Origin of the sequence: Mumia spirodelae (genome assembly GCF_050632745.1) — a bacterium.
Classification (GTDB): domain Bacteria; phylum Actinomycetota; class Actinomycetes; order Propionibacteriales; family Nocardioidaceae; genus Mumia.
This window is the reverse complement of the sequence record NZ_JBODSD010000006.1, coordinates 112,542-168,903: the sequence shown is the minus strand read 5'-3', so window position 1 is coordinate 168,903 and position 56,362 is coordinate 112,542. Positions and strand designations below refer to the sequence as shown.

Annotated in this window: 56 protein-coding genes (2 of these 56 only partly in view); 19 read left to right on the top strand and 37 right to left on the bottom strand. The window is 71.5% G+C overall.

Annotated features, from left to right (window positions below):
* From ACQSSQ_RS23170 to ACQSSQ_RS23140, 7 genes are all read right to left on the bottom strand, one after another.
* Positions 1–1,162: the 5' portion of a TadA family conjugal transfer-associated ATPase gene (locus ACQSSQ_RS23170; RefSeq protein ID WP_431329518.1), read on the bottom strand. Its footprint begins 143 nt before the window's first position; the window shows 1,162 of its 1,305 coding nt (coding positions 1–1,162); the start codon lies at positions 1,160–1,162; its stop codon lies beyond the left edge, outside the window.
* A complete protein-coding gene (locus ACQSSQ_RS23165; RefSeq protein ID WP_431329517.1) occupies positions 1,159–2,019 on the bottom strand; it encodes a CpaE/TadZ family protein in 861 nt (286 codons plus the stop codon). Before ACQSSQ_RS23165 ends, ACQSSQ_RS23170 begins: the two co-directional genes overlap by 4 nt.
* Before the next feature lies 1 nt (position 2,020).
* Positions 2,021–2,686: an SAF domain-containing protein gene (locus tag ACQSSQ_RS23160; protein WP_431329516.1), complete on the bottom strand. Its 666-nt coding sequence runs from the start codon at positions 2,684–2,686 to the stop codon at positions 2,021–2,023.
* 72 nt (positions 2,687–2,758) lie between these two features.
* The gene (locus tag ACQSSQ_RS23155; protein ID WP_431329515.1) at positions 2,759–3,136 is read right to left on the bottom strand and encodes a hypothetical protein; all 378 of its coding nucleotides are present in this window, start codon (positions 3,134–3,136) and stop codon (positions 2,759–2,761) included.
* On the bottom strand, positions 3,133–4,395 hold the full coding sequence (locus tag ACQSSQ_RS23150) for a MinD/ParA family ATP-binding protein (RefSeq protein WP_431329514.1): 1,263 nt from the start codon (positions 4,393–4,395) through the stop codon (positions 3,133–3,135). Before ACQSSQ_RS23150 ends, ACQSSQ_RS23155 begins: the two co-directional genes overlap by 4 nt.
* Positions 4,396–4,436: 41 nt before the next feature.
* Positions 4,437–5,789, bottom strand: coding sequence for a type VII secretion integral membrane protein EccD (gene eccD, locus ACQSSQ_RS23145; protein WP_431329513.1), 1,353 nt, complete (start codon positions 5,787–5,789; stop codon positions 4,437–4,439).
* A gap of 102 nt (positions 5,790–5,891) precedes the next feature.
* Entirely contained in the window at positions 5,892–6,053 is a 162-nt protein-coding gene (locus ACQSSQ_RS23140) for a hypothetical protein (RefSeq protein ID WP_431329512.1), read from the bottom strand.
* Between ACQSSQ_RS23140 and eccCa the strand changes: the two genes are divergently transcribed.
* The gene (eccCa, locus tag ACQSSQ_RS23135; protein ID WP_431329511.1) at positions 6,040–9,879 is read left to right on the top strand and encodes a type VII secretion protein EccCa; all 3,840 of its coding nucleotides are present in this window, start codon (positions 6,040–6,042) and stop codon (positions 9,877–9,879) included. The two genes, ACQSSQ_RS23140 and eccCa, sit on opposite strands and share 14 nt — an antisense overlap.
* A gap of 72 nt (positions 9,880–9,951) precedes the next feature.
* On the opposite strand, the gene ACQSSQ_RS23130 is transcribed toward eccCa, so the two are convergent.
* Genes ACQSSQ_RS23130 through ACQSSQ_RS23120 form a run of 3 tightly spaced genes read right to left on the bottom strand, consistent with a single transcriptional unit; the run spans position 9,952 to position 11,009 of the window.
* Positions 9,952–10,311 carry a hypothetical protein gene (locus ACQSSQ_RS23130; RefSeq protein WP_431329510.1) on the bottom strand — a complete coding sequence of 120 codons (360 nt, stop codon included), beginning with the start codon at positions 10,309–10,311 and terminating at the stop codon, positions 9,952–9,954.
* 18 nt (positions 10,312–10,329) lie between these two features.
* Positions 10,330–10,623, bottom strand: a complete 294-nt coding sequence (locus tag ACQSSQ_RS23125; protein WP_431329509.1) for a hypothetical protein — start codon at positions 10,621–10,623, stop codon at positions 10,330–10,332.
* A 29-nt stretch (positions 10,624–10,652) separates the two neighbouring features.
* Positions 10,653–11,009, bottom strand: coding sequence for a hypothetical protein (locus ACQSSQ_RS23120; RefSeq protein ID WP_431329508.1), 357 nt, complete (start codon positions 11,007–11,009; stop codon positions 10,653–10,655).
* A 187-nt stretch (positions 11,010–11,196) separates the two neighbouring features.
* On the opposite strand from ACQSSQ_RS23120, the gene ACQSSQ_RS23115 reads away from it, so the two are divergent.
* The 4 genes from ACQSSQ_RS23115 to ACQSSQ_RS23100 are packed head-to-tail and all read left to right on the top strand — an operon-like array spanning position 11,197 to position 16,312.
* The gene (locus ACQSSQ_RS23115; RefSeq protein ID WP_431329507.1) at positions 11,197–13,713 is read left to right on the top strand and encodes a hypothetical protein; all 2,517 of its coding nucleotides are present in this window, start codon (positions 11,197–11,199) and stop codon (positions 13,711–13,713) included.
* On the top strand, positions 13,714–14,286 hold the full coding sequence (locus ACQSSQ_RS23110) for a hypothetical protein (protein ID WP_431329506.1): 573 nt from the start codon (positions 13,714–13,716) through the stop codon (positions 14,284–14,286).
* A gap of 35 nt (positions 14,287–14,321) precedes the next feature.
* Positions 14,322–15,764 (top strand): hypothetical protein, encoded by a 1,443-nt coding sequence (locus ACQSSQ_RS23105; RefSeq protein WP_431329505.1) that lies wholly within the window; start codon positions 14,322–14,324, stop codon positions 15,762–15,764.
* Entirely contained in the window at positions 15,764–16,312 is a 549-nt protein-coding gene (locus tag ACQSSQ_RS23100; RefSeq protein WP_431329504.1) for a hypothetical protein, read from the top strand. The genes ACQSSQ_RS23105 and ACQSSQ_RS23100 overlap by 1 nt, the downstream gene beginning before the upstream one ends.
* 63 nt (positions 16,313–16,375) lie before the next feature.
* Here ACQSSQ_RS23100 and ACQSSQ_RS23095 read toward each other — a convergent pair whose 3' ends face one another.
* The 13 genes from ACQSSQ_RS23095 to ACQSSQ_RS23035 form a co-directional block, all read right to left on the bottom strand.
* Positions 16,376–16,726, bottom strand: coding sequence for a hypothetical protein (locus ACQSSQ_RS23095; RefSeq protein WP_431329503.1), 351 nt, complete (start codon positions 16,724–16,726; stop codon positions 16,376–16,378).
* Positions 16,727–16,748: 22 nt separating this feature from the next.
* Complete coding sequence (locus ACQSSQ_RS23090; protein ID WP_431329502.1) at positions 16,749–17,051, bottom strand: hypothetical protein; 303 nt, start codon at positions 17,049–17,051, stop codon at positions 16,749–16,751.
* Positions 17,052–17,060: 9 nt separating this feature from the next.
* A complete protein-coding gene (locus tag ACQSSQ_RS23085; protein WP_431329501.1) occupies positions 17,061–17,414 on the bottom strand; it encodes a hypothetical protein in 354 nt (117 codons plus the stop codon).
* 125 nt (positions 17,415–17,539) lie between these two features.
* A complete protein-coding gene (locus ACQSSQ_RS23080) occupies positions 17,540–18,124 on the bottom strand; it encodes an acVLRF1 family peptidyl-tRNA hydrolase (RefSeq protein WP_431329500.1) in 585 nt (194 codons plus the stop codon).
* A gap of 10 nt (positions 18,125–18,134) precedes the next feature.
* Complete coding sequence (locus ACQSSQ_RS23075) at positions 18,135–18,536, bottom strand: metal-sulfur cluster assembly factor (RefSeq protein WP_431329499.1); 402 nt, start codon at positions 18,534–18,536, stop codon at positions 18,135–18,137.
* Entirely contained in the window at positions 18,533–18,988 is a 456-nt protein-coding gene (gene sufU, locus ACQSSQ_RS23070) for a Fe-S cluster assembly sulfur transfer protein SufU (RefSeq protein ID WP_431329498.1), read from the bottom strand. Before sufU ends, ACQSSQ_RS23075 begins: the two co-directional genes overlap by 4 nt.
* A gap of 5 nt (positions 18,989–18,993) precedes the next feature.
* Entirely contained in the window at positions 18,994–20,253 is a 1,260-nt protein-coding gene (locus ACQSSQ_RS23065; protein WP_431329497.1) for a cysteine desulfurase, read from the bottom strand.
* Positions 20,253–21,011 (bottom strand): Fe-S cluster assembly ATPase SufC, encoded by a 759-nt coding sequence (gene sufC / locus ACQSSQ_RS23060; protein ID WP_431329496.1) that lies wholly within the window; start codon positions 21,009–21,011, stop codon positions 20,253–20,255. The genes ACQSSQ_RS23065 and sufC overlap by 1 nt, the downstream gene beginning before the upstream one ends.
* A gap of 45 nt (positions 21,012–21,056) precedes the next feature.
* Positions 21,057–21,383, bottom strand: coding sequence for a non-heme iron oxygenase ferredoxin subunit (locus tag ACQSSQ_RS23055; RefSeq protein ID WP_431329495.1), 327 nt, complete (start codon positions 21,381–21,383; stop codon positions 21,057–21,059).
* Between the two features lie 3 nt (positions 21,384–21,386).
* Positions 21,387–22,616, bottom strand: a complete 1,230-nt coding sequence (sufD, locus tag ACQSSQ_RS23050; protein ID WP_431329494.1) for a Fe-S cluster assembly protein SufD — start codon at positions 22,614–22,616, stop codon at positions 21,387–21,389.
* Positions 22,613–24,073 (bottom strand): Fe-S cluster assembly protein SufB, encoded by a 1,461-nt coding sequence (gene sufB, locus ACQSSQ_RS23045; protein WP_431329493.1) that lies wholly within the window; start codon positions 24,071–24,073, stop codon positions 22,613–22,615. The genes sufD and sufB overlap by 4 nt, the downstream gene beginning before the upstream one ends.
* Positions 24,070–24,759: a helix-turn-helix transcriptional regulator gene (locus ACQSSQ_RS23040; protein WP_431329492.1), complete on the bottom strand. Its 690-nt coding sequence runs from the start codon at positions 24,757–24,759 to the stop codon at positions 24,070–24,072. Before ACQSSQ_RS23040 ends, sufB begins: the two co-directional genes overlap by 4 nt.
* Before the next feature lie 67 nt (positions 24,760–24,826).
* Entirely contained in the window at positions 24,827–25,645 is an 819-nt protein-coding gene (locus ACQSSQ_RS23035) for a spermidine synthase (protein ID WP_431329491.1), read from the bottom strand.
* An 86-nt stretch (positions 25,646–25,731) separates the two neighbouring features.
* Between ACQSSQ_RS23035 and ACQSSQ_RS23030 the strand changes: the two genes are divergently transcribed.
* The 5 genes from ACQSSQ_RS23030 (at position 25,732) to ACQSSQ_RS23010 (ending at position 30,143) form a co-directional block, all read left to right on the top strand.
* Positions 25,732–26,814, top strand: a complete 1,083-nt coding sequence (locus tag ACQSSQ_RS23030) for a DNA polymerase domain-containing protein (protein WP_431329490.1) — start codon at positions 25,732–25,734, stop codon at positions 26,812–26,814.
* Positions 26,815–26,819: 5 nt separating this feature from the next.
* Positions 26,820–27,860 (top strand): DNA polymerase IV, encoded by a 1,041-nt coding sequence (locus tag ACQSSQ_RS23025; RefSeq protein ID WP_431329489.1) that lies wholly within the window; start codon positions 26,820–26,822, stop codon positions 27,858–27,860.
* 197 nt (positions 27,861–28,057) lie between these two features.
* Entirely contained in the window at positions 28,058–28,474 is a 417-nt protein-coding gene (locus tag ACQSSQ_RS23020) for a GntR family transcriptional regulator (RefSeq protein ID WP_431329488.1), read from the top strand.
* Complete coding sequence (locus tag ACQSSQ_RS23015; RefSeq protein WP_431329487.1) at positions 28,471–29,382, top strand: ATP-binding cassette domain-containing protein; 912 nt, start codon at positions 28,471–28,473, stop codon at positions 29,380–29,382. Before ACQSSQ_RS23020 ends, ACQSSQ_RS23015 begins: the two co-directional genes overlap by 4 nt.
* Entirely contained in the window at positions 29,379–30,143 is a 765-nt protein-coding gene (locus ACQSSQ_RS23010) for a hypothetical protein (RefSeq protein ID WP_431329486.1), read from the top strand. The genes ACQSSQ_RS23015 and ACQSSQ_RS23010 overlap by 4 nt, the downstream gene beginning before the upstream one ends.
* Positions 30,144–30,153: 10 nt before the next feature.
* On the opposite strand, the gene ACQSSQ_RS23005 is transcribed toward ACQSSQ_RS23010, so the two are convergent.
* Together ACQSSQ_RS23005 and ACQSSQ_RS23000 are read right to left on the bottom strand one after the other, a co-directional pair.
* The gene (locus ACQSSQ_RS23005) at positions 30,154–31,242 is read right to left on the bottom strand and encodes an ATP-dependent DNA ligase (protein ID WP_431329485.1); all 1,089 of its coding nucleotides are present in this window, start codon (positions 31,240–31,242) and stop codon (positions 30,154–30,156) included.
* Positions 31,243–31,288: 46 nt separating this feature from the next.
* Positions 31,289–33,436: an MMPL family transporter gene (locus ACQSSQ_RS23000; RefSeq protein WP_431329484.1), complete on the bottom strand. Its 2,148-nt coding sequence runs from the start codon at positions 33,434–33,436 to the stop codon at positions 31,289–31,291.
* 74 nt (positions 33,437–33,510) lie between these two features.
* Between ACQSSQ_RS23000 and ACQSSQ_RS22995 the strand changes: the two genes are divergently transcribed.
* The 3 genes from ACQSSQ_RS22995 to ACQSSQ_RS22985 are packed head-to-tail and all read left to right on the top strand — an operon-like array spanning position 33,511 to position 36,151.
* Positions 33,511–34,434 (top strand): ABC transporter ATP-binding protein, encoded by a 924-nt coding sequence (locus ACQSSQ_RS22995; RefSeq protein ID WP_431329483.1) that lies wholly within the window; start codon positions 33,511–33,513, stop codon positions 34,432–34,434.
* A complete protein-coding gene (locus tag ACQSSQ_RS22990; protein WP_431329482.1) occupies positions 34,431–35,204 on the top strand; it encodes an ABC transporter permease in 774 nt (257 codons plus the stop codon). Before ACQSSQ_RS22995 ends, ACQSSQ_RS22990 begins: the two co-directional genes overlap by 4 nt.
* 2 nt (positions 35,205–35,206) lie before the next feature.
* Complete coding sequence (locus ACQSSQ_RS22985; protein WP_431329481.1) at positions 35,207–36,151, top strand: COX15/CtaA family protein; 945 nt, start codon at positions 35,207–35,209, stop codon at positions 36,149–36,151.
* Between the two features lie 271 nt (positions 36,152–36,422).
* On the opposite strand, the gene ACQSSQ_RS22980 is transcribed toward ACQSSQ_RS22985, so the two are convergent.
* Entirely contained in the window at positions 36,423–37,376 is a 954-nt protein-coding gene (locus ACQSSQ_RS22980) for a heme o synthase (RefSeq protein ID WP_431329480.1), read from the bottom strand.
* 260 nt (positions 37,377–37,636) lie between these two features.
* Between ACQSSQ_RS22980 and tkt the strand changes: the two genes are divergently transcribed.
* From tkt to pgl, 6 genes are all read left to right on the top strand, one after another.
* Entirely contained in the window at positions 37,637–39,787 is a 2,151-nt protein-coding gene (tkt, locus tag ACQSSQ_RS22975; RefSeq protein WP_431329479.1) for a transketolase, read from the top strand.
* A 52-nt stretch (positions 39,788–39,839) separates the two neighbouring features.
* Positions 39,840–40,964: a transaldolase gene (tal, locus tag ACQSSQ_RS22970; protein ID WP_431329478.1), complete on the top strand. Its 1,125-nt coding sequence runs from the start codon at positions 39,840–39,842 to the stop codon at positions 40,962–40,964.
* Positions 40,965–40,988: 24 nt separating this feature from the next.
* Positions 40,989–42,629: a glucose-6-phosphate isomerase gene (locus ACQSSQ_RS22965; RefSeq protein ID WP_431329477.1), complete on the top strand. Its 1,641-nt coding sequence runs from the start codon at positions 40,989–40,991 to the stop codon at positions 42,627–42,629.
* Positions 42,626–44,191 (top strand): glucose-6-phosphate dehydrogenase, encoded by a 1,566-nt coding sequence (gene zwf / locus ACQSSQ_RS22960; RefSeq protein WP_431329476.1) that lies wholly within the window; start codon positions 42,626–42,628, stop codon positions 44,189–44,191. Before ACQSSQ_RS22965 ends, zwf begins: the two co-directional genes overlap by 4 nt.
* Before the next feature lie 64 nt (positions 44,192–44,255).
* Complete coding sequence (locus ACQSSQ_RS22955) at positions 44,256–45,464, top strand: glucose-6-phosphate dehydrogenase assembly protein OpcA (RefSeq protein WP_431329475.1); 1,209 nt, start codon at positions 44,256–44,258, stop codon at positions 45,462–45,464.
* Positions 45,461–46,192, top strand: coding sequence for a 6-phosphogluconolactonase (gene pgl / locus ACQSSQ_RS22950; protein ID WP_431329474.1), 732 nt, complete (start codon positions 45,461–45,463; stop codon positions 46,190–46,192). The genes ACQSSQ_RS22955 and pgl overlap by 4 nt, the downstream gene beginning before the upstream one ends.
* Positions 46,193–46,277: 85 nt before the next feature.
* On the opposite strand, the gene ACQSSQ_RS22945 is transcribed toward pgl, so the two are convergent.
* The 11 genes from ACQSSQ_RS22945 to uvrA form a co-directional block, all read right to left on the bottom strand.
* Complete coding sequence (locus tag ACQSSQ_RS22945) at positions 46,278–46,631, bottom strand: RNA polymerase-binding protein RbpA (RefSeq protein ID WP_431329473.1); 354 nt, start codon at positions 46,629–46,631, stop codon at positions 46,278–46,280.
* Positions 46,632–46,747: 116 nt separating this feature from the next.
* Entirely contained in the window at positions 46,748–46,981 is a 234-nt protein-coding gene (secG, locus tag ACQSSQ_RS22940) for a preprotein translocase subunit SecG (RefSeq protein ID WP_431329472.1), read from the bottom strand.
* 40 nt (positions 46,982–47,021) lie between these two features.
* A complete protein-coding gene (gene tpiA, locus ACQSSQ_RS22935; RefSeq protein WP_431329471.1) occupies positions 47,022–47,828 on the bottom strand; it encodes a triose-phosphate isomerase in 807 nt (268 codons plus the stop codon).
* Between the two features lie 5 nt (positions 47,829–47,833).
* On the bottom strand, positions 47,834–49,024 hold the full coding sequence (locus ACQSSQ_RS22930) for a phosphoglycerate kinase (protein WP_431329470.1): 1,191 nt from the start codon (positions 49,022–49,024) through the stop codon (positions 47,834–47,836).
* Between the two features lie 47 nt (positions 49,025–49,071).
* On the bottom strand, positions 49,072–50,076 hold the full coding sequence (gap, locus tag ACQSSQ_RS22925) for a type I glyceraldehyde-3-phosphate dehydrogenase (protein WP_431329469.1): 1,005 nt from the start codon (positions 50,074–50,076) through the stop codon (positions 49,072–49,074).
* 109 nt (positions 50,077–50,185) lie between these two features.
* Complete coding sequence (gene whiA, locus ACQSSQ_RS22920; RefSeq protein ID WP_431329468.1) at positions 50,186–51,172, bottom strand: DNA-binding protein WhiA; 987 nt, start codon at positions 51,170–51,172, stop codon at positions 50,186–50,188.
* Positions 51,173–51,305: 133 nt separating this feature from the next.
* On the bottom strand, positions 51,306–52,217 hold the full coding sequence (locus tag ACQSSQ_RS22915; protein ID WP_431329546.1) for a gluconeogenesis factor YvcK family protein: 912 nt from the start codon (positions 52,215–52,217) through the stop codon (positions 51,306–51,308).
* A 62-nt stretch (positions 52,218–52,279) separates the two neighbouring features.
* Positions 52,280–53,164 carry an RNase adapter RapZ gene (gene rapZ / locus ACQSSQ_RS22910; protein WP_431329467.1) on the bottom strand — a complete coding sequence of 295 codons (885 nt, stop codon included), beginning with the start codon at positions 53,162–53,164 and terminating at the stop codon, positions 52,280–52,282.
* Positions 53,161–55,155: an excinuclease ABC subunit UvrC gene (gene uvrC / locus ACQSSQ_RS22905; protein ID WP_431329466.1), complete on the bottom strand. Its 1,995-nt coding sequence runs from the start codon at positions 55,153–55,155 to the stop codon at positions 53,161–53,163. The genes rapZ and uvrC overlap by 4 nt, the downstream gene beginning before the upstream one ends.
* Before the next feature lie 84 nt (positions 55,156–55,239).
* Entirely contained in the window at positions 55,240–55,725 is a 486-nt protein-coding gene (locus ACQSSQ_RS22900) for a Rieske (2Fe-2S) protein (protein WP_431329465.1), read from the bottom strand.
* A 117-nt stretch (positions 55,726–55,842) separates the two neighbouring features.
* A protein-coding gene (uvrA, locus tag ACQSSQ_RS22895; RefSeq protein ID WP_431329464.1) for an excinuclease ABC subunit UvrA crosses the window boundary here: on the bottom strand, positions 55,843–56,362 show its end. Its footprint extends 2,579 nt past the window's final position; the window shows 520 of its 3,099 coding nt (coding positions 2,580–3,099); the start codon falls outside the window, past its right edge; it ends in the stop codon at positions 55,843–55,845.

The following is a 56,362-nucleotide window of genomic DNA, read 5'->3' as shown; positions in this document are numbered from 1 at the left end:
CCTCGCGAACGCTCTCGACGACGCGGGCCTGGCCGCCGCCGAGGTGGGCGTCGTTGTGCTTGCGCATGAAGACGACGAAGTCGAGCGCGCCGGCGACCAGCAGGTGCGTCGCCTCCACCGGGAGACGCTCGCGAGCCTGCAGGGCGTACGTGGCGATGCGGTTGAACACCTCGACCGAGGAGTTGGCGTGGATCGTCGACAGCGAGCCGTCGTTGCCCTGGCTCATCGCGTTGAGCATCGTGACGATCTCGTCGCCGAGCACCTCGCCGACGATGACGCGCGAGGGGTTCATGCGCAACGAGCGCCGGACGAGCTCGGCCATCGTGACGCCGCCGAGTCCCTCGGAGTTGGGCAGCCGCTCCTCGAACGAGACGACGTTCGGGTGGAGCTCCGGCGTCTCGCCGAGCCCGACCTCGAGCGCACGCTCGACGGTGATGATGCGCTCGTGCGGCGGGATCTCGTTGGCGAGCGCACGCAGCATCGTCGTCTTGCCGGCGTTCGTGGCCCCCGCGATCATGATGTTCTTGCGCGCGGCGACGGCGGCCTTCAGGAAGTCGCCCAGGTCCTCCGACATCGTGCCGTTGGCGACGAGGTCGTCCAGGAAGACCTTGGACATGCGCGCCTTGCGGATCGACACCGCGGGGCGCGAGCAGACGTTCATGACCGCCGACAGACGCGACCCGTCGGGCAGGCGCAGGTCCAGCTGCGGGTTCGCCGAGTCGAACGGCCGGCTCGACAGCCCCGAGTGGGCGCCGAGGACCTGGATCAGCTCCACGAGCTCCTCGTCGGTCTCGGCGACCGCCGGGTAGCGCTCCTCGCGTCCGTCGCCGTACTGGACGAACACCTGGTCGCAGCCGTTGATGTCGATGTTCTCGACCTCGGGGTCGTCGAGCAGCGGCTGCAGCCGGCCCACCCCGAACAGCGCCGAGTGGATGGCACCGGCGAGCTCGGCCTCCACGTCCGGCTGGATGGGCGTGCGGCCCTCGGCGATCTCGTAGCGCGCGTGGTCCTCCAGGACCTGCACGATCAGCGAACGGGCGTACTCGCGCTCGTCGTCGGTGGACATCGGAGCCAGGCCCGCCGCCTGGTCGCGGCGGCGCTGCTCGTTGAGACGGTCCGCGACCTGCCCGCGCAGGGTGCGGACGAGCGTGTGGTCGATCATCGGTGCGCCCCCGTCCAGGATCCGTGGTCAGGTCCGGCCGTGGCGCCCGGCGGCGCAGGCGCCGGCGCCACGTCAGCGGCGCTGGGCCCTGGCTGCGGCGAGCCGTGCGCGACCGCGGCGGCGAGCTCGGAGACGAGCGGGCCCGCCGAGCGGACCAGGGCGAGCTTGTCGGGGCGCGCCACGGTCTGCCCCTGGAAGAGGTGGGCGCCGCGCTCGTCGTACGCGAGGTGGTGCACGCCGGCGAGCGCCACGTCCGTCGCGGTGAGGGCGTCCCGGATCTCGCGTACGGTCTGCGTGCGCTTGGGTGGCGCGACGACCGCGACGTGGAGCGGAGCCCCGTACGCCCCGCCGACCGCGTCGGAGACCGGACGGAGGCGGTGTCGGAGGTGGACGACGCTGCTCGGGGCGGTGTCCACGACGAGGACGACGGCGTCCGCGCTGGCGAGCAGCGCGTTCTGCGGGGTCAGGGCGCCGACGCGTCCCAGGTCCGCGACCACGTCGTGCTGCGGGAGCCGGGCCAGCAGCGGGCCGAGCTGGGGCCAGGCCGTCTGGAGCCCGCCCGCCTGCTCGGGGAACGGAGGGCCGAGCAGGACCTCGAGCCCGCCGACCACCTGCTGCGTGTGGGCGTCCACCAGCTCCGGGTAGAGCGAGCGCCGGCCGGCCGCGGCCAGGCTCAGCAGGCCCGTCTGCGGGTCGAGCGCCCCGCCGTCGGCGCCGGGCATGCGCGTCGCGACGTCGCCGCCGGAGGGGTCGCACTCGGCGACCACCACCGGGCGCGGCCACAGCGCCCCCAGCAGGAGCGACGTCGTCGTCACGCCGGGAGCGCCCTTGGCGGAGGCGAGGGCGATCAGCGCCATGTCAGCCGCCGCAGGTGTCGTCGAGGTCGGCGCCCTCGCCGACGGTCGCGAGGTAGACCGAGTCGTCCGCCAACGCGTTCGCGAGCCGCGGACCGCAGCTGGCGTCGACGCTCACGAGGACGGTGATCTCCTGGCTGGAGCTCAGAGCACCGCCGTCGACCTCGCCGACCTGCACGACCTCGGCGGCGATCCCGCGGTCTGCGCCGCCGCCACCACCGGACAGGTAGAGGCCCACCGGCGCGCCACCGCGCAGCTCGGTGAGCGAGCGCGTCGCGGGGGTCTGGATCGGGAACTGCGCCTTGCCCTCGCCGACACCGGTCGACTCCGCCACCATCGACGGCGACAGCACCGTGCCGTCGAGCAGCCGCGCGGTCGCGTACTGGCCGACGACCGCGTCGCGGTCGCCCGCGGGCACGCCGCCGTCGAAGCCCTCAGGCAGCGAGACGGTGCCGAGGTCGCCCGCGGTCAGGCGCTGGCCCTGCGCGACCTCGCCCTCGACCTTGAGGAAGTCGGCGCGGTCACCCGAGCTCATCGCGATCCACCCCGACAGCAGGGCACCACCGACGATGAGGATCACCGCCAGCGCCGCCAGCGCCGGACGGCGCTCGCGCGTGGACGGGAGGCGCGCAGACGTGCGCGCCTCGGAAGTGGTCGGCAACTTGGACATGTGGGGGCCTCCAGCTAATGCCCGAGCGTCAGCATCAAGGGGACAAACTACACGTGGTACGGACCAGCGCCGTCATCCGCCCGTCTTCTCGGCGTTCTTCGGGGCACGGGTCGCAGGCGGCGGCGTCGCGGTGGCCGACGGAACTCCCGCGCTGTTGCGCTCGCGCTCCTGCCGCTCCTGGATGTCCTGCTGGCGCTGGTAGGCGCTGGTGACGGCCATCCCCGCGACGATCACCGCCACGACGATCACGCCGGCGATCACGGCCGGCCAGGTCGTACGGTGCTCCCGCCAGGTGCGGCGGGTCCCGTGCAGGAGCGCGGAGCGCAGCTGACGGCGGCGCAGCGCGTCGGCCTCGAGGACGTACTTCTCCGCGTCCGGGGTGCGGGCCAGCGCCCCCGGCGGTGCCGGGACGGGGCGCTGCGGCGTACGGCCGGGGTCGGCGCTGCTCATCGGCTGTCCGCGAGCCTCGCGGCGACGTGGAGCAGGGCCAGCCGGGTCTGGGCGGTGACCTGGTCGGCGCGGAACGGGCGTCCGTGGCGCAGGGCGTCGTCGCGACCCACCACGACGACCTGGCCGTCCGCCACGCCGGCGGCGGCGGTGGCGCGTCGCGCCTCGTCGGCGGGATCCCCCTCCTCGCGGCACACCACCACGACGACGGCCGTCCGTGCCGCCGCAGGGTTGACGCGGTCCAGGCGACCGAGGGCGACCTCCAGGCTCCGCAGCCCGATCTCCCCCGGACCCGTGACGACCACGGCGCGGTCGCACCGCGCCACGGCGGCGTACGCACCGTCGGTCGGGTCGTCCCCGGCGTCGACGAGCAGGAACGTGTGCTGAGCGACCAGGCGGTCCACGAGGCCACCGAGGTCGCTGCGTTCGAGCGGCTGGTCCCACGAGGGTCCATCGACGACCGCGAGCCCGTTGGGGGCGGTCGGCGGCGTCGCCGCGTCGGGCGCGGACAGCAGACGGCGGACGGTGTGCGGGTCCTGGACGCCCTGCAACGCGCTCAGGGGCGGCGTGCCGGCCTGGACGTCGACGAGCACCGTGCGGTCGTCCCGTAGCGCGGCGAGCACCGCGCCCACCCCGGCCGCGACCGTGGTCGTGCCCACCCCGCCCTGCGCGGAGAGGAAGGCGACCATCCGCCGACCGGCCTGGCGACGGCGGACGGCGGACACCAGCGCCCGCTCGGCATCGGCGGCGGACGCTCCGTCGAGCGTGACGAGGCCCCGCGCTGCCGCCCGGGCCCACGAGGCGCCACCGCGGCCCTCGTGCGCCCCGGCGACCGTCGTGGCGACCACGTGCTCCGCCGGGCTCGGGACGCGCTGCACCGAGCCGGGGATCGTCGTCGGGGTCTGAGGCTGCGGGGCGGGCTCGGGCGCGCGACGGGCCTGCGCGGCCCACTCCGGGCGGAGAGCGACGACGTTGCCGTCGTCCGGGCCGCCGTGCGCGGGTCCGCCCTGCGCCGGTCCGCCCTGCGCGGGTCCGCCCAGCGCCGGGCGTTCCCACGGGTCACGCGCTCCGGCGCCGCCGCCGTGCGGATCCTGGGTCCAGCGGTGCTCCGGCTGCTGGGAGGCCGGCGTATCCAGCCCGAGGCTGCGGGGGTCGATCCCCATCCTTGCCAGGTCGGCCGCGGCGCCCTGCGCCTCCGAACGGCGCCCACGCTCGCGGCGCCGCGGGTCCTCGCCCTCGGGTGGCTGACGGTCGTCGGTCATCGCACGCCCCTCATGACTTCGTCTCCATCGGATCGACTTCCTCAGACCATGCTCGAGAGACGGGCGAACAGGCCGACGGCCCCGCAGGCCAGGACGATGGCCTGGATCACGAGGAGCAGCTCGACCAGGTTGAGCAGCCTCTTCACCCGAGCCTGGGTGATGCTCGAGACCTGCATCGACGCGACGGCGACGGCCAGCGCGCCGAGCACCAGGGCGGCCACGACGAGCCAGCTCGTCGCGTCGACCTCGGCCAGCTCGCGGACCAGCTGGGCGGCAAGCACGACCAGCCCCGCGATCCGGAGCGGCAGCATGTGGGCGACCCGCGAGAAGATCCGCGAGCGCGACAGCGCAAGAAGCCCGACGACGAGGGCGAGCCAGCGGTCCCAGCGCCCGTCGGTGAAGGTCAGGACGACGCCGCCGACCCCGGTCACGAGGGCGATCGCGGCCAGCGAGCCGACGAGGAGCCCGTTGCTCTCCCGGTAGCGGGCGCGGATCGCCTCGCGCGACATCGTGCCGACGTGGCGGACGCGGTAGTCGGCGCTCGCCAGCCCGCCCACCGACAGCGACACCCGCGGAGCCATCCCGACGGCGAGCAGCGCCAGCACCACGACTATCCGCAGCGTCTGCAGGGCATCGACGTCGAACGAGTCGGTGACTGCGAAGACGGCGGCGACGACGAGCAGGACCGCGGCGAAGGCGGCGTACGGCGTGGCGAGCGGGGTCATGGCGCGAGCCACGCCGGCGACACCCGCGACGACCGCGAAGGCGACGACCGCGGTGAGCGGCGTGGTCCACTCGGCCCAGGAGCCGAGCGCAGTCCCCCCGACGTACGCCCAGGCGAGCGCGACGACGAGGACGGGACGCACCGACCAGGGTGCGGCGGCTCGGGCAGCCCAGCCGGAGAGGGCGGCGAGCGCGACGGCGCTGCCGATCCCCGCACCGGCGACGGTGCCGGCGGGCGGCGTCTGCCACCCCGGTGCGACGGAGCTCAGCACCCCGGCGCTCCACACGGCCAGCGCGCCCAGGGCGACGGCTGTGGTGACGATCCAGAAGGTCAGGGTGGTCGTCGGCGTCCAGGCGCCTCCGGCCGACTCCGTGGCGTCCTCCACCGCGTCGCGGACGTCCTCGACCGAGGCGGGCTCCACGCCGCTGGAGCGCGGACGCAGCTCCAGGACGTCGCCGTCGAGGACCCCGGCCTCCTCGAGCGTCTGCCCGAGACCGAGCGGTGCTCCGCCGACGCGGGCGAGCGAGAGGCCGGGCTGCGGAGCCTCGGACCCGCCGCAGTAGCGGATGACCTGTGCGACCACGTCGGCCAGCGGCAGCGCGCTCGGGAGCGCGAGGTCGACCCGCCGCTCGTCGGTCACGACCGTGACCCTGCTGTAGGCGGTGAGCACCGGCGCACTCCTCTCCCCTGCGTGCGTGGCTCGGCCGGCGGCGGGCGTCGGGACGCGACCACCGCAAGGCCTGGACGCCGTGGAGCATATCGTTTGCGGGGACTACGCCTCTGCCCCGACCACGAGGACGGCGATGAGCACGACGCTGGTGAAACGGCCCCCGCGCACCGCGCCCCCGCGCGTCGACGACGCGCCGTTGAGCATCCACGAGCCCCCGCACCGCACCCAGGCGCCCACCCCGGCCGCCGGGATGACGATGCTCATGATGCCGATCATGAGCGGCACCGGCTCGCTCACGATGGCGCTGACGCAGAAGGACCGGCCGATCCTGGTGGTCGCGGGCTTCCTCGTCCTGATCGGCTCGATCGCCATCGGTGTCGTGATGATCGTCAGCCAGCGCGGCGGCGCGCGCCGTCAGATGCGTGAGTCCCGCGAGCGCTACCTCGACTACCTCGAGGAGATGCGGCTCGCGGTGCGCGAGCGGGTGGCGACCCAGCGAGCGGAGCAGGCGTGGCGGTTCCCGCGACCTGACGAGCTGATCGGGATCTCCGCCGACGGGGCGCGCCGTTGGGAGCGCCGTCCCGCGCACGGCGACTTCCTGTCCGTGCGGCTCGGGACCGGCGAGGTGCCGCTGGTCAGCGGGCTCGCCCTCGACGCCGACACCGGCCCGCTCAACGAGTTCGACCCTCTGTGCCTCAACGCCGCCGAGGAGCTCCAGCAGCGGTACGCGACGCTCTCCGAGCAGCCGATCACGCTGCCGCTGGCCCAGTGCGGCCAGGTGGCGGTGATCGGGCACCCCAGTGCGGCGCGGGCGGTCGCCCGGACGCTCCTCACCCAGCTCGTCACGCTGCACGCGCCCGGTGACCTCGACGTCGCGGTCGTCCGCCCGGAGGAGGCGGCCGCCGCGTGGGACTGGGTGAAGTGGCTGCCGCACACCCAGAGCGCCCGGACGCTCGACGGCGAGGTGCCGGCGCGCCGCGTCGCGACGTCGGTCCCGGCGCTCACGGCGCTGCTCGCCGCCGAGCTGGACGAGCGGCTCGACCGCTACCAGCGCAGCCGCGGTGCCGCGGTCGGTGGCTCGCACCTCGTGGTCGTCGTCGACCACGACGGCGGGTCAGGCGCCCACCTCGAGTCTCCGGACCCGTCGATCCCGCTGCAGGCGCTCGGCATCCACGTCGTCAGCCTGCTGCCCTCCTCCCGTCACGAGCCCCGCCCGCTGGACGTCCGGGTCGAGGTCGGACCCGACGGCTCGCTCGTGACCAACGTCCACCCCGCACCGTTCCGCGCCGACCTGCTCCCGGACGGCACGGAGACCACCCTCGCCCGAACGCTGTCGGGCCTGCGGCTGAGCGCCGAGGAGGCGGGTGAGGGCGGCCTCGAAGGGTCTGTCGGCCTCGCCGAGATCCTGGGCGTCCGCGACCCTGCCCACCTCGACACCCGTCGTACGTGGCAGCCCCGTGCCCTCCGCGACCTCCTCCGGGTGCCGATCGGCATCTCCGAGCAGGGCACGCCCGTCCTCCTCGACCTCAAGGAGTCTGCGCACGGGGGCATGGGGCCGCACGGCCTCGTCGTCGGTGCCACCGGCTCCGGCAAGTCCGAGATGCTGCGCACGCTCGTCAGCTCCCTCCTCGTCGGTCACGGCCCGGACCGGCTCGCGCTCATGCTCGTCGACTTCAAGGGCGGTGCGACGTTCGCGGCGATGGAGCACATCCCGCACCTCGCCGGGATGATCACGAACCTCCAGGACGACCTGACGCTGGTCGACCGGATGCGCGATGCGCTCTACGGCGAGATGCAGCGGCGTCAGGAGGTCCTCAAGTCCGCCGGCAACCTGCCGAACGTGACCGCGTACCAGGAGCGGATCGACGCCGGCGAGCCGCTGGAGCCGCTCCCCCACCTGCTGGTGATCGTCGACGAGTTCTCCGAGCTGCTGACGGCCAAGCCCGACTTCGCGGAGCTCTTCGTCGCCATCGGACGCATCGGCCGCTCCATCGGCGTCCACCTGCTGCTCGCGACGCAGAAGCTCGAGATGGGCAAGATCCGCGGGCTCGAGTCGCACCTCTCGTACCGGATCAGCCTCCGGACCTTCTCGGAGTCCGAGAGCCGTGACGCCATCGGCGTACCCGACGCCTACCACCTGCCGCCGGAGCCGGGGTCGGGCTACCTGAAGGTCGACACCACCGTGTTCGAGCGCTTCAAGGCGGCCCTGGTCTCCAGCGCGTACGTCCCACCGACCGAGGGCCCGAAGACGTCCGTCCCGGTCGTCCCCTACGTCGCGGTGAACGGCATCGGAGCCTGGATCGCCGACCGTGCCGCCGCCGAGCGCGAGGCGTCGATGGAGGAGGCTGCCGCCGAGGCGGCCTCGCGCAAGGGCGGGCCGACCGTCCTCGACGTCCTCTGCGAGCAGATGACCGCCTCAGGAGCGCCGCACGTCCGTCCGGTGTGGCTCGACCCCTTGCCGCCGGTGCTGCCGCTCGACGCCGTCCAGACGGTCGACGAGCCGGGCGCGCCGGCGACCGTCCGCGCCGTGCTCGGGCTGGTCGACGAGCCGGCGAAGCAGGCGCAGTACGCGCTCGAGTGGGACTTCACCGGCGCCGGCAGCAACCTGGTCCTCGCCGGCGCCCCGCAGACGGGCAAGAGCACGACCCTGCGGACGATGGTGGCCTCGCTCGCGCTGCGCTACGCCCCGGGCACCGTCGCGTTCTACTGCATCGACTACGGCGGCGGCACCCTCCAGGCGCTCCGCACGCTCCCGCACGTCGCTGCCGTCGCTACGCGCAACGACCCGGAGCGCATCAACCGCACGGTCCAGGAGGTCATGGCGGTCCTCGACGAGCGCGAGGAGCTCTTCCGCCGGTACGGCCTCGAGAGCATGCAGGACTACCGCCGTGCGCGCGAGGAGGGCCGGATCCCGCGCGACACGCCGGGTGACGTGTTCCTCGTCATCGACGGGTGGGCGACGTTCCGCGAGGAGTACGACGCGCTCGACTACGCCGTGGACGAGATCGCGGCGCGCGGAGGTGCGTACGGCGTGCACGTCGTCCTCACCGTCACCCAGAGCATGCAGATCCGGATGCGCATGCAGCCGTCGTTCGGCGGCCGCCTCGAGCTGCGCCTCAACGACGTGTACGACTCGCAGTTCGGCCGCAAGGTCATGGAGCAGATCCCGAAGGAGATCTCCGGGCGCGGCGCGATGGAGGGCGAGCGGATCTTCCAGGCGGCGGTCCCCCGGATCGACGGCGTCCGTGAGACCGAGGACCTGTTCGAGGCCCAGCGCGACCTGTTCGCCGCGATCACCGACCGCTGGAAGGGCATCGCCGTGGAGCGGGTCCAGACCCTCGCCCCGGTGGTCCACCTCGAGGAGCTGCCGCCGGTCGACCCGGCGTACCCGGGCGTCCCGGTCGGTGTGCTCGACCGCAACCTCCGGGCGGTCTCGGTGAACCTCGTCGGGTCCAACCCGCACCTGCTGGTCTACGGCGACCCCGAGACCGGCAAGACCAACTTCCTCAAGATGCTCCTGCGCGGCTACACGCAGCTGATGCCGCCCGAGCAGCTCGGCATCGTGCTCGTGGACTTCCGGCGCTCGCTGCTCGACGTCGTGCCGGAGGAGTACCTGGTCGCCTACTGCACGAACCGGGAGCAGACCGCCCAGGTGGCGAGCGAGCTCGCCGGATCACTGCACCAGCGCCTGCCGGGCCCGGACGTCACCTCCGAGCAGCTGCGCGAGCGCTCCTGGTGGAACGGGCTCGAGCTCCTCGTCGTGGTCGACGACTACGACCTGGTCGCGACCTCGTCGGGCAACCCGCTCGACCCGCTGGTCGAGTACATCCCGCAGGGCAACGACCTCGGGTTCCACCTCGTCGCCTCGCGTCGCGTCAACGGTCTCGCGCGGGCGCAGTTCGAGCCGATGCTGCAGCGCCTCACCGACGTCTCCACGGCCGGCTTCATGTTCTCGGGCGACCGGCTCGAGGGACGGCTGGTCGGCGGTGTGGCTCCGACGCGCCTGCCCGTGGGCCGCGCGCTGTACGTCAACCGCAACGGGCTCATCGGTCAGGTGCAGACGGGCCTGGTGCCGGACGGCGAGGCCTGACCCGCGACCGGCACGACGAAGCCCCCTCCCGCCAGCGGCGGGAGGGGGCTTCGGTGCGTCGTGCTGGTGACCTCAGACCGCGATCGCGCGACCGGACGTCGCGTTGACGTCACGGCTGAGCACCGACTGCTGGTTCTGCAGGGCGGTGGTCTCGTTGGTCGTGTAGGCCACCGTGTTGGCGCCCTGCGACGTGTTGTTGCCGAGGTTGCTGACACCGTTGGCGACCGCGTTGGCGGTCTCCACGGCCCAGGTCTGGAACGCGTCGACACCGGCCGTCACGTCACCGACACCGTGCCGCGAGCCCGGGGTGACCGCCTCGAGGGCCGTCACCAACGTGCTCTTGGCCGTCCGGACGTCGCTCGACAGACCCGCGATCCGCTGGCCGGATGCGTGGGTCGCCGTCGTGTCGTCGACCTCGTAGAACGGAGCCATCGCCTCTCCTCGGCCGCGTCAGGCGCGGTTGCCGAAGAAGGACTGCATCCGCGGGATCGCGGTGTCGTTGATGTCCTGCGTCTTCTGGTCGGTCTGGTTGGACTTCAGGGACGCCTGGTGGAGCTCGTCCGCACGCTCGTACGCCGTACGGTGCACGGCGTGCGCCTCCTCGGCGCCGGCGCCGGACAGGTTCGCCGAGATCTGGCGAGCCGCCGTCTCCACGCTGTCCTGGTCGGTCTGGGCGCCGCCCGCGAACTCCTTGCCGGAGGCGTTGATGTCCTCGCTGGCGGACTTGTCGTAACGGATCTTCACGTCGTGGTCCTCTTCCTCGAAGTCTCGGCTCAGGCCTGGATCGTGCGGCGCAGCGACGTGGCCGTCGACTCGCCGTCGGTGGCGGACACCTTCTGCAGCGAGCTCGACTCCTCGGTGGTCTGCGCCTGCGCCTGCTCACCGCGGTTGACGTTGGTGCCGACCTCGGCGACGTTGTTGGCGTTCGCCTGCTTCGCCGCCGCGAGGGCGGTGTGGGCGGCGCGCTGCGCGTTGCCGGTCGGGCCGACGTTGAGGCCCTCCGTGGCCTGCGTACGGCCGAGGTGGCGCGTGGCCGACGACGACGCGTCCTCGCTCGCGGTGCCGTGGCCGCTCTTGGCGGACTTGGTCAACGAGCCGAGCTCTTCGTTACCCCAGTAGCTAGCACCCATGGTGCGGAAACCTCTCGTCAGACGTCGAGTCAGTACAGACGATACGACGAACGAGGTCCACCCACGCAAGGCCGCACGCGTGTCATGTCCGATTTGTACCAGTTATTGGTCACTCCGGTTCACAGTGCCCCCCGCTCTGGGTACAGTCAGGGCCGACCTTGGTTCCCACACGTGAGGACAGCTCGGGATGGTGCGACCGGACGAGGGCGGCGGATCCAGCCTGCTGATCGACGGCTTCTTGAGGCACGACGTGTCCCCCGGGACGATCTCGTCGCAGGCCGACGCCGTCGGGGCGCCCGCCGGAGACGTCGAGAACTTCAACGCCGACCTCAGCGCGAAGCACAACACCGCCCGCGAGGGCGTCGCCGGCGTGCTCTCCACCGCGATGGAGGGTGCGGACACCGCGACCAAGAACCAAGCACGCTCCCTCGTGCAGGGCATCACCGTCGGCGCAGGGGCGATCCGCCTCTTCGGCACGGCCGTGGAGACCTTCAACGGCACGATCGACGGCCTCAACAGCCAGATCCGCTCCGAGCCCACGCGGGAGGAGCAAGTCGAGAAGAAGGCCGCGCTCACCGGGCAGCACTCCGGCGCCGTCGACACGCTCCAGGGCGCGGCGCGCACCGCCAAGCAGCAGCTGAGCGACCCGCTCGACCCCACGCACGTGAAGGCGCTGTACGCCGCCGGCGCGCTGCCGTCCTTCGCGCCCGCGATGTTCACCAACGTGACCGATCTCACAAAGGTCAAGCTCAACGCCCTCCCGTTCGACGTCGCGCAGCTGTCGGACGACGACCAGGCGAAGTACGTCGTCGACCACGCCAAGGACCTCGACGCGGAGTTCATCGCACTGCTCAGCCCAGGCGTCAGGGAGAAGGTCGCCGACCTGATCGCCGCCGACATCCGCTCGAAGGAGATCGACCTCAAGACGGTCGAGACCCTCGCGCTGATGCAGGACGACGCCGCGTTCGCGCACCGGCTCTACTCGACGGTCGAGCCGAACGAGATGGCCGATGCCATCCAGGCCCTGTCCAGCAACGCCTACGGCATCCCGCCGGAGGGCGTCTCGTCCCACAGCGGGGCGCCGGCGCCGCCGGACAAGGAGGCCATCGACCTCTACCGCAACTTCCTCGCCGCCGCCGGCGGCGCGCTCGCGACGTACTCGCAGGGCACCGGCCAGTACGCCCCGCCGTCGGACGCCGGCGTCACGTGGGGCAAGGCGATCTACGACGAGGACAACCCCGAGAACGCCGCCGCGCTGAGCCTCCTGCTCCGCTCCGGAGGGCACACGCACGAGTTCGAGGGCGACTTCCTGTCCAGCCTCGCCGACGAGGTCTACAAGTACGAGCGCGACCACGCCGGCGACCGACCGTGGGGCAGCAGGGGCGACGACTCGTACCCGCCGGTCTTCGACCCGTACCCGTGGGGCATGGACAAGGACCCGCTCTACGCGACGTACGGACGCGCGATGCCGGACGCCATGGCCAACGTGCTCGCGTCGATGGAGAAGAGCCCTGACGCCGCTCAGCAGTTCTTCACCGACGACAGCGGCGACGTCGACAAGGACAAGCTGGACTACTTCCTCGGCAAGAAGGACGGCGACGACGTCGACGGGCGCACGTTCTCGCGCACCGACGGCAGCGACGAGGGCAACGGCCTCGGTCTCGCGCTCGAGGCAGCGACCGTCGGCGGCGCAGACCGGGCGACCGGCGCGGAGATCGCGACCGACGTGTTCAAGAAGATCGCCGACCTCTCGGGGCACGGCGCAGGCGGCTTCGGGCCCGACGCGATGTACGACGCCTGGCACGTGTGGCCGGACATGACCGACAGCCTCGGCGCGATGGCGTCGGGCTACACCGACGACCTGTACGACCTGCTGTCCAACACGCCGCCCGACAGCGGGCCGACCCACCTCGACCTCGCCCCGAGCGAGCTCGCCAAGGTCCTCGGCGAGATCGGCAGCAGCGACGACAAGACGGGGCTGCAGACCCTCACGGCCGCGATGCTGCTGGAGTGCAACGACGCCACGGGTGAGCACCTCTCCGGGCTCAACGGCCCCAAGACGCTCGACGCGCTCGAGGGCAGCGGCTTCGAAGGCGTCCAGGCGCGCAACGGCGACGTCATGGGCAACCTCCTCAACCAGGGTCTCGCGATCAGCGCGGACAAGGACGAGCTCGCGGCGGCACGCGAGGAGCTCATGTCCAAGGCGCTCGACATCACGACCGGCTTCCTGCCCGGTGGCGGCAAGGTGCTGGGAGAGACGGCGAGCGAGTTCGCGAAGACGACGTACGACACGCTCCAGGGCGAGGCGCTCGAACAGCTCCAGAACGCGGTCAAGTCCTCGCCCAGCACCGACGGCTACCTCGACACCGCCACCGGCCCGATCCCCGACAAGCTCGAGTACGGCGCCATCTCCGAGCTCTACCGGCACGGCTACCTCGAGCCCCAGGACATCGAGGGCATCGACAAGCCGTTCGGCGGCGTCCCGAAGGAGATCCTCATCGGCGACCCGCCGCAGATCCGCCCGGACCTCTACGACGAGGACGGCTGGGAGAAGGTCGGTGGGGACGACATGAGCGAGGCGGACAAGAAGAAGATCCAGGACGCCTGGGAGCAGTGGCAGAAGGACGACGCTCTGCCGAAGATCATCAACCTGACGCACCAGGACACGTTCTACGACCACTTCATCAACCCCGAGGTGCGCTGAGTGGGCCCGTCACGACTTTCCGTCCGCTCGCGCCGGCTCGGCCTGCGCACCGCCGCCGTGGCCTCCGTGGCGCTGACGGCGGCCCTCCTGGCCGGCTGCGAGGACGACCCGGAGGCGGACGGCACGACGTCGCGCCTGTGCGGCATCCTGGACGAGAGCGCCGCGGCCGAGGTCACAGGCGACGCCGAGGTGTCCGGCTTCGGCGGCGGTGACCTCGACGCCACCCGCCGCCAGGGCAACGCGATCACCTGCACGGTCAGCACGTCAGGCGGCGAGGACCGCATCCAGATCACCACGATGGACCTCGCCGACCAGGCCGAGCGCGACGAGATGCAGGCGCAGCTCGCCGACGAGATCGAGGGCAGCACCGACTGCGCACCGCGGACGGACGACCCGCCCGGCTACGTGTGCGAGCGGGCGGACGAGACCACGATCGCCGTCGTCTTCCCCGACCGCTGGGTGCGGGTGACGGCCAACGCCCGGGTCGGTGGCACTCCCCCGGCACCCGACGCGGCGATCGCCGTCGCGGAGAACGTCGACAAGAACCTGACCGCGCACGACGAGGACCAGTGACTCGTCCGTGACTCCTCCTGGAAGGCCGGCTTCGGATGCGACCTGACGACGGTGGTGGCGGCTCGACGCTGCTGATCGACGGATTCCTCCGGCACGACGTCTCCCCGAGCACGTTGACCGACCAGGCCGACGCGGTCGCGGCCCCCGCGGGCGACGTCGAGAACTTCGATGCCGACCTGACCCGCCAGCACAACACGGCACGCGACGGGGTGGCCGGTGTGCTGGCCGACGCGATGAACGGCGCCGACACGGCAACCAAGAACAAGGCACGGGCCCTGGTCCAGGGCATCGTCGTGGCCGCTGGGGCGATCCGGCACTTCGCGACCGCCGTCCAGACCTTCAACGAGACGATCGACAGCCTCAACGGTCAGATCCGTGCGGAGCCGACCAAGGAGGACCAGCAGGCGAAGAAGTCCGCGCTGGCCTACCAGCACGCCTACGCCGTCCAGGCCCTCGAGAGCGCCGCACGCACGGCCAAGCAGCAGCTCTCCGACCCGCTGGACCCCGACCACATCAAGGCGCTGTACGAGGCGGGAGCACTCCCTTCCGTCGCCGCCGCGATGTACTCCAACCTCATCGACCTCACCAAGGTCTCCCTGCGGACCCTGCCGTTCGACCTCGCTGCCATGACCGAGGCCGAGCGCACGCAGTTCCTCAAGGACCACCCCGAGGTCGCGGTCGCGGTCTTCGAGTGGACGCTGCGCGACGAGGGCCTGCTCACCGGTCCCCCGCCCGACGGCTTCTACCGCCAGTGGCTCGAGAACGCCGCCCGGCGAGGCGTCACCGTCGACACGATCGTCGACATCGCCCGGACCCACGACATCGACCCGGAGGACTTCGAGGTCCTCGACGGCCTCGAGCTCATCACCGACCCGGACGGCAAGTCGTTCTTCCTGCTGCCCGACGGGATCAGCAGCGACGACGCCCGGCGCGCGACCCTGATGACCTACATCCTCAACGCCGGGACCGACTACGGCTCAGCGAGCCCCGACAACGACTTCCCGGAGACGCCCTACTCCGCCGACGAGATCCAGCGCATCATCGACCGGCAGGGCGACAACGACTGGAGCTACGACCAGGACGTCGACTTCGTCCACGACAACGGCGGACGCATGGTCACCACGCCGAACGGCATGCTCATGGGCCTCGGCGGCAACTGGCTGCAGGACCTCTACAGCCAGAAGGGCGGCACCACCTGGGGCGACATCTTCATGCTCAACGTCGACGACGTGGACGACCCCGACCAGGTGCTCCGCGACGCGGTGGAGTCCGGGCGCGCGACCTACCAGGACGACGACGGCAACGTCTACCAGGGCCAGCTCGACATGGACCGCCTGCTCCACCACGAGGAGCGGCACTCCCAGCAGTGGGCCAGCGAGGGCTACGCGGGGTTCCTCTCGTCGTACCTCTGGGAGCAGGCGACCGGCGGCAACGAGACCGAGGAGGACGCCGGGCTCCACGACGGCGGCTACCACTGATGACCGCACGCCCCTCTCGGGCGCGTCGCCTCGCGGTCGCTGCGGCGCTGGCACTCGGCGTGGTCACGATCGCCGCGTGCGACGGAGACGCGCCGTTCGCCCCGTCCCTGCCTTCTGCCGCCGGCTACCGCGACGACGCAGGGGCCCTCGCCATCTGGACGGGTACGCCGTGCACGGGGGTCACCCGCGTCGCGCTGACGTTCACCACGACCGACGACGAGCGCGTCCGCCTCGTCCTCCGCGCGCAGGAGCCTGGTGTGACCGTCGAGCGCCTGGACCTCGCTCGACCTGATCCCGCGTTCACCGTCGACGAAGCGCTCCCGGCCGGGTTCGACTGGCGGGACGCCGAGCGGATCAGCCTCCTGATGGACGCGTCGGAGCCGTCCTGGAGCTCGACCGTCGCCGTCGCCGACGTCGTCGACGGGTCGCCGGACCACGGCGCCGGGACCTATCTCTTCGACGACCTCGGGTGGAAGGACCAGGACGACGTCAGGGCCGAGAACGGCTCGTCGTTCCTCACCCTCTGCACGCCCGACCCGGAGAAGTAGAGCGTCGTCCCGCTGAGCCGTCAGACGGCTCAGCGGTCGGGCCGGCTCAGCCGTCCGCCCGGCTCACCCGAGCTCCCGGCGCAGAGTCCGCCCCATCTGGTCCGTCTGACCGGACGCGGGCCGCAGGTCGCGGACGGCGCCCGCATCCGCCTCCGCCGCCGTCACCGCGGTCGCCCGGAGCCGGGCGCCGACCGCATCGACGACCCCCGGGATCCTGCGCGCCGGACCCGAGACGTCGTCCCGGGCACGCTCGAACGCTCCCACCAGGCGGGGATGGCGCACCGCGACGCCCGCACGCTCGACCGCACGCACCAGTGCTGAAGCAGCGGTCGCGGCGTCCTGTGCACCGGACGACGCGCGGGCACCCGCGGCGTACAGATCACGAGGCCGGACCGACCATCCGTCGACCCTCATGCCCCGCTCCCCGGTCGCCGACTCACGCACCCGTCCCCAGGAGCGAACGCATCCGCGTGCCCGCCGCGCGGAAGGTGTCCGCCGCGTCCCCGACGCCGGTCCGTTGTGCGCGGACCGAGGCCACGTGCTCGTCGACCAGCCGGTCGACGAACCGCATCGCGGCGCCGTGCTCCTCGCTGCCGACGCCACCGCCCAGGACGCCGAGCGCCGTCATCGCCTCGGCGCGCAACGACGCGCGGTAGTCCTCCAGTGACCCCGCGTAGCCCGCGAGATCGGTGCCTGCCTGCTCCAGCGTCTTCTGATCGACCCTCAGCTCGTCGCTCATCGACGGTCCTCAGACGTTGACCGGCCGCGCGAGCACGCCGGTCAACGCCTCCGCCGACGCACGCGTCGCCGCCTGCGCACTTCGCGCCTGGTCGTCACCAGCGAGGGCGGCGCGCTCGGCGGACACCACCCGCCTGGCCTGCTCGGCGATCTGACGCGCGAGCCCGGCATGGTTTGCGCCCACGGTCTGCGCGACCGCCTGGAACGTCGCTCCCGCAGCCCCCGTGAACCCCGCCTGGACACCCTCCATCCGCGCCAGGTGCGAGCGCGCCGCCCCGACACCGTCCTCGGCCGCGTCGTGGTAGGTCCGCCCTGATCGCGAGAGCCGTCCGACCCCGTCGAGGACCACCGTCTCGTTGCCCATGCCCGCTCCGTCCTGGCCCGTGAGGCCGCTCGATCGACGCGAGTCACGCTAGCGAGATCCGACCGGGCCCCGTCACCGTCGTCCACAGGCCGCGCGAGCCCCGTGGGCTCGTCAGGCAAGCGCCGTCAGGCGAGCGCGTTCAGGTGCACCTCGTACGCCTGTGCGTCCCGGAGCGCGGTCTCCAGGGCGGCGAAGCGGGGCTCCTTGACCTCGATCCACCGCGGCGCGAGGAGGAGCTCGCGCCCTCGTTCACGACCGTCGACCACCTGGCCCACGAGAGCGCGGTCGCCCCCGCCGAAGACAGCTCCGGCGTCAGGGAGCAGGCGTCGCGCCACCTCGGCTGCCGCCTCGACCAACCCGTCTGCCTGGTTGGCCCGACGGCGCGCGTAGCGCTGCTGGCTCCACCCGCCGGCCTTCGTACGCCCCTGCACGTAGCGGGTCCCCGTCTTGTGCGCGGTCAGCTCCCCAGCCTCGACGCGGCCGATCGCGTAACCACCGCGACGTACGAGCAGGATCCCGAAGTCCTCCGGGGCCGGCGCATCCTCGTACGACGCCGCGGCACCGTCTGGCGCGGTGAGGATGACAGTCGTCCCCTCACGGACGACGACCGGCTCCCCGTGCCGGGCGGAGAAGCGCTCCACCCAGCCAGGGAGCCGGTCGTACGGGACGAGGACCGAACGGGTCGGCCTCGGCTCGGCTCGCTCGCTCAAGCAGCGGCCGTCAGACGTTGAACCCGAGCGCCCGCAGCATCTCGCGGCCGTCCTCGGTGATCTTGTCCGGACCCCACGGCGGCATCCAGACCCAGTTGATCCGGAAGTCGTTGACGATGCCCTCGAGCGCCTGACGGGTCTGGTCCTCGATCACGTCGGTCAGCGGGCACGCGGCCGACGTCAGGGTCATGTCGATCGCGGCGTTGTTGGCCGGGTCGACCTCGACCTCGTAGACCAGTCCGAGATCGACGACGTTGATGCCGAGCTCGGGGTCGACGACGTCCTTCATCGCCTCGGTGACGTCCTCGACGGTCGTCACGCTGCGTCCGGCGGGGCTCAGGTCGACCTCGGGCAGGTCGTCGGCCGCCGGGCTCGTCTGGCTCTCGGTCGTCTGGCTCTGCGTCTCGCTCATCGCCCCTCCTCGCTCTTCTGCGCCACGGCCTGGGCCGTCGCGTCCTTCCATGCCATCCACGACAGCAGCGCACACTTCACGCGCGCGGGGAACTGCGCCACGCCCGCGAAGGCGATGCCGTCCTCCAGCAGGTCCTCGTCGGGCTCGACCTGCCCGCGCCCCTGCATGAGGGTCTGGAACTCGTCCAGCAGCGCGAGGCCCTCGGTCACCGACTTGCCGACGACGAGGTCGTTGAGCACCGAAGCCGACGCCTGGCTGATCGAGCAGCCCTCGGCGTCGTACGACACGTCGGCCACGGTCTCGCCCTCGAGGTGCACCCGCAGCGTGATCTCGTCGCCGCAGGTCGGGTTCACGTGATGGACCTCGGCCTCGTACGGGTCACGGAGACCACGGCCGTGCGGCTTCTTGTAGTGGTCGAGGATGATCTCCTGGTACAGGGAGTCCACGTTCATGCTCGTCACACCACCTTGAAGTATTTCTGGGTGCTCTCGATTCCCTCGACGAGCGCGTCGATCTCCGCAGGAGTCGTGTAGAGGTAGAACGACGCCCGGGTCGTCGACTGCACGCCGAAGCGCTGGTGCGCCGGCTTCGCGCAGTGGTGGCCGGCGCGGATCGCGATGCCGTAGGAGTCGAGCAGCTGCGCCACGTCGTGCGGGTGGACCCCGTCGAGGGCGAAGCTCACCGCTCCCCCGCGCTCGACCGCCTCGGTCGGGCCGACGATGGTGAGGCCGTCGATCTCGCCGAGCCGCTTGAGCGCGTACGCGGTGATCTCGCGCTCGTGCGCGGCGACGTTCTCCATGCCGAGCGCCGAGAGGTAGTCCACCGCGGCGCCGAGCCCGATCGCCTGGACGATCGGCGGCGTGCCGGCCTCGAACTTCGCCGGCGGCGGAGCGTACGTCGAGCGCTCCATCGTCACGGTCTCGATCATCTCGCCGCCTCCGAGGAACGGCGGGAGCTCCTCGAGCAGCGCCTTGCGGCCCCAGAGCACACCGATGCCCGTCGGGCCGACCATCTTGTGGCCGGTGAAGACGACGAAGTCCGCGCCGAGCGCGGTGAGGTCCACCGGCAGCTGCGGCACGGCTTGCGAGGCGTCGACCACGACGACCGCGCCGACGGCGTGCGCGCGCTCGATGATGACCTCGAGCGGGCTCACCGAGCCGAGCATGTTGGAGACCCACGCAACCGTGACGATGCGCGTGCGCTCGTTGATGAGCTCGTCGATCCGCGACAGGTCGAGACGGCCTTCGTCGGTCAGCCCGAACCAGCGCAGCGTCGCGCCCGTACGCTGCGCCAGCAGCTGCCACGGGACGATGTTGGAGTGGTGCTCGAGCTCGGTGGTGACGATCTCGTCCCCGGGGCGGATCTCCAGGTCGCCGACCGCGTTGCGGTAGGTGTTGGCGACCAGGTTGAGCGCCTCGGACGCGTTCTTGGTGAAGACGATCTCGTCACGCGACGGAGCGTTCACGAACGCGGCGATCTTGTCGCGCGCGCCCTCGAACGCCACGGTGGCCTCCGCACCCAGCTGATGCATCGCCCGGGCGACGTTGGCGTTGTGCCGGAGGTAGTGCTCGGCCATCGCCTCGACGACCTGGGTCGGCTTCTGCGACGTGTTGGCGCTGTCGAGGTAGACGAGCGGACGGTCCCCGGCCATGGCGCGACCGAGGATCGGGAAGTCCTCCCGAACCTTCTCGACGTCGTAACCGCCGGGGACGCTCATCAGACCGCAGCCTTGGTGTACTTGTCGTAGCCGTTCGCCTCGAGCTCCTCGGCGAGCGCCGGACCGCCGACCTCGGCCACCTTGCCGTTCACGAACACGTGCACGTAGTCCGGCTTGATGTAGCGGAGGATGCGCGTGTAGTGCGTGATCAGCAGGACGCCGCGGTCGCCCTGGCCCGAGAAGCGGTTGACGCCCTCGGAGACGATGCGCAGCGCGTCGATGTCGAGACCCGAGTCGGTCTCGTCGAGCACGGCGAACTTCGGGTTGAGCAGCTCGAGCTGGGCGATCTCGTGGCGCTTCTTCTCACCGCCGGAGAAGCCCTCGTTGACCGAGCGCTGGGCGAACGTCTTGTCGAGCGTCATGCGGTCGAGCGCGCCGTTGACGTCCTTGACCCAGGTACGCAGCGCGGGTGCCTCGCCGTCGAGCGCGGTCTTGGCGGCGCGCAGGAAGTTGGCCACGGAGACGCCCGGGATCTCGACCGGGTACTGCATGGCGAGGAACAGGCCTGCGCGCGCACGCTCGTCGACCGTCATGTCGAGGACGTCGACCCCGTCGAGGCTGACCGAGCCGGAGGTGACCTCGTACTTCGGGTGGCCGGCGATCGAGTACGCGAGCGTCGACTTGCCCGAGCCGTTGGGGCCCATGATGGCGTGCGTCTCGCCCGACTTCACGGTCAGGTCGACGCCCTTGAGGATCTCCTTGGCGCCGTCCTCGGTGGCGACCGAGACGTGGAGGTCGCGGATCTCGAGAGTGGACATGTGTGGTGACTCCGTCGTTTCTTTGAAGGTAAGACTTCGGGGCGTTCAGATGCTGGGGCTTGTCACGTCGACGAGGACCGTCGCGTCCTCCGTGACCTTGCAGGGATAGACCGGCACAGGCTCGGTCGCAGGCAGGTTGAGCACCTCGCCGGTCCGCGCGTCGAAGCGCGACCCGTGGAGCCAGCACTCGAGCGTGCAGTCCTCCACCTCGCCCTCCGAGAGCGGCACCGCGGCGTGCGAGCACTCGTCGCGGACGGCGAAGACCTCGTCGCCGCAGCGGACGAGCGCGACCTCGAGGCCCTCGACCTCGACGGCGAGCACGCCCCCGTCCGGGACGTCGGCGAAGTCCGCTGCGTACGCGAATCCGCTCACGGCTCAGGCCTCCGCGCTGACGGCGTCCGCGCTCTGCGCACCGTCGCCGACGACGTCCGCGACGCCGACGTGCTTGGCGAGCTCGGCCTCCACGGTCTGCAGGAGGCGCTCCTGGATCTCGGGCACCCCCGTACGACGGATGACGTCGTTGAAGAACCCGTGGACGACCAGGCGACGGGCCTCGACCTCCGGGATGCCTCGGCTCTGCAGGTAGAACAGGTGCAGGTCGTCGAAGCGGCCGGTCGTGGACGCGTGTCCCGCGCCCTCGATCTCGCCGGTCTCGATCTCGAGGTTGGGCACCGAGTCGGCACGCGCCCCGTCGGTGAGGACGAGGTTGTCGTTGCTCTCGTAGGTGTCGATGCCGACGCCCTCCTTGCGGATCAGCACGTCGCCGATCCACACAGTGTGGGCGTTCTTGCCCTGGAGCGCGCCCTTGTACTCGACCTTGCTGCGCCCCTTGGGGTTGTTGTGGTCGACGAACAGGCGGTGCTCGAGGTGCTGGCCGGCGTCGGCGAAGTAGAGCCCGAGCATGTCGACGTCGCCGCCGGTGCCCGCGTACTCGACCGAGGCGTTGATGCGGACCAGGTCGCCGCCGAAGCTGACGAGGACGTGCTTGAGGCTGGCGTCGCGGCCGACGTGCGCGTGGTGGTGCGACACGTGGACGGCGTCGTCGTCCCAGTCCTGGACCGCGACGACCGTCAGGTTGGCGCCGTCGCCGAGCACGATCTCGACGTTCTCCGCCCAGGTGGCCGAGCCGACGTAGTCGATCACGACGGTCGCCTTGGAGAACGGCTCCGCGGTGATGACGACGTGGCCGGCGCCGGCCTTCTCCGCGCCGGTGCCGCGGAACGTCACCCAGGTGGGCTGCGTCGCCACGGTCTCGGCCGGGACGGTCACGGTGAACACCCGGTCGGAGGCCTCCCAGGCGCGGGCCGAGATGCGGTCCACGGGGACGTACGTCGAGCTGCCCCGTGCCGTCGCCTCGTCGGCCGCGACCGACTCGGCGCGGACCTCGGGGGCGGCGTCGATCTCGACCTCGTAGTCGTGGCCGTCGAGCGAGGCGTCCTTGTGCAGGTCACGCAGGCGCTTCAGCGGCGTGAAGCGCCAGATCTCCTCGAGGCCGTTCGGCACCGCGTGGTCGGCCGGATCGAACGATCCCTCCGGGTGCAGGTGGCTGACGACACGGGTCTCGACCGGTCCGGCCAGGGTTGATTCAGTGGTGGGGGCGGTCACCCGACGGCACCTTCCATTTGCAGTTCGATCAGACGGTTGAGCTCGAGCGCGTACTCCATCGGGAGCTCGCGCGCGATCGGCTCGACGAAGCCGCGGACGATCATCGCCATCGCCTCGTCCTCCTCCATCCCGCGGCTCATCAGGTAGAAGAGCTGGTCGTCGCTGACCTTCGAGACCGTGGCCTCGTGGCCGAGCGACACGTCGTCCTCGCGGACGTCGACGTACGGGTAGGTGTCGGAGCGGCTGATGTCGTCGACGAGCAGGGCGTCGCACTTGACGGTGCTGGCCGAGTGCTCGGCACCCTCCTGGACCTGGAGCAGGCCCCGGTACGACGCGCGACCGCCGCCGCGCGCGACCGACTTGGAGATGATCGAGCTCGACGTGTGCGGAGCCGCGTGGACCATCTTGGCGCCGGAGTCCTGGTGCTGGCCCTCACCGGCGAACGCCAGCGACAGCGTCTCGCCACGGGCGTGCTCGCCGAGGAGGTAGATGGCCGGGTACTTCATCGTCACCTTGGAGCCGATGTTGCCGTCGACCCACTCCATGGTCGCGCCCTCCTCGCAGGTGGCGCGCTTGGTGACGAGGTTGTAGACGTTGTTGGACCAGTTCTGGATGGTCGTGTAGCGGCAGCGGCCGCCCTTCTTCACGATGATCTCGACGACCGCGGAGTGCAGCGAGTCGGTCTTGTAGATCGGCGCGGTGCAGCCCTCGACGTAGTGGACGTACGCGTCCTCGTCGACGATGATCAGCGTCCGCTCGAACTGGCCCATGTTCTCGGTGTTGATCCGGAAGTAGGCCTGCAGCGGGATGTCGACGTGGACGCCCTTGGGCACGTAGATGAACGAGCCGCCGGACCACACGGCCGAGTTGAGCGCGGAGAACTTGTTGTCGCCGACCGGGATCACGGTCGCGAAGTACTCCTTGAAGAGCTCGGGGTGCTCCTTGAGCGCCGTGTCGGTGTCGAGGAAGATGACGCCCTGCTCCTCCAGGTCCTCGCGGATCTGGTGGTAGACGACCTCCGACTCGTACTGCGCCGCGACGCCGGCCACGAGGCGCTGCTTCTCCGCCTCGGGGATGCCGAGCTTGTCGTAGGTGTTCTTGATGTCCTCGGGGAGCTCCTCCCACGAGGTCGCCTGCTTCTCGGTGGAGCGGACGAAGTACTTGATGTTGTCGAAGTCGATGTCCGACAGGTCGGCGCCCCAGGTGGGCATCGGCTTGCGGCCGAAGAGCTTGAGGCCCTTCATGCGCAGGTCGAGCATCCACTCCGGCTCGTCCTTGCGGCCCGAGATGTCGCGGACGACGTCCTCGTTGAGGCCGCGCTTGGCGCTCGCGCCTGCGACGTCCGGGTCGGCCCAGCCGAAGTCGTAGCGGCCGAGGCCGGCGAGCTCGGGGTTGGCCTGCTCGATGGCGTTCGGCGCCGCGGCGCCGGTGACGCCGGTGTCCGGGGTGGTGGTCATCGGGTGGTCCTCTCGTCGGTCGTGAGGGTGGCCGGGGTGTCGGGGACGTACGTGGTGCACACGCCGTCGCCGTGGGCGATGGTGGCGAGGCGTTGCACGTGGTGTCCCAACATCCGGGCGAACGCTTCTGTTTCCGCTTCGCACAGCTCGGGGAACTCGGCCGCGACGTGGGCGACCGGGCAGTGGTGCTGGCACACCTGGGTGCCGCCGGGCGCCTGCCGCACGCTGGCGGCGAAGCCGTCCTCGGCGAGCGCGTCGGCCAGGACCTCAGGACGCCGCTGCGGTGCGGCCTCCTCGAGGATCGGGAGGAGACGACGCTCGAGCTCCTCGCCCCGCCGGCGGGCGAACGCCTTGACGGCGTCCTCTCCGACGGTCTCGGCCAGGAAGCGCAGCGCGCTCACCGCCAGGTCGTCGTAGTCCTGCTCGAACGCCTCGCGCCCCTCGTCGGTGAGGGCGAACGCCTTGGCGGGGCGCCCACGTCCGCGACGCTGCCCGCGGTCACGGGCGACGGCGACCTCGACCATCCCCTCCTCGAGGAGGGCGTCGAGGTGGCGACGGACGGCGGCAGGGGTGAGATCGAGCCTCTCGGCCAGCTGGACAGCCGTGGACGGGCCCTCGTGCATGATGCTGCGCACCACGCGCTGACGAGTCGAGGACTCGTCGGGGACGACCCGGGCGTTTTTCACAACACCAGTGTGCCCTTATTGCTTCGGGCCGTTCAACGAAGGATGTCCTTAGTGGCGCCGGTCACCCTCAGCCGAAGTACGTCGCTCCCCCTGGCGGGCCGGGCGACGGCGCCGAGTCGGCGTCGGTGAACGCGGCGCCACCGCCCAGCGCGCTGCTCAGGTCCGACCCGCCGAGCACGCGGTAGGGGAAGGGCGAGGACGCCGCACGGCGCTGCATCGCGGCCACCGGCAGGGTCTCGCGTCGCGCGACGAGCAGCACGTTGCCGTAGCGGCGGCCGCGCAGCGTGGCGGGCTCGGCGCTCGCCACAACCTCCGGGAACGCCGCGCGCGCCGCCGCCACGACCCGTCGCAGGTACGGGAACGGCGCCTGGTCCGCGACGTTCGCGAGCAGCACTCCCCCGGGGGCGAGGACCCGCGCCACATCGGCGAACGCCTCCGCGGTCGTGAGCTCGGCCGGGACGACGGGGCCGTCGAAGGCGTCCAGGACGACGACGTCCGCGTACGACGCGCGGAGCGCGGCGAGCCCGCTACGGCCGTCGACGGGGCGGACCTTGATCCCGCTGCGCGCCGGCAGCGGCAGGTGCTCACGGACGTACGCGGTGAGCTCGGCGGCGGGCTCGAGGACCACCTGGGCCGAGCGCGGGCGGGTCGCGGCGACGTACCGGGGAAGCGTGAGCCCGGCCCCGCCGACGTGGACCGCCGTGAGGCGCTCCGGCGGCGGGCTCAGGAGGTCGATCGTGTCGGCGATCCTCTGGACGTACTCGAAGACGAGTCGCGTGGGGTCCTCGAGGTCGACGTGCGACTGCTCCGCGCCGCCGATGCGCAGGGTGAACGCGTGGCGGCGCCCCGGCTCGGGCTCGAGGGTGATGTCCCCCAGGTCAGGCATCGCGTCAGCCTAGCCAGCGATGAGTCTCGCCGCCGTGGTCGGTCGTCAGTGCGCACAGTGTCCCCGAGTCCCCCTAGGTTGGTGCCATGGCCAAGACACCCGCGGCGTACGTCTCGGCTGGAGACCGCGAGGTGCGCGTCTCGAGTCCTGACCGTGTCGTCTACGAGGCGACGGAGCGCACCCCGGCGATCACCAAGCTCCAGGTCTGCGACTACTTCGCGGCCGTCGGCGAGGTGATGCTGCGGAGCATCGGTGACCGCCCCACCGCCATGGAGCGCTGGCCCGACGGCTGGCGCGAGGGCATGCGCCTGGCCACCGGTCCTCAGGACCGTGACGCGGACGGGTTCTATCAGAAACGGCTGCCGAAGGGCGCGCCCGACTTCGTCGAGACCGTGAAGATCACCTTCCCGAGCGGCCGCACCGCCGACGAGCTGTGCCCGACCGAGCCGGCGTCGCTCGTGTGGGCGGCGCAGATGGGGGCCCTCACCTTCCACCCGTGGCCCGTGCGCCGCGCCGACGTCGATCATCCCGACGAGCTCCGGCTGGACCTCGACCCGCAGCCGGGCACGACGTTCGCCGACGCACAGCGGGTCGCAGAGGTCGCGCGCGAGCTGCTCGAGGAGCTCGGCCTGCGGGGCTACCCCAAGACGAGCGGCAACCGTGGCGTCCACATCTACGTGCGCCTTCAGCCGCGGTGGACCTTCGACGAGGTGCGGCACGCCGCCATCGGCCTCGGTCGCGAGCTCGAGCGCCGCGACGGCGGCGTGACGACCGCGTGGTGGAAGGAGGAGCGGGGCACCCGGCTGTTCCTGGACTACAACCAGAACCTGCGCGACCGGACGATCGCGAGCGCGTGGAGCCTGCGCGCAAGGCCCGGCGCCCCCGTCAGCACTCCCCTGACCTGGGCCGCGCTCGCCGACGTCGACGATCCGCGCGACTTCAACCTGACGACCATCCCCGACTACGTGGCCAGCGGCGACCCCTGGGCCGAGATGGACGACGTCGCCTACTCGCTGGAGCCGCTGCTCGACCTCTGGGAGACGTTGCCCGGGGGCGAGCTCAACTGGCCGCCCGACTATCCCAAGCAGCCGGGCGAGCCGCCGCGCGTCCAGCCCAGCAAGAAGGTCGCCGAGCACTGGGACGAAGCAGGCAACCGGATCGAGACATAGCCACCATGCCTTGGGTGCTGCACGTCGACCTGGACCAGTTCATCGCTGCGGTCGAGGTGCTGCGCCGCCCGGAGCTCGCCGGGCTTCCGGTGGTCGTGGGCGGGCGTGGCGACCCGACCGAGCGCGGTGTCGTGTCGACGGCGTCCTACGAGGCCCGCGCGTTCGGGGTGCGCTCGGGGATGCCCCTGCGCACCGCGCTCAAGAAGTGCCCGGACGCCGTCTTCCTCCCGGTCGACAAGCCCGCGTACGACGAGGCCTCGGCGGGCGTGATGGACGCGCTGCGCAGCCTCGGCACGGCCGTCGAGGTGCTCGGCTGGGACGAGGCGTTCGTCGCCGTGCCTGACGACGTGGCCGACGAGGAGGCCGCGCTCGCGTTCGCCCACGCGATCCAGGCCCGCGTCCTGGAGCGGACCGCGCTGCACTGCTCGGTCGGGATCGGCGACAACAAGATCCGCGCCAAGAACGCCACCGACCTCGGCAAGCCCCGAGGGACGTTCACGCTGACCCGTGACAACTGGTGGACGGTGGTCGGCGACCGCCCTACCGACGGTATCTGGGGCATCGGCGGCAAGACCGCTGCCAAGCTCGCCCGCCTGGGGATCAGCACGGTGCGCGAGCTCGGCGCGTACGACGAGGAGGCGCTCGCCGCGCAGCTCGGTCCGACGATGGGCCCCTGGTACCGCCGGCTCGCCCGCGGCGTCGACACCTCGCCCGTCGACCCGACTCCCTGGGTGCCGCGGTCGCACGGCCACGAGGTCACCTTCCAGACCGACCTCACCGATCCCGCCGAGGTCGAGGCGGAGGTCCGTCGGCTCGCCGAGGCCGCGACGCGCGACGTCGTCGAGGACGGGCGACCCGCGGTCCGCGTCCGGCTCAAGATCCGCTACGTGCCGTTCGACACCCGCACGCGCAGCGTCACCCTCCCCGAGCCGACGTCCGACGCCACGACGATCGCGGACGCGGCCGCAGGCCTGCTGGAGCGCACCGACCGCACCCGCGCCGTACGCCTCGTCGGGGTCGCCGCCGAGATGGCGCCCCCGGCCTAGCCGCCCCGCCCCCATCGCTTCCGCGGTTTGCCCCGTTGGCGTGGCAAACCCTCCTCGGCGCCCGGTGCTTGCCGCGCCAACCACGACTGCCCACGTTGGCGTGGCAAACCGCGGAAGGGGGGCAGGGCGCGTGCTTGCGTGATAAGACGTTCTGTGGTTCATTAGTCCAGTAATGAACCACAGGAGGTGAGCGGATCGTGTTCGACGGACCAGAGCCGATCTACATCCAGATAGCCGACCAGATCCGTGCTCAGATCCTGAGCGGCGACCTGCCCGAGGAGGCCCAGGTGATGTCCACGACCCAGTACGCGACGACGTTCCGGATCAACCCCGCAACCGCGGCGAAGGCGTTCGGGATCCTCGTCGACGAGGGCCTGATCGAGAAGCGGCGCGGTCTGGGCATGTTCGTCGCCCGCGGTGCGCACGAACGGCTCGTGCACGAGCACCGCGCGGCGTACCTCGACCGCGTCTTCCGCCCGGCGGTCGAGCAGGCCGACCTCCTCGGCATCCCCCGCGAGCAGCTCGCGGCCTACCTCGCGGAGCACCCGCACGCCGCCACCTCCCCCACCCCGACCGCCTCCCCCACTCCTGTCGCAGAAGGTGAGACCCGATGACCACCCCGTACGCAGCCGAGCTGACCGACGTCACCGTCCGGTACGGCCGCCGCGGCAGCGGCGAACCGGCGCTCGACGGCGCATCCTTCTCCATCCGTCCCGGCACGATCACCGGGCTCCTGGGGCGCAACGGTGCCGGCAAGTCCACCGCGCTGGCGCTCCTCGCCTCGCTGCGCCGACCGACGTCGGGCACGGTCCGCGTCGACGGCCACGACCCGTTCGAGAACGCCGTCGTGATGGCTGGCGTGCAGCTCGTCCGCGAGTCCGGCGACGTGGTCCGGGACTCCTCGGTCGACGACACCCTCGGTTACTACAGCGAGGTACGCCCGACCTGGGACACCGAGTACGCGAAGGCGCTGCTCGACCAGTTCGGGATCGCCATGGACACGCAGCCCAACAAGCTCTCGCGCGGCAAGCAGTCGGCGCTGGGCTGCATCATCGGGCTCGCCAGCCGCGCGCCGCTCACGATCTTCGACGAGTCCTACCTCGGCATGGATGCTCCGAGCCGCTACGCGTTCTACGACGCGCTCCTCGACGACTACACCGAGCACCCGCGCACGATCGTCGTCTCCAGCCACCTGATCGAGGAGGTCGAACGGCTCTTCGAGGACGTCGTCGTGCTCCATCGCGGCCGCACCGTGGTCTCCGAGAGTGCCGACGCACTCCGTGACCGCGCCGTCAGCCTGGTCGGGCCGACCACCGCGGTGAGCAAGCTCGCCGACGGACGCCACGCGCTGGCGACCCGCACCCTCGGAGGAACGACGCAGCTCACCCTCGAGGGCGCCCTCGAGCCCGCCGAGGTCGCGCACGCCCGGGAGACCGGCGTCGAGATCGCCCGGGTCTCGATCCAGGACCTCTTCATCCACCTCACCAAGGACACCGATCCTCAGAAGGAGGACGCGCGATGAGCGCCACCATCTCCCCCGTCGCCGTGCGGGAGCAGGAACGCCGCGGCAGCCGCATCAGCACGTACTCGCTGTTCGCCGGGACCTGGCAGATCGGGATGTACTTCTGGATCGCGGTCGTCATCATCAGCGCGCTCGTCAGCGTCGTCATCCACACCTGGGACGAGCTCGACGGCAGCGTCGCGGACGGCGTACTCGGGTCGGCACCGATCTTCCTCGGCGTGATGGGGATCATCATGCCCCTCGGGACGCTCCCGCTCCATCTCGCCGGCGGCGGCACCCGCCGCTCGCTGTTCCGTGGCACCGTTGCTGCCGCGGTCGGGATCGGAGTGTCCTTCGGACTGGCCGGCGCCCTCGGGATGCTGGTCGAGCACCTCGTGTTCAACGCCCTCGACTGGTCGTCGGCCGTCGTCGACGCCGGGTTGTACGACTCCTCGGGCGACTTCTTCGCGATCTGGCTGTCGTGGTCGCTGAGCAGCATCGCCTACTTCCTCGGCGGCGCCGCGATCGCGCTCGGCTACTACCGCTGGGGAGGCGTGCTGGGCACGGTCCAGCTGTTCGTGGTCCTCGCCCTCGTGATCGGCGGCGAGATCGCCCTGGGAGGCGGCCTCTACTCCGCCGGGGTCGAGCACCTCACCGGCGGCGCCGTCGCCGCCCCGCTCGCGGTGCTGATCTCGCTGGTCACGAGCGCGCTGGTGGCCCTCGTCCTGCAGCGGACGCTGCGGGACGTCCCGCTCAAGCCCAACAGCGCCAGCGCCTGCTGAGCGGAGAGGGTCAGCCGAGGACGTCGGCGAGGTCGTACGAGACGACCTCCTCCAGCTGCTCGTACGTGCACGACTCGGGGTCGCGGTCCGGCCGCCACCGCTTGAAGCGGGCGGTGTGCCGGAACCGCGTCCCCTCCATGTGCTCGTACGCCACCTCGGTGACGAGCACGGGCCGGATCGGCACGAACGAGAGGTCCTTGCCGGCGCTCCACCGGCTCTGCGCGCCGGGCAGGCGGTCGCCCGCCGCGTGCGCCTCCGCCTCGGCCCACCGCCCCCACGGGTGCTCCGCGAACGGGATCTTGAGCTCGTCCAGCTCGGTCACCAGCTCGGCGCGGCGCCCCTCGGTGAACGCGGCGCACACGCCGACGTGCTGGAGGACGCCCTCGTCGTTGTAGAGCCCGAGGAGCATCGAGCCGAGCAGCGGCCGCTCGGGCGTCGACGTCTTGTGGAACCGGTAGCCCGCCACGACGACGTCCGCGGTCCGCTCGTGCTTGACCTTGAGCATCGTGCGGGCGTTCTGCTCGTACGGCGCACGCAGCGGCTTGGCCACCACGCCGTCGAGCCCGGCGCCCTCGAACTGGCCGAACCACTCCTCTGCAACCGCGGGGTCCAGCGTGGTCCGCGTCGTGTGCACCGGGTCCCGAGCGTCCTGGAGCGCCTCCACCAGCCGCGCGCGCCGCAGCTCGAACGGCTCCCCTGTCAGGTCGTCGTCGCCGAGCGCGAGCAGGTCGAAGGCGACGTACGACGCCGGCGTCTGCTCGGCGAGCAGGTTGATCCGCGACACGGCCGGGTGGATGCGCTCCTGGAGCACCTCGAACTCGAGGCGCCCGTCGATCGCGACGATCACCTCACCGTCCAGGACGCACCGCTCGGGCAGGTTCTCCCGGAACGCGGTGACGAGCTCCGGGAAGTAGCGCGTGAGGTCCCGCGTGTTGCGGCTGGTCATCTCCACGGTCTCGCCGTCGCGGAACACGATGCAGCGGAACCCGTCCCACTTGGGCTCGAACGACAGCCCGCCGTCGACCTTGGCCGGATCCGGCACGCCCTTGACCGACTTGGCCAGCATCGGGCGTACCGGCGGCATCACCGGGAGCTGCATCGCGTCACCACTCTCGTGTCAGGAGCCCGCGTGTCGGGACCTCGGATCAGGACCTCGGCGCCGACTCGACGGGCTCCTCGATCTCGTCCTCGCGCGCCTCGTCCCCGTGACCGGGCCACCAGGCGGCGTGCCCGAGCAGCGCGGTCAGCGACGGCGTGAAGAACATCGACATCACGAAGGCCGCGACGAGGATGCCGAACGAGATCGCGAAGCCCATCGAGACGAGGAGCGGGTTGCCGCCGAGCATGAGCGCGGCGAACGACCCGGCCAGGATCAGGCCGGCAGCGGCGATGGTAGGACCGGCATGGCGTACGGCCCAGGCCGCCGCGGCATGCGGGTCCTTCCCTTGCCGGGACTCCTCCCGCAAGCGCGCGATCATCAGGATGTTGTAGTCGGTGCCGAGCGCGACCACGAACAGGTAGATGTAGATCGGCAGCATGAAGATGAGGCCGTCCTCACCCTTGGCCACCTGGAACACCAGCACCGTGGCGCCCAGCGTCGCGCCGAAGCCGAGGCCGACCGACGCCATCAGGTAGAGCGGCGCGACGAGGCTGCGGAGCAGGACCGCCAGGATGATCATGATGAGCAGCGCCGCGACCGGGAACACGACGGAGTAGTCGCGGTTCATCGCGTCCTGGAGGTCGACGAAGATCGACGTCGTCCCGCCGACGAGGGCCTCGGCACCGTCCGGGGCCGCGTCGTGCGCCGCCGTACGGATCGGACCCTCGACGTGCTCCATGGCGGCATCCGACATCGGGTCGTCGTCGAGCGTCACGATGAAGAGCGCGGCCGTGCCGTCGGCGTTGGGGATCGGCTGCGCGACCTGGGCCACGCCCTCCGCGTCGCCGAGCGCTGTCGCGAACGGGGCGAGCTCGTCCTGCGCGATAGGGTCGCCGTCCGTGCTCTGCAGGATGACGGTCTGCGGGGCGGTGGCACCTGCGGGGTAGCCCTCGAGCATGCGCTCGCTCGCCACCATCGACTCCGCGTCGTCGGGCAGGCTCATCTGCGAGAAGTCGAACGACGGCTTGAAGCCGAACGCGAAGACCGCGAGCGCGGCGAGCAGGAGCCCCGAGGCGAGCGCGAATCGGCCCGGGTGGCGGCCGAGCGAGTCACCGATCGCCGCGAAGCGGGCGTTCTTGGGCTCCTTCTTCCATGCCTTGGACGGCCAGAAGACCTTGGTGCCGAGCAGCGACACGACGGCCGGGATCAGGGTGAGCGCGGCCACGACCGTGACCGCCACGGCGATCGCGAGCGCCGGGCCGATCGAGCGGAAGATGCTCAGGGACGACAGCACCAGCGCCATGAACGCGACGATCACGGCGCCGCCGGCGGACGCGATCGCCTCGCCGGCGCGCTCGATCGCGTGCACCATCGCGGCCTTGGGCTCCTCCCCCTCTCGCAGCCGCTCTCGATAGCGGAACATCAAGAAGAGGATGTAGTCGGTGCCGATGCCGAACAGCACGACGATCAGGATCACCGTGACCGACGAGTCGGCCTGGAGGCCGAAGGTCTCGTTCGCGATGGAGATCAGGCCGGTGGCGACCTGGGAGATGATCGTGATCACGACGATCGGGAGCAGCGCGACGATCGGGCTGCGGAAGATCACCAGGAGAAGGATGACGATCAGGCCGATCGTCGCGATGCCGACGGCCGCCTCGGCGCCGCTCGCGGCCTCCTCGGCGTCGAGGTTCTGCGCGATCGACCCGGTGACGGCGACTCGCAGGTCGGTGCCCTCGACGGCGTCCTTGGCCTGCTCGCGCAGCTCCTTGGCGCTGTCCGTCAGCGTGGTGTCGAACGGGTCGGTGCCCTCGGTGAGCCCCGCCGTGATCGTCTGGACCACGCCGTTCTCCGACGGAGGGTTGGCCCGGATGTCGGCGAGGTGCTCGATGTCGGCGGCGCTCAGGTCCTCGGCGAGCGCGGCCACGGCGGCGGTGTTCTCGTCGGTGAGCTGCTGCCCGTCCTCGCGGTCGACGACGACGATGGCCGCGGGCTCGGTGTCGGCGAGCTCCGGGAAGGCATCGGCCTGGGCCTCGAGCGCCTTGATGGACTCGTAGTGACGGGGCAGGAAGTCGGCCTCGTCACTGGTGGACTGCAACGGCGGCGCCAACGACACCACTGCCACCGCGAGCACGATCCACGCGAGAATGACCTGCCACGGATGACGGACGACGTATCGTCCGAGCGAGCCGAACACCTGACCCCTCCCCGGGCCACCCCGGCGGCGGCCCCAGCAGACCCTATCGAACACGAGATCTCTAGACTGGACCAGTGAATTCCCTCGCCGTGGAGGTCGCCGGCCTCGTCATGCGCTACGGCGACACGACGGCAGTCGACGGCCTGAGCCTCACGGTCGAGCCCGGCACGGTCACCGCCGTCCTCGGGCCCAACGGCGCGGGCAAGACCACGACGATCGAGACCTGCGAGGGATACCGCCGTCCGCAGGCCGGCACGGTCCGCGTGCTCGGCCTCGACCCGGTCCGCGACGCGGCGAGGCTGCGCCCCCGCGTCGGGGTGATGCTCCAGAGCGGCGGCGCGTGGTCCGCGTCGTACCCGCACGAGATGCTCCGCTACGTCTCCCGCCTGTACGCCGAGCCGCTCGACGTCGACGCCCTGATCGAGCGCCTCGGGCTCGGCGGGATCGGGCGCACGCCGTACCGGCGCCTGTCCGGCGGTCAGCAGCAGCGTCTCGCCCTCGCGACGGCGCTCGTCGGCCGTCCCGAGCTGGTCTTCCTCGACGAGCCGACCGCCGGCCTCGACCCGCAGGCGCGCCGGGCGACGTGGGAGCTCGTGGACGAGCTGCGGGTGAGCGGCGTGACCGTCGTGCTCACCACCCACTTCATGGACGAGGCCGAGCGCCTCGCCGACTGGGTCCACGTGATCGACCACGGGCGGCTCATCGCGTCCGGGACCCCCAAGAGCCTCACCAGCGAGGGCGCCGAGAACACGGTCCGCCTGGCTGCGACCGCGGGACTCGACACCGCCGGCCTCCTGACGACGCTTCCCGCGGGTTCGCAGGTCGTCGAGCAGAGCCCGGGGGTCTACCTCGTCTCGGGCACGATCGATCCGGGACTGCTCCACGCCGTCACGGCGTGGTTCGCCAGCCAGGGCGTGCTCCTCGACGAGATCAGCGTGCGCCGTCGCACCCTCGAGGACGTGTTCCTCGACCTGACCGGACGGGAGCTGCGCTCGTGAGCCTCGACTTCGCGCCCCGGCCGGGCGCCGCACCGGTGCCCCGCATGGTCCTCGCGCAGACGCTCATGGAGACGCGCCTGCTCATGCGCAACGGCGAGCAGCTGCTCCTCGCCCTCGTGATCCCGCTCCTGCTGCTGGTCGCGGGGACGGAGGCGACCCGGATCGTCGACCTCGGGCCCGGCCGACCGATCGACATCATCACGCCGGGCGTGCTGTCGCTGGCGATCCTCTCGTCGTCGTTCACGTCGCTCGCGATCGCCACCGGGTTCGAGCGCCGCTACGGGGTGATCAAGCGGCTCGGCACGACGCCGCTCCCCCGCTGGGGCCTGCTGGTCGGCAAGATCGGCTCCGTCCTGCTCGTGCAGGCGCTGCAGCTCCTCGTGCTCGTGGTGGTCGCGCTCTGGCTCGGGTGGGACCCGCACGGCGGCGCAGCGTCGTACGCGTGGATGGTCGTGCTCGCGCTGCTCGGCACCGCCGCGTTCGCCGCGCTCGCGCTGCTGGTCGCCGGCACGCTGCGCGCCGAGGCGACCCTGGCCGTGGCGAACCTGGTCTACGTGCTGCTGCTGGTGGGCGGGGCGGTCCTCGTGCCGCTGAGCCGCTATCCCGACGCGGCGCAGACGTTCTTGTCCGTCCTGCCGTCCGGCGCGCTGTCGGAGGGCATGCGGACGGTGTTCGAAGGAAGTGCGCCACCGGTGTCCAGCATCGTGGTGCTCGTGGTCTGGGCTGCCGTCGCCGCCGGCGCGACCGCCCGGACGTTCAAGTGGGAGTGATCGTGATCGACAGGTTCCGCAACCCGACCGACAGCTTCGTACGAGGCTGGGCGTGGGCGTCGCTGGTCGCCAACATCGGCATCATCGTCACCGGCGCGGCCGTCCGGCTGACCGCCTCCGGGCTCGGGTGCCCGACGTGGCCGCGGTGCACCGACGAGTCGTACGTCCCGCACGGCGCGCTCGGGATCCACGGGGTTATCGAGTTCGGCAACCGGCTGCTGACGTTCGTGCTCGTCGGGATCGCGATCGCAACCTGGTTCGCGGTGCGGCAGTGGCGCCCGAAGCGTCCGCGCTCCGTGGTCGTCGCCACGCTGATGGCCTTCGGCATCCCCGCGCAGGCGCTGATCGGCGGCATCACGGTGCTCGTCGACCTCAACGCGTGGGCGGTCGCCGTGCACCTCGCCGTGTCGATCGGGCTCGTCAGCCTGTCCACGGTGCTCGTACGCCAGACGTACCACCCGGCCGCCTGGCACCCGCCGACGGTGCCTGCCCCGGCGCAGACGCTCGGGTGGATCACGTACGGCGTCATGTGGGCCACGGTGATGATCGGCACCGTCGTGACCGGAGCGGGCCCCCACGCCGGTGACCCGGACACGCCGCGCAACGGCTTCTCCCCCGCTGCCGTCACGCAGCTCCACGCCGACGCCGTCTTCCTCCTGCTCGGCCTCTCCATCGGGCTGGTGCTGGCGTACAAGGCCGTGGGCGCCGCCCCCGTGGCCATCCGCGCGGCGATCGTCCTCGTCGCGGTCGAGCTCGGACAGGGCCTGATCGGGTTCGTCCAGTACTTCACGGACCTCCCGATCGTCCTCGTCGGCCTCCACCTGCTCGGCGCGGGGATCCTCGCGGCCGCAGCGACGTGGGCCGCGCTCGAGTCGCGCACTCCCGCCGTCCGCACCACCCCGGCCTTCCCCTCGCCGACGACCTCTCCGTCCGCCCCGAGCGCCTAGGCCGACGCATCGTGCGGGAACGCGACCACGAGGTGGTCACGGTCCCGCACGATCCCACCTCCAGCCCGCGCTCTGGAACAGTCGCTCGAGCTGGCTCGTGGTTCTCGCGGCACGGGTGAGAGCAGACCCGTCGGACGCGTGGGGACGCCGCACACCTGGGGACGAGCTCCGCAGGTCGCCACCCCACGGTTCTTGAGGGATCCCGACCAGACCCTGGTCGTAGCCCGTCAAGATCCGTCGGCGGAGCGAGGGAGCAAGAGGGACGCTGGGGTCAGCGCAGGAACGGGTCCACGGCGGCAGCCACGAACAGCAGCGCCAGGTAGGCGTTGGACCAGTGGAACAGCCGCATCGGCTTCAGCACCGACAGCTCCGAGCTCTGCTGCGCCCGCGCCTTGAGGCGGTGCGCCTCGACGAGGAACGCGGCACCGAGCACGACCGCCGCGGTCGGGTAGAACCAGCCCGTCGGCGTCAACGGCCACAGCACGAGCGAGGTCGCGACCATCACGTAGGAGTACGCGAGGATCTTGCGCGCCACCACGGTCGCCGGCGCGATCGACGGCAGCATCGGCACGTCGGCAGCGGCGTAGTCCTCGCGGTAGCGGATCGCCAGCGACCAGAAGTGCGGCGGCGTCCAGAAGAAGACGACGAGGAAGAGGATCACCGGCGGCCACGCGAGCTCGCCCGTGACGGCCGTCCAGCCGATCAGCGCCGGGAAGCAGCCCGCGGCGCCGCCCCACACGATGTTCTGGGAGGTGCGCCGCTTGAGCAGCATCGTGTAGCCGACGACGTAGAAGACGTTGGCTGCGAGCGCCAGCCCGGCCGACAGCCAGTTGACGAGCAGGCCGAGCATCAGCGTCGAGACGACTCCGAGCACGAGGCCGAAGACCAGCGCGGCGCGGGTCGTCACGGCGTGGCGCGGCAGCGGGCGCCGGCGCGTCCGGCGCATCTGCTGGTCGATGTCAGCGTCGAAGACGCAGTTGAGAGCGTTGGCCGAGCCCGCCGACAAGGTCCCGCCGACCAGCGTCACGATGACGGGCCACAGCGGGGGGACGCCCTCGGCCGCCAGGAACATCACCGGAACGGTCGTGAGCAGCAGCAGCTCGATGATGCGAGGCTTCATCAGACCGACGTACGCGCTGACGACGTCGGTGATCCGAGGACGACCGCTCGACGTGCGCGGGGGACGCTGGTGCGCAGCACTCAGCTCCGGGTCGATTGCGGTCACGCCGCGAGTCTAGTCAACGCCCGACGCGGTGCACGTCCGGGTGCGAGATGGCAGTCCGTCTGGTGACCGGCGCCACGATCTCGGACGGTGTCAGCACACCCGCAGTTCGCCCGCTGTCCCACGGCAGGGAGCCGATCCGCGCGAACGGAACGGCGCGAGTACGCTCGACACCGAGACCTGTCCGTGATCCGGCGCCATGCCGCGCGACAAGGCACAGACGCGCCGGAGACCCCGCACCACCGTACGAGGAGCACGCCGACGTGAGCACCAAGCTGGAGTGGACCGACCTCGACCGCAAGGCGGTCGACACCGTCCGCGTCCTCGCCATGGACGCCGTCCAGAAGGTCGGCAACGGCCACCCCGGGACCGCCATGAGCCTCGCGCCGGCGGCGTACCTGCTCTACAACAAGCTCATGCGGCACAACCCCGCCGACCCGCACTGGGCGGCGCGCGACCGCTTCGTGCTGTCGTGCGGGCACTCGAGCCTCACCCAGTACATCCAGCTCTACCTGACCGGGTTCGGCCTGGAGCTGGCCGACCTCGAGGCGCTCCGCACCTGGGGCAGCAAGACGCCCGGACACCCCGAGTTCCGGCACACGGCCGGCATCGAGGTGACCACCGGCCCGCTCGGCCAGGGCGTCGGCAACGCGGTCGGCATGGCGATGGCCGCGCGCCGCCGCCACGGTCTCCTCGAGCCCGACGCCCCGCTCGGCGAGGGCGTGTTCGACCACCACGTGTACGCGATCGCCTCCGACGGCGACATGGAGGAGGGCGTGGCCTCGGAGGCCAGCTCGCTCGCCGGCACCCAGCAGCTCGGCAACCTGACGCTGATCTGGGACGACAACCGGATCTCCATCGAGGACGACACCGCGGTCGCGTTCAACGAGGACGTGCTCAAGCGCTACGAGGGCTACGGCTGGCACGTGCAGATGGTCGACTGGACGCACGACGGCACGGGCTACACCGAGGACGTCGAAGCCCTCTGGGAGGCGCTGCAGACGGCCCGCTCGGTCACCGACAAGCCCAGCTTCATCGCGCTCAAGACGATCATCGCGTGGCCCGCACCCGACAAGCAGGGCACCGGCGCCTCGCACGGCTCCGCCCTCGGCGCCGACGAGGTCGCGAAGACCAAGGAGATCCTCGGCTTCGACCCGGAGAAGACCTTCGAGGTCGCTCCCGAGGTCATCGCCCACACCCGCGAGACCCGCACGCGCGGCGAGGAGCTGCAGGCGGAGTGGAACTCCCTGTACGCCGCGTGGCGCGAGGCCAACCCGGAGTCGGCGGCGCTGTTCGACCGGCTCCAGTCGCGCGAGCTGCCCGACGGCTGGGACGCCGACCTGCCGACGTACGACGCCGACCCGAAGGGTGTCGCGACGCGCGTGGCCTCCGGTGAGTTCCTCACCGCCGCGGCACCGAAGCTCCCGGAGCTCTGGGGCGGCTCGGCGGACCTCGCCGGCTCCAACAACACGACGCCCAAGGGCCAGCCGTCGTTCCTCCCGCCCGAGCACGCCACCAAGATGTTCTCCGGCGACTGGTACGGCCGCGTGCTGCACTTCGGCATCCGCGAGCACGGCATGGGCGCGATCCTCAACGGCATCGCGCTGCACAGCCCGACCCGCCCGTACGGCGGCACGTTCCTCGTCTTCTCCGACTACATGCGCCCGTCGGTCCGCCTCGCAGCGCTGATGCAGCTGCCGGTGACCTACGTCTGGACGCACGACTCCATCGGGCTCGGTGAGGACGGCCCGACGCACCAGCCGGTCGAGCACCTCGCGGCCCTGCGCGCGATCCCGGGTCTCGACGTCGTCCGCCCGGCCGACGCGAGCGAGACGGTCGTGGTCTGGAAGAAGATCCTCGAGTCCCCCACCCACCCGGCGGGGCTCGCCCTCAGCCGCCAGAACCTCCCGGTCTTCCCGCGCGGCACCGACGGCTTCGCCGCTGCGGAGGAGGCCACGAAGGGCGGCTACATCCTTCTCGACACCGACGGCGACCCGGACGTGGTGCTCGTGGGCACCGGGTCCGAGGTACAGCTCGCGGTCGCGGCGCGCGAGGCGCTGGCGGCCGAAGGCATCGCGGCGCGCGTCGTGTCGATGCCGTGCCGCGAGTGGTTCGACGGGCAGACCGAGGACTACCGCGACTCGGTGATCCCGCCACGCGTCCGCGCCCGCGTGAGCGTGGAGGCCGGGATCTCGCAGGGCTGGCGCGAGGTGGTCGGCGACGCCGGCCGCACGGTCAGCCTGGAGCACTACGGCGCCTCGGCGGCGTACCAGACCCTGTACGACGAGTTCGGGATCACTGCGGATGCGGTCGTGAGCGCGGCGAAGGAGAGCATCGCCGCCGCGGGCCACACCGGTGGCGTCGGCGTGTTCGCCAAGCCGATGGACACGATCCTTCCGCAGACCCACCACTGAGCGACGCCGACCGCTGCAGGCGAGGCGTCCGACGACGACGGAGGAGAGCGCGATGACCGACCGACTGAAGGCCCTCAGCGACGCGGGGGTGTCGATCTGGCTCGACGACCTGTCTCGCGAGCTGACCGAGACAGGTGAGCTGAAGCGGCTCGTCGACGAGGACCACGTCGTCGGCGTGACCAGCAACCCGACGATCTTCGCCTCGGCGATGAAGGAGGGCGAGCGCTACGAGCCCCAGCTCGACGAGGGCCTGGCCGCGGACCCGCAGACGACCGTGGCCGACGCGATCTTCGAGCTCACGACGACCGACGTACGCCAGGCCGCGACGATCCTGCGGCCGGTGTACGACGCGACGGGCGGCTCCGACGGGCGCGTGTCCCTCGAGGTCGACCCGACGCTCGCGTACGACACGGACGAGACCATCGCCTCGGCGCGCAAGCTCTGGGACAAGGTCGGCGAGCCCAACGTCTTCATCAAGATCCCGGCGACCCGCGAGGGTCTGCCCGCCATCGCCGCCACGATCGCCGCCGGGATCAGCGTGAACGTGACGCTGCTGTTCTCGCTGGAGCGCTACCGCGAGGTGCTCGACGCGTACGCCGCCGGGCTGGAGCGTGCGATCGCCGACGGGGTCGACATCTCCGACGTCCAGTCGGTCGCCTCGATCTTCGTCAGCCGCATCGACAGCGAGGTCGACAAGCGCCTCGAGGCGATCGGCACCTCGGAGGCGCTCGAGCTGCGCGGCAAGGCGGGCATCGCCAACTCGCGGCTCGCCTACGGCGTGTACGAGGAGTTCTCAGCGTCCGAGCGCTGGAACGCGCTCGAGGCCCAGGGCGCCCACCGTCAGCGCCCGCTGTGGGCGTCGACCGGCGTGAAGAACCCCGACTACCCGGACACGATGTACGTGACGGAGCTGGTCGGACCGAACGTCGTCAACACCATGCCGGGCGCGACGATGCGCGCCTTCGCGGACCACGGCGAGGTCGAGGGCGACAAGCTCACCGGGTCCGCCGCCGAGGCGGAGCAGGTGGCTCGCGCGCTCGCCGAGGTCGGGGTCGACCTGGACGACGTGATGAACACCCTGGAGTCCGAGGGCGTCGAGAAGTTCGAGTCGTCCTGGGCCGACCTGGTCCGGACGGTCCAGGACCAGCTGACCGCCGCGCGCGCACGCCGCGGCTGACCACCACCCACGGAGGGGGAATCGGTGCAGACCGACGACGCAGACGCACCTGCCGGCTTCGAGCTCGGCCTCGCGTATCCGGACGAGAAGGCGCTCGACGCGGCGATCGAGGCGCTCGTGGCCGACCAGGTGGCGAGCCGGATCGCCGGCCACGACGCCACCCTGTGGGGGCCCGACGCCGAGGAGGAGTCGGGCAAGCGGCTCGGCTGGACCGACCTCCACGTCACGTCGGTCCCGCTCGTCGCCCAGGTCACGGAGCTCCGTGACGAGCTGCGGGCGGCGGGCCTGGACCGCGTGGTGCTCTGCGGGATGGGCGGGTCGTCGCTCGCTCCCGAGGTCATCTGCGCGACCAACGGCGTGCCGCTGACCGTCCTCGACTCCTCGGACCCGGACATGGTCCGCGAGGCGGTCGACGAGGACCTGGGGAGCACCGTCGTGGTGGTCTCCAGCAAGTCCGGCGGGACCGTGGAGACCGACAGCCAGCGGCGGGCGTACGAGCACGCGTTCGAGGTCGCGGGCATCGACCCCGCGACGCGGATCGTCGTCGTGACGGACCCCGGCTCTCCGCTGGACGCGGAGGCGTCCGCGAAGGGCTACCGCGTGTTCCACGCCGACCCGGAGGTCGGTGGCCGCTACTCGGCGCTCACGGCGTTCGGCCTCGTCCCGAGCGGGCTCGCCGGCGCCGACATCAAGGCGCTGCTCGAGCAGGCCGACGAGATCGCCGAGGACGTCGCCGCCGACGACGCCACCAACCCGGCCCTGGTCCTCGGTGCCCTCCTGGGCGTCGCGAACGCCGCCGGCGCGGACAAGATGGTGCTCGCCGACGCCGGCTCGGTCAACGTCGGCTTCGGCGACTGGGCCGAGCAGCTGGTCGCGGAGTCGACCGGCAAGCAGGGCAAGGGCATCCTCCCGGTCGTCGTCAGCGGCCCTGGAGCCCCGAACGCCGACCCGAGCACGCCCGACGAGGTCGTCGGCATGATCGGCCCGATGAGCGACGACCACCCGCAGGCGGTCTCCGGCTACGGCTTCGCGGTCGACGCTCCCCTGGGCGCGCTCTTTCTGCTGTGGGAGTACGCGACCGCGATCGCGGGCCGCCTGATCGGCATCAACCCGTTCGACCAGCCCGACGTCGAGAGCGCCAAGCAGGCCGCCCGCGACATGCTGGAGGGGTCGGCCGACGCTCCGGTCGCCGCATTCACCGACGGCGGCGTGACCGTCTACGACTACTCCGGCTGGCTCCCCGAGGACACCACGACGGTGCGCGACGCCGTCGCGTCGCTGCTCGACGAGCTCGACCCGGAGCGGGGCTACGTCGCGGTCCAGGCCTATCTCGACCGGTTCGGCGAGACGACCCTCGCGGAGTCCCGCGACGTCCTCGCGTCGCGGACGGGCCGTCCCACCACGTTCGGCTGGGGCCCGCGCTTCCTCCACTCCACCGGGCAGTACCACAAGGGCGGCCCCGGCACGGGTGTCTATCTGCAGGTCACCGGCGAGCCCGATCAGGACCTCGAGGTCCCGGGCCGGCCGTTCACGTTCGGCGAGTTCCTGCTCGCCCAGGCCGTCGGCGACGCCGGTGTGCTCACCGATCGTGGCCGGCCGGTGCTGCGGCTCCACCTCGACCGCTCCGACGCGGCGCGCGCGACGCTGCGGGAGGCGCTCGAGTGAGCCGCACACCGCGGAGCGGCCCAGCGCCGTACGTCAACCCGCTGCGCCAGCCCGAGGACCGTCGGCTGCCGCGGATCGCCGGGCCGAGCTGCCTCGTGATCTTCGGCGTCACCGGTGACCTGGCGCGCAAGAAGCTGATGCCCGCGGTGTACGACCTCGCCAACCGCGGCCTGCTCCCGCCCGGCTTCTCGCTGGTCGGGTTCGCCCGGCGCGAGTGGGAGGACCAGGACTTCGCCCAGGTCGTCTACGAGTCGGTCAAGCAGTACGCGAGGACCGAGTTCCACGAGGAGGTCTGGAAGCAGCTCTCCGAGGGCTTCCGGTTCGTCCCGGGCTCGTTCGACGACGACGAAGCGTTCGAGCACCTGGTCACCACGGTCGAGGAGCTCGACCGGGAGCGCGGGACGGGCGGCAACTACGCCTTCTACCTCTCGATCCCGCCGGGGTTCTTCACCACGGTCGTCGGGCAGATCAAGAAGCACGGGCTCGCGCAGCCCCGGCACGACTCGTGGCGCCGGGTGGTGATCGAGAAGCCGTTCGGGCACGACCTCGAGAGCGCCATCGAGCTCGACGACATCGTCTCCGACGTCTTCCCTCCCGAGGCGGTCTTCCGGATCGACCACTACCTCGGCAAGGAGACGGTCCAGAACATCCTGGCCTTCCGGTTCGCCAACGAGCTCTTCGAGCCGGTCTGGAACGCCCACTACGTCGACCACGTGCAGATCACGATGGCCGAGGACGTCGGCATCGGCGGCCGCGCCGGCTACTACGACGGGATCGGCGCCGCCCGCGACGTCATCCAGAACCACCTGCTGCAGCTCATGGCGCTGGTGGCGATGGAGCCTCCGGTGTCGTTCAGCGCGCGGAGCCTGCGGCTGGAGAAGCAGAAGGTCCTGGCGCAGGCGCGTCCGCCCGAGCGGATGGACCTGCACACGGCCCGCGGCCAGTACACCGCGGGATGGGCCGGCGGTCTGAAGGTCAAGGGCTACCTCGACGAGGAGGACATCCCGGCGACGTCCGGGACGGAGACGTACGCGGCGATCCGCCTCGACATCGAGACCCGGCGCTGGGCGGGCGTCCCGTTCTACCTGCGGACGGGCAAGCGCCTCGCCCGGCGGGTGACCGAGATCGCGGTCGTGTTCAAGCGCGCACCGCACCAGCCGTTCGCCAAGTACGACACCTCCGAGCTCACCCAGAACGCCATCGTCATGCGGATCCAGCCCGACGAGGGCGTGACCGTCCGCTTCGGGTCGAAGGTGCCCGGCACGGCGATGGAGCTGCGCGACGTCAACATGGACTTCGCGTACGGCGGCACGTTCGTCGAGTCCAGTCCTGAGGCGTACGAGCGCCTGATCCTGGACGTGCTCCTCGGCGATCCCCCGCTGTTCCCCCAGCAGGAGGAGGTCGAGCTCTCCTGGAAGATCCTCGACCCGATCATCGACTACTGGGCCGAGCAGGCCGAGAAGGGCGCCAGCATGCCGGAGCAGTACGTCTCCGGCGGGTGGGGTCCGGAGTCGGCCGACGCGATGCTTGAGCGGGACGGGCGGTCGTGGCGCCGGCCGTGAGCGTGGAGCCGACCGCGGAGACGCCCGGGCGGCGGACGGGACGCGACGAGGAGCGAGGAGAGCGATGAAGGTCGACCTGAACGACACCAGCGCCAGCGCCGTCGCCTCGGCGCTGGTCAAGGCGCGCATCGCCGCGGGCAGCCCCGCCATGGGGATGGTGCTCACGCTCATCGTCGTGACGGACGAGGCGCGCTACTACGACGCGATGCGGGCGTCGCGCGTGATCTCGCGCGAGCACCCCGCACGGGTTCTCGGCGTCATCCTGCGGTCCAAGCGCGGGCCGGCCAGCCTCGACGCGCAGGTCCGCATCGGCAACGACAGCGCCGGCGAGTCTGTGATCCTGCGGATGAGCGGCGAGCTCACGCAGCACGCGGAGTCCGTCGTGCTCCCGCTGCTGCTGCCGGACTCCCCCGTCGTCGCCTGGTGGCCCGGCGCTGCGCCGAAGGTCCCCGCCCAGGACCCGCTCGGCTCGCTGGCGACCCGTCGCATCACCGATGCCGCGGCTGCGCGAACCCGCCATGCGGCCCTCGTCCGCGTCGCCCGCGCGTACCACGCCGGCGACACCGACCTCGCGTGGACGCGGCTGACGCCCTGGCGCGCGCTGCTCGCGGCCGCGCTCGACCAGGTGGAGCTGATGATCACCAGCGCCACCGTCGCCGCCGAGCGGGGCAACCCGAGCGCCGACCTCCTGGTCGCGTGGCTCGAGGCACGCCTCAAGGTGCCCGTCCAGCACGCCACGTCACGGGGGCCGGGGATCACCGAGGTGCGGCTGCACTCGACGATCGGCGACGTCGCCGTGGTGCGGCACGACGGTCGCAACGGCCGCTTCATCGTCCCTGGAGAGGCCGACCGCTCGGTGGGGCTGAAGCGGCGCTCCACCGCCGAGCTGCTCGCCGAGGACCTGCGCCGCCTCGACGAGGACGACGTGTACGCCGAGACCGTCCAGCGGCTGCTGCGTCGTGAGGACCGAGGCGGGCGTTCGTCGAAGACGTCAGGCCGCCCGAAGCCTTCCGTGGAGGCCGCCGCCGCGGTCGCCGAGCCGGACGCCGACAAGCGGGCCGCCGACAAGAAGCCGGCGGCCAAGCAGGCCGCGACCAAGAGGGCGACTCCGGCGAAGAAGGCCGCGACCAAGAAGGCGACTCCGGCGAAGAAGAACGCTGCCAAGAAGGCGGCACCGGCGAAGAAGACCGCGACCAAGAAGGCAGCCACGAAGAAGACGTCCGCGGCGCGCGCGACGACCACCACGACCACCCGGCGGACGGACAGCAGGTGAACGACGACCCCGACATCCTCGTCGACCGCGACGCGGACCAGCTCGCACGAAGCATCTCCGACCAGCTCGTCTCGACGCTCGCCGCCCTTCAGGCGCAGGACCGCGTCCCGGCTGTGGTGCTCACGGGCGGCACCATCGCCGACAAGGTGCACCGCGCCGTCGCCGCACGAGCCGACGACGGCCGTGTGGACTGGTCTCGCGTGGAGCTCTTCTGGGGTGATGAGCGCTTCGTCCCGGCCGACAGCGAGGATCGCAACGAGCGACAGGCGCGAGAAGCGCTGCTCGACCACGTCGACGTCGACGAGGCGCTCGTCCACCCCGTCCCGGCGGACGACGGGACCCTCACCGTCGACGAGGCCGCAGCCCGGTACGCCGACGTCGTGCGTGACCGCGTCTTCGACATCGTGATGCTCGGCGTCGGCCCCGACGGCCACGTCGCGTCGCTGTTCCCCGGCAAGCCGACGCTCGCCGTCGACGACCGGGACACCGTCAGCGAGACCGACTCGCCCAAGCCTCCCGCGTCACGCGTCAGCCTGACGTTCCCTGCGCTGAACCGCGGCCGCGAGGTGTGGTTCCTCGTGTCCGGCAGCGGGAAGGCCGACGCCGTCGCTCGTGCGCTCGACGGCGACGACGTCACGCGCACCCCCGCAGCCGGCGTGCGCGGCACCGAGCAGACGCTGTGGATGCTCGACGAGGACGCCGCTGCGCAGGTCCCGGACGTGCAGTGAGGCGTTGCGTACCGACGCCGCGACCGACGGACGGTCGCGATGTCGCTGCGCAACGCCTCAGGACGCGCCCGCAGGGGCCGTCAAGTCAGTAGATGACCTCGCCGCTCGCGCGACGCGCCCGCAGCGTCTCGAGCGCCTCGGTGAGGATCTGCTCGGCCTCGTCGTCGCTGCGACGCTCCTTCACGTACGCGAGGTGCGTCTTGTAGGGCTCGATCTTGGGGGCCGTCGGTGGGTTCTCGTGGTCCTGGCTCGCCGGGAGCCCGCAACGCGGGCAGTCCCACGACTCCGGGACGTCGGCCTCGATCGCGAAGCTCAGCACCGTCGTGTGCGTGTTGGAGCAGAAGTAGGAGATCGCGCGCCGCGGCGCGGCATCCCCGCGCTCGGCCTCCCCCATCGGGCCCGAACCGACCCGACTTCCTCGAATGGCACCGCCTGACACCTGTGGACTCCTCGCCCCTCGTCGCAGTCATCGCCACCGGCGCGGACGCCGGGTCGATCAGAAGTGTAAACGGCGCGGCACCTCGGGTCGAGGTGCCGCGATCAAGAATTGTGCCGTCAGTTGAACTTGAAGAGCAGACCGAGCGCGACGACGCAGACGGCCCACACGACGGCCGTGCCGACCGTGATGCGATCGAGGTTGCGCTCAGCCACAGACGAGCCGCCGAGGCTGCTCGAGACCCCGCCGCCGAACATGTCCGAGAGGCCGCCGCCGCGGCCCTTGTGCATCAGCACGAGGACGATGAGCAGCACGCTCGCCAGGATGAGCAGGATCGAGAAGGTGAGGATCACGAGGGATCGTCCTTTGGTCGCGTCGTACGGTCGGGATGGCTCAGGCCACGCCCGACAGGTCGGGGAGGTCGTAGAACCGGCAGATCGCAGCGAACTCCTCCGCCTGGAGGCTCGCTCCCCCGACCAGGGCGCCGTCCACGTCGGGCTGCGCCATGATCGCGGCCGCGTTCGCTGCCTTCACCGATCCTCCGTACAGGATACGCACCCGCTCCGCGGCCTGGGAGGACCACGTCTTGGCAACCTGCTCACGGATCGCGCCGCAGACCTCCTGCGCGTCCTCGGGGGTGGCGACCTCACCCGTGCCGATCGCCCAGACCGGCTCGTACGCGATGACCGCGTCCGCGACCTGGTCCGGCGTCATGCCGGCGAGCGAGCCCTCGACCTGCTGGGTGCAGTGCGGGACGTGCGCGCCCTCGTTGCGGACGTCGAGCCCCTCCCCGACGCACACGATCGGAGTGATGCCCGCATCGACGGCCTTGAGCGCCTTCGCCGCCACGAGCGCGTCGTCCTCGCCGTGGTACTCGCGGCGCTCGGAGTGGCCGACCACGACGTAGGAGCAGCCGAGCTTGGCCAGCATCGCCGCCGAGATCTCACCCGTGTAGGCGCCGGCGTCGTGGACCGAGACGTCCTGAGCGCCGTAGCGGATCTTCATCCGGTCGCCGTCGACGATCGTCTGCACGCTGCGCAGGTCGGTGAACGGCGGGACGACCGTGACCTCGGCCTTCTCGTAGTCGTGCTTCTTGTCCTGGAGGACCCAGGCGAGCTTCTGCACCAGGACGACAGCCTCCTGGTGGTTGAGGTTCATCTTCCAGTTGCCCGCGATCAGCGGGGTGCGCGTCTGCGCCATCGTCGTCAGCCCTCCAGGACCTGCAGGCCGGGGAGCTCGCGTCCCTCGAGGAACTCGAGGGACGCGCCACCACCGGTCGAGATGTGACCGAACTGGTCGTCGGCGAAGCCGAGCCGCCGCACGGCGGCCGCCGAGTCGCCACCGCCGACGACGGAGAGCCCGTCGACCTCGGTGAGCGCCTGCGCGACCGCCTTGGTGCCCCCGGCGAAGGCCGGGAACTCGAACACGCCCATCGGCCCGTTCCAGAAGACCGTCCGCGACGCCGCGACGCGGGCCGCGAACGCCTCGCTCGACTCGGGACCGATGTCGAGACCCATCTGGTCAGCCGGCATCGCGTCCGCGGCGACCGTGGTCGGAGGGGCGTCGGCGGAGAACTCCGGCGCCACGACGACGTCGGTCGGCAGCACGATGTCGACGCCCTTCTCGGCGGCACGGGCGAGGTAGCCCTTGACCGTGTCGATCTGGTCGGACTCCAGCAGCGACGACCCCACCCCGTAGCCCTGCGCGGCGAGGAACGTGAAGACCATCCCGCCGCCGATCAGCAGCGCGTCGGCCTTCTCGATGAGGTTGTCGATGACCCCGAGCTTGTCCGAGACCTTCGACCCGCCGAGCACGACCGTGTAGGGGCGCTCCGGGTCCTCGGTCAGCCGGCGCAGCACGTCGACCTCGGCGAGGACCAGGCCCCCGGCGGCGGCCGGAAGCCGCTCGGCGATGTCGTACACGCTGGCCTGCTTGCGGTGCACCACGCCGAAGCCGTCGGACACGAACGCGTCGCCGAGCGCCGCGAGCTCGTCGGCGAACGCTCCGCGCTCCGCGGCGTCCTTGCTCGTCTCGCCCGCGTTGAAGCGGACGTTCTCGAGGACGGCGACCTCGCCGTCTCCCAGACCGGCCACGACCTCCTGTGCGGACGCGCCCACCGTGTCGCTCGCGAACGTCACGTCCTTGCCGAGCAGCTCGGCGAGGCGCACCGCGACCGGCTCCAGCGAGTACGCCGGGTCCGGCGCACCCTTGGGGCGGCCCAGGTGGGCCATCACGACGACCTTGGCACCCGCGTCGGCGAGGCGGCGGATCGTCGGGACGCTCGCCCGCACACGGCCGTCGTCGGTGATGGTCGCGCCGTCGAGCGGCACGTTGAGGTCGCTGCGGACCAGCACGCGCTTGCCGCGCAGGTCACCGAGGTCGTCGATCGTCTTCACAGGTCTCCCAGGAGGCGGTGCTCGGTCGGAATCTCGTCAGGCGTCGCTCAGAGCGACGAGCCGACGAACGAGGTGAGGTCGACGAGGCGGTTGGAGTAGCCCCACTCGTTGTCGTACCAGCCGACGACCTTGACCTGGTCGCCGATGACCTTGGTCAGACCCGAGTCGAAGATGCACGACGCCGGGTCGGTGACGATGTCGGTGGAGACGATCGGGTCCTCGGTGTAGGTGAGGTAGCCCTTGAGCGGACCCTCGGCGGCCGCCTTGACGATCGCGTTGACCTCCTCGACCGAGGTCTCGCGCGGAGCGGTGAAGGTCAGGTCGGTCGCGGAGCCGGTCGGCACCGGGACGCGCAGCGCGTAGCCGTCGAGCTTGCCCTTGAGCTCGGGGAGGACGAGGCTGACAGCCTTCGCGGCACCCGTCGAGGTCGGGACGATGTTGAGCGCGGCGGCGCGGGCACGACGGAGGTCCTTGTGGGGGCCGTCCTGGAGGTTCTGGTCCTGCGTGTAGGCGTGGATCGTCGTCATGAGACCGCGCACGATGCCCAGGCCGTCGTTGAGCGCCTTCGCCATCGGCGCGAGGCAGTTGGTCGTGCACGAGGCGTTGGAGACGATGCTGTGCGCCGACGGGTCGTACAGGTTCTCGTTGACGCCCATGACGACCGTGAGGTCCTCGTTCTTGGCGGGGGCCGAGATCAGGACCTTCTTGGCACCGGCGTCGAGGTGGGCCTTGGCCTTGGTCGCGTCGGTGAAGAAGCCGGTCGACTCGATGACGATGTCGACGCCGAGGTCGCCCCACGGCAGCGCCGACGGGTCGCGCTCCTCGAACGCCTTGATGCTGCGGCCACCGACGGTGATGGACGTCTCGTCGTACGAGACCTCCTCGGGGAGCCGGCCCAGGATCGAGTCGTACTTGAGCAGGGTCGCGAGGGTCTTGTTGTCGGTCAGGTCGTTCACGGCAACGACCTCGAAGTCCGCACCCGAAGCCAGCGCGGCCCGGTAGAAGTTGCGGCCGATCCGGCCGAATCCGTTGATACCTACGCGCACGGTCACGACGCTCTCCTTCGAGGATCACTCATCAGGCTGTTGATCGACTTTGACGATCGACACGACCCTATCGCGGGCCCAGGACGACCACGCACACGGCGTCGCAGGGCGAGAATCACGCACCGTCGGCCAGCATCTCGTCGGTGAGGCTGGCCTCCGTGTCCGGGATCCCGAGGTCGGCCGCACGCTTGTCGGCCATGGCCAGCAAGCGTCGGATCCGGCCCGCGATCGCGTCCTTCGTCAGTGCCGGGTCGTGGAGCTGGCCCAGCTCCTCCAGGCTCGCCTGCTTGTGCTCGACGCGCAACCGGCCCGCGGTGCTCAGGTGGTCGGGGACGTCGTCGCCCAGGATCTCGAGCGCCCGCTCCACCCGGGCGCCGGCGGCCACCGCGGCGCGCGCCGAGCGCCGCAGGTTGGCGTCGTCGAAGTTGGCGAGGCGGTTGGCCGTGGCCCGGACCTCGCGGCGCATCCGGCGCTCCTCCCACGCCAGCAGGGACTCGTGCGCCCCCAGCCGCGTGAGCAGCGCCCCGATCGCCTCGCCGTCGCGGATGACGACGCGGTCGACGCCGCGGACCTCGCGGGCCTTGCCCTGGATGCCGAGCCTGCGGGCGGCGCCGACCAGCGCGAGAGCGGCCTCCGGCCCCGGGCACGTGACCTCCAGCGCCGACGATCGTCCCGGCTCGGTCAGCGAGCCGCGGGCCAGGAACGCGCCGCGCCATGCGGCGACCGCGTCGCAGGTGGCGCCGGAGACGACCTGCGGCGGCAGTCCGCGGACAGGCCGGTTGGCGGCGTCCAGCAGCCCGGTCTGACGGGCCAGCGCGGCGCCGTCACGGACGACGCGGACGACCCACCGGGTGCCCTTGCGGATGCCGGTGCCCTGGAGCACCTGAACCTCGCTGGCGTGCCCGTAGACGTCCGCGATGTCGTTGCGCAGCCGGCGCGCGGCGGCGCCGGTGTCGACCTCGGCCTCCACGACGATCGCGCCGCCCACCAGGTGCAGCCCACCGCCGAACCTCAAGAGGGACGAGACCTCCGCCTTGCGGCAGCACGCCTTGGTGACCGATGTGCTGGACAGCTCCGACTTCACCTGTGCTGTCATCGCCATGGGCGTACTCCTCCGATTGTCCTCGTCGGCCCCGAACGTGGATCCCCCCTGCGCCACTGTACGCGCGCGGCGGAGCGCCCGTGGGCACCTGCACGGTCGTCTTGGTCGGTCTCCGGTGCGGGCGTGAGCGCCCTCACACGGGCATCCGCATGATGCGCTCGTACGCTGCCGCGAGCCGCAGCGGGTCGTGGCGTGCGGACCCGTCGCCCTGGGCCAGAGCGTCGAGCACGACCTCGGCGCCCAGGTCCTTCGCCGCGGCGCGCAGGCTGGCGACGTCGCCCACCGCGTCCCGGTCGGCGAGGACCACGTCGACGCCGAGCTGGGGGGCGTGCTCGCCGATCACCTCGAGATGGCGTTCCGGCGAGAAGCCCTCCGTCTCCCCCGGCTGCGCCTCCAGGTTGAGCACGAGCATGCGCTCGGCCGACGTCTCGTGCAGGGCGCGCGAGAGGTCGGGCACCAGCAGGTTGGGGATCACGCTGGTGAACCACGAGCCCGGCCCGACCACGACCCAGTCGGCCTCGCGGACCGCCTGCAGCGCCGGGAGCGAGGCTGGAGGATCGGTCGGGTCCAGCCGGACACCCATCACGTCGCCGGACGTGGTCGCGACCTCGGCCTGTCCTCGGACGATCTCGATCTCGCCGTCCGCGCGGCGGACCGTGGCCTCGATGTCGAGCGGGATCGAGCTCATGGGCAGCACCCGCCCTCGCGAGCCCAGGAGCCGCCCGATCCAGTCGAGGCCGTCCACGTGGTCGCCCAGCAGCTCCCACAGCCCCGCGATGAGGAGGTTGCCGAGCGCGTGCCCGTCGAGCTCGCCGCCGGTCTCGAACCGGTGCTGCAGGACCCGGGCCCACGTGCGCCCCCACTCGTCCTCCCCGCACAGCGCCGCGAGGGCCTGCCGGAGGTCGCCCGGAGGCAGCACGCCCAGCTCCCGCCGCAGCCGGCCGGAGCTCCCGCCGTTGTCGGCGACGGTGACGACCGCCGTGATCTCGCCCGGGAGGTAGCGCAGGGCCGACAGGCTGGCCGCGAGCCCGTGCCCGCCGCCCATGGCGACGACCTTCCGCTGCGTCGTCGTGGACGCACCCGGCCCGACGCGGCGCGCGGGGGTGCTCACTCGCGCCCCAGGTCGCGGTGGACGACGAGCGTGCGGACGTCGTGCGCGCGCAGGCGCTCGCCGAGCGCCTCCGCCATGGCGACGCTGCGGTGTCGCCCGCCGGTGCAGCCGATCGCGAGCGAGAGGAAGCGCTTGTTCTCGCGGACGAACCCGTCGGTCAGGGTCGCGAGGAGCGCCTCGTACTGGTCGAGGAACGGCAGCGCGTCGGGCTGCTGGAGGACGTACTCGCTGACCTCCGGGTCGAGGCCGCTGAGCGGTCGCAGGGAGTCCACCCAGTAGGGGTTGGGGAGGAAGCGCATGTCGGCGACCATGTCGGCGTCGACCGGGATGCCGTACTTGAAGCCGAACGACACCACCGTCGCCCGGAGCGGGTGCTGCTCGGGGTCCTCGAAGGCGGCCGAGACGCGCGCGGACAGCTGGTGGACGTTGAGCCGCGTGGTGTCCACGACCAGGTCGGCCTGCGAGCGCAGGTCGCGCAGGAGCTCACGCTCCACGCGGAAGCCGTCGAGGAGCCTCCCCTCGGTACGGAGGGGGTGCGGGCGTCGTGCGGCCTCCTGGCGGCGCACCAGCACCTCGTCGGACGCCTCGACGTAGATCACCGTCGAGCGCAGGCCCTCCTTGCGCAGGCTCTCCAGCGCCCCGGACAGCGCCGAGAAGAACTGGCGCGAGCGCGCGTCGACGACGACGCCGAGTCGGGTCGCGGCGTGGTTCTGGCCGAAGAGCGCGACCGCGTCGCCGAGCAGCTGGGGCGGGAGGTTGTCGACGACGAAGTAGCCGAGGTCCTCCAGGACCTTGGCCACCGTGCTGCGCCCCGCGCCGGTCATGCCGGTCACGAGGACGAGCTCCTCCACCCCCGACGTACTGGTTCCCGAGACGCTCACGACCCCTCCTCGAGGATCTCGCCGGTCGTCATGTTGATCGCCGGGGCGGTCGGCGTGGCCCGCTCCCCTGCGAGTGCCTCCACCACCGCGGCGGCGGTGCGTGGTCCGAAGCCGGGCACGGCCGCGATCTCCTCGACGGTGGCGGCACGCAGCTTCTTGAGCGAGCCGAACCGTCGCAGGAGCGCCTTGCGCCGCACCTCCCCGAGGCCCGGCACGTCGTCGAGGACGCTCTCCACCATGGTGCGGGAACGCCGGCCCCGGTGGTGGGTGATCGCAAAACGGTGCGCCTCGTCGCGCACGCGCTGGAGCAGGTAGAGCCCCTCGCTCGTCCGCGGGAGGATCACGGGGTCCTCCTGACCGGGGAGCCACACCTCCTCGAGACGCTTCGCGAGTCCGCAGAGCGGGATGTCGTCGACCCCGAGCTGGCGCATCGCGTCGTACGCCGCCGCGACCTGCGGCGGTCCGCCGTCGACGACGACCAGCCCAGGGGCGTACGCGAACTTGCGCGGCTTGCCGGTGTCGGGGTCGACGAGCGCGGGGCCCTCCGGCTCCGCCTCGTCGTCGGCGCCGAGCTCCGGTGCCGCGAGCGCTGCCCGCTCGTCGAGGTAGCGACGGAAGCGCCGCGTGATCGTCTCGTGCATCGACGCCACGTCGTTCTGTCCGTCGACGCCGCGGATGACGAAGCGCCGGTACTCGCTCTTGCGCGGCAGCCCGTCCTCGAACACGACCATCGACGCGACGACCTCGGTGCCCTGCAGGTTGGAGATGTCGTAGCACTCGATGCGCAGCGGCGCCTCGGGGAGCCCGAGCGCCATCTGCAGCTCCTCGAGCGCACGCGTGCGGGTCGTCAGGTCGCTGGCCCGCTTGGTCTTGTGCAGGACCAGGGACTGCTTGGCGTTGCGCTCGACGGTCTCCATCAGGGCACGCTTGTCGCCGCGCTGCGGGACCCGGACCGCCACCCTGCTCCCCCGCTGCTGGGTCAGCCAGTCCGCCACCGCGTCGGCGTCGTCGGGGAGGGCGGGGACGAGGACCTCGCGCGGGATGGCGTCGGCGTGCTCACCGTCGTACAGCTTCATCATGGCCCGCTCGACGAGCTCGCCGGTGCCCGCGTCGTCGGTCTTGTCGGCGACCCAGCCGCGCTGGCCGCGGATCCGCCCGCCGCGGACGGAGAAGATCTGGACGCCGACCTCGAGCGGGTCGTCGGCCAGGGCGATCACGTCCGCGTCGGTGCCGTCCCCGAGGACGACGGCGTTCTTGTCGAGGGCCTTGCGGAGGGCGTCGATGTCGTCGCGCAGCCGCGCCGCGCGCTCGTACTCCTGCTCTCCCGCGGCCGCCCGCATGTCCCGCTCGAGACGCTTGATGTAGGTCGCCGTGTTGCCGGCCAGGAACGAGCAGAAGTCGTCGACGATCTCGCGGTGCTCCTCGGGGCTCACCCGGCCGACGCAGGGGGCGGAGCACTTGCCGATGTAGCCCAGGAGGCACGGCCGCCCGATCTGCGCGGACCGCTTGAACACGCCGTTGCTGCACGAGCGCATCGGGAAGACCCGCAGCAGCAGGTCGACGGTCTCGCGGATCGCCCACGCGTGGCTGTAGGGCCCGAAGTAGCGGACGCCCTTGCGCTTGGCGCCGCGCCCGACCATGACCCGCGGGAACTCCTCGTTGAGCGTCACCGCGAGCCACGGGTAGGACTTGTCGTCGCGGTACTTCACGTTGAACCGCGGGTCGTACTCCTTGATCCACGTGTACTCGAGCTGCAGCGCCTCGACCTCGTTGGAGACGACGGTCCACTCGACGCCGGCCGCGGTCGTCACCATCTGCTGGGTCCGCGGGTGGAGGTTGGCGATGTCCTGGAAGTAGGACGACAGCCGGGAGCGCAGCGACTTGGCCTTGCCGACGTAGACGACCTGGCGGTGCTCGTCGCGGAACCGGTAGACGCCGGGCGCATCGGGGATCGAACCCGGCGCTGGCCGGTACGTCGCTGGATCTGCCACACGTCCACCCTACGAGCCGACCCCGACAGCGGTACGCGGCGGCGCGCGGGTCTCCCCGCACGCCGCCGCGTAGCGCACGTCGTCTCAGACGAGGAAGAGCGTGTCCCCGTCGACACGGACCTCGCGGGACTCCAACGGCTGATCGGCAGGCCCCTGCTCGACCGACCCGTCGGCGGCGGAGAACTCGCTGCCGTGGCAGGTGCAGATCATCTTGTCGTCCTCGACCAGGTTGACCGCACAGCCCTGGTGGGTGCACACGGCGGAGAAGCACGCGAACGTCCCCTCCGTGGGCTGGGACACGAGCACGTTCTCGGACTTGAAGTAGGCGGCGCTGCCCACCGGGACGTCGCTGGTCGGGCCGAGCTCGGTGCCCGTCGGCTCGGCGCCCGCCTCGGTCGTGGCCTCTCCCCCGGGCGTCGTCGGGTCGCTCTGCGGCGCGGCGCTCGTGCTGCCGCCGGACGGGTCGTCCTCCCCGCCGCAGGCGGCGAGGAGCCCTCCGGCCACGACAGTCCCACCCACCAGGCCCACTCCTTGGATCACCGTGCGGCGCTTCACCTTGCTGTCGGTCATCAGGCCGTTTCCCTTCGTTCGGTGCGTCGTCGTTCGGTGGAAGGTTCAACGATCACCGCAGGCGAAGCGTGCCCGCAACTTCGGTGCCGGCGTGCGGCGTCCGTCGCCGCGGAGGCGTCAGGCCTTCTTGGCGGCCCTCGTCGCAGCGGCCTTCTTCGCCGGAGCCTTCTTCGCCGCCGGCTTCTTGGCCGCAGCCTTCTTGGCGACCGGCTTCTTGGCCGGCGCCGCAGCGTCGCGTGCCGCGGCGCGCTTCTGCGCCGCCGAGGCCTTCGCGGACGCCGTCCGCCCCGAGCCCGTCCGGATCCGGCCGGGTGCGACGTCCAGCGCCGGCTGGAGCGCCGGCTGCTTCGCCTCGCGACCCTCGAGCAGCGGCTTGAGGAACTGTCCGGTGTAGCTGTCCGGGTGGGCGGCGATCGCCTCCGGGGTGCCCTCGGCGACGAGCGTGCCCCCGCGGTTGCCGCCCTCGGGGCCCATGTCGATGAGCCAGTCGGCGGTCTTGATCACGTCGAGGTTGTGCTCGATGACGATGACCGAGTTGCCCTGGTCCACGAGTCGGCCGAGCACGCCGAGCAGCTTGCGGATGTCCTCGAAGTGCAGACCGGTGGTCGGCTCGTCGAGGACGTACAGGGTGCGACCG

Excerpts from the sequence above, each read along its gene's own strand:
- ACQSSQ_RS23165 (WP_431329517.1), bottom strand. The coding sequence starts at position 2,019 with ATGGCGCTGATCGCCCTCGCCTCCGCCAAGGGCGCTCCCGGCGTGACG.
- ACQSSQ_RS23160 (WP_431329516.1), bottom strand. The coding sequence starts at position 2,686 with ATGTCCAAGTTGCCGACCACTTCCGAGGCGCGCACGTCTGCGCGCCTC.
- ACQSSQ_RS23155 (WP_431329515.1), bottom strand. The coding sequence starts at position 3,136 with ATGAGCAGCGCCGACCCCGGCCGTACGCCGCAGCGCCCCGTCCCGGCA.
- ACQSSQ_RS23150 (WP_431329514.1), bottom strand. The coding sequence starts at position 4,395 with ATGACCGACGACCGTCAGCCACCCGAGGGCGAGGACCCGCGGCGCCGC.
- eccCa (WP_431329511.1), top strand. The coding sequence starts at position 6,040 with ATGACGATGCTCATGATGCCGATCATGAGCGGCACCGGCTCGCTCACG.
- ACQSSQ_RS23140 (WP_431329512.1), bottom strand. The coding sequence starts at position 6,053 with ATGAGCATCGTCATCCCGGCGGCCGGGGTGGGCGCCTGGGTGCGGTGC.
- ACQSSQ_RS23130 (WP_431329510.1), bottom strand. The coding sequence starts at position 10,311 with ATGGCTCCGTTCTACGAGGTCGACGACACGACGGCGACCCACGCATCC.
- ACQSSQ_RS23120 (WP_431329508.1), bottom strand. The coding sequence starts at position 11,009 with ATGGGTGCTAGCTACTGGGGTAACGAAGAGCTCGGCTCGTTGACCAAG.
- ACQSSQ_RS23115 (WP_431329507.1), top strand. The coding sequence starts at position 11,197 with ATGGTGCGACCGGACGAGGGCGGCGGATCCAGCCTGCTGATCGACGGC.
- ACQSSQ_RS23105 (WP_431329505.1), top strand. The coding sequence starts at position 14,322 with ATGCGACCTGACGACGGTGGTGGCGGCTCGACGCTGCTGATCGACGGA.
- ACQSSQ_RS23100 (WP_431329504.1), top strand. The coding sequence starts at position 15,764 with ATGACCGCACGCCCCTCTCGGGCGCGTCGCCTCGCGGTCGCTGCGGCG.
- ACQSSQ_RS23095 (WP_431329503.1), bottom strand. The coding sequence starts at position 16,726 with ATGAGGGTCGACGGATGGTCGGTCCGGCCTCGTGATCTGTACGCCGCG.
- ACQSSQ_RS23090 (WP_431329502.1), bottom strand. The coding sequence starts at position 17,051 with ATGAGCGACGAGCTGAGGGTCGATCAGAAGACGCTGGAGCAGGCAGGC.
- ACQSSQ_RS23085 (WP_431329501.1), bottom strand. The coding sequence starts at position 17,414 with ATGGGCAACGAGACGGTGGTCCTCGACGGGGTCGGACGGCTCTCGCGA.
- ACQSSQ_RS23075 (WP_431329499.1), bottom strand. The coding sequence starts at position 18,536 with ATGAGCGAGACGCAGAGCCAGACGACCGAGAGCCAGACGAGCCCGGCG.
- sufU (WP_431329498.1), bottom strand. The coding sequence starts at position 18,988 with ATGAACGTGGACTCCCTGTACCAGGAGATCATCCTCGACCACTACAAG.
- ACQSSQ_RS23065 (WP_431329497.1), bottom strand. The coding sequence starts at position 20,253 with ATGAGCGTCCCCGGCGGTTACGACGTCGAGAAGGTTCGGGAGGACTTC.
- sufC (WP_431329496.1), bottom strand. The coding sequence starts at position 21,011 with ATGTCCACTCTCGAGATCCGCGACCTCCACGTCTCGGTCGCCACCGAG.
- sufB (WP_431329493.1), bottom strand. The coding sequence starts at position 24,073 with ATGACCACCACCCCGGACACCGGCGTCACCGGCGCCGCGGCGCCGAAC.
- ACQSSQ_RS23035 (WP_431329491.1), bottom strand. The coding sequence starts at position 25,645 with ATGCCTGACCTGGGGGACATCACCCTCGAGCCCGAGCCGGGGCGCCGC.
- ACQSSQ_RS23030 (WP_431329490.1), top strand. The coding sequence starts at position 25,732 with ATGGCCAAGACACCCGCGGCGTACGTCTCGGCTGGAGACCGCGAGGTG.
- ACQSSQ_RS23025 (WP_431329489.1), top strand. The coding sequence starts at position 26,820 with ATGCCTTGGGTGCTGCACGTCGACCTGGACCAGTTCATCGCTGCGGTC.
- ACQSSQ_RS23015 (WP_431329487.1), top strand. The coding sequence starts at position 28,471 with ATGACCACCCCGTACGCAGCCGAGCTGACCGACGTCACCGTCCGGTAC.
- ACQSSQ_RS23010 (WP_431329486.1), top strand. The coding sequence starts at position 29,379 with ATGAGCGCCACCATCTCCCCCGTCGCCGTGCGGGAGCAGGAACGCCGC.
- ACQSSQ_RS23005 (WP_431329485.1), bottom strand. The coding sequence starts at position 31,242 with ATGCAGCTCCCGGTGATGCCGCCGGTACGCCCGATGCTGGCCAAGTCG.
- tal (WP_431329478.1), top strand. The coding sequence starts at position 39,840 with ATGACCGACCGACTGAAGGCCCTCAGCGACGCGGGGGTGTCGATCTGG.
- ACQSSQ_RS22955 (WP_431329475.1), top strand. The coding sequence starts at position 44,256 with ATGAAGGTCGACCTGAACGACACCAGCGCCAGCGCCGTCGCCTCGGCG.
- tpiA (WP_431329471.1), bottom strand. The coding sequence starts at position 47,828 with ATGGCGCAGACGCGCACCCCGCTGATCGCGGGCAACTGGAAGATGAAC.
- whiA (WP_431329468.1), bottom strand. The coding sequence starts at position 51,172 with ATGGCGATGACAGCACAGGTGAAGTCGGAGCTGTCCAGCACATCGGTC.
- ACQSSQ_RS22915 (WP_431329546.1), bottom strand. The coding sequence starts at position 52,217 with ATGGGCGGCGGGCACGGGCTCGCGGCCAGCCTGTCGGCCCTGCGCTAC.
- ACQSSQ_RS22900 (WP_431329465.1), bottom strand. The coding sequence starts at position 55,725 with ATGACCGACAGCAAGGTGAAGCGCCGCACGGTGATCCAAGGAGTGGGC.